Genomic DNA, 55,188 nt, shown 5'->3' with positions numbered 1-55,188 from the left:
GACTGGCAACGGTCTGCGGGAAAGGCATTGGAACGCTCCCGATGGAGTAGGCCGCCGTGGCAGATGCCACCCTGCTTTGCAAGCAGGAGTCAGCCGACCGAATGTAGCGTGCCGTGACACCTTGGATAAGGCCGAGCACAGTTACAAGCCCTCGATCTTAATCGTGAGTAGCTGACTGGACACAAGTGGACGTTAGCTCATCCAACAATGCCTCGAAGCATCGATTTTCAGACGGTGCTTTCTCGCGGCGTAGAGGGCAAAGCTCACCTTTTAATAATGAGGATGACCAATCATTACTCTTGCCCGGGGGCGGAATGCAACTGGGGAAGCCAGATGAGTGCCTGTGTTGTCTGAGGACGATACCCGCGGAATCTGGATTCATTCGAGGCCTAGAAACCTCGGTTCTCCTCGGCGGTCGTTGGCCGCGACTTCGACACGCGGGGGCGAACTTGGACCGCAGCGCGTGCTTATCCTTCGGGATGGGACACCGCGGCGCAAGAGATGGATCGTCACCCTGACGGTGATCGCACGCCACTGCAGAAGCGTCGGTCCAGTGGGGTTTGATGAAGTACCCTGAGGCGCCGTAAACCCCGGGCGCCTTTTGCATTTCCTTTTTGTCACGTCCATATTTCATTTGATTTCGGAGATGAAGTGAGGGGAGAAGGCTCAGGCCCCTGGAACCTACTGGGGGAGGCAGCCAGACCATCAGGTGGGAACATATAAATAGGGACTCGAACAACTATTACGTCTTGCCCGGAGCGCACAGGGCCGGGGCGATCAAGAAGGCGACGGCCGCCAGTGGGCGCGCCAGAACCCTTGAAGTCCATGCGCCGCTTTCACGGCGGCGTTCCGCACCTGACGCGGTGAAAACGCGAAGGCCATGCGGATCCCCTTGGGCGGTTCCCTCAGAAGGGACCATGTGAGACCCGCGGGGAAATGGACAGCCAGCCGCCGGAGCCGACGGTGCCATTTTGTGGAATGGCACGAGCGAAGGTCGCTGAGACGCGTCCCACCGCCTGCGCATATCCGGGCACTTATGAATCACGTTCAGTTCTAGGCCGTGGTTCATCATCGGACCGTCATCGTGCAGGATTGCTCACAAACGTACAGCCAGATAGCCAGAGAGTAGGTTATTTATAGCCTCGGCTGACAATAGGATAGATGCCCGGAGGCGGAATGCATCTGGGGGAAACCGGATAGGATCCTGTGTCGTTTGAGGACGACACCGTAGTTGTCCGGTCCCATTCGTGGCCCAAGAACCACGACCGACCATCCGAAGGCGGACAGTCTGCGGAACCCGCTCGAAGAAGGCCGATTCCCACGGCGGAGCCAAAGTCCATTTGGACGGGAGCCCGGCGTGCGAGATGGGACGAAGCGGAGCAACGATCCGAAGGGCCTGCAGTCCTTCCCGATCGAGACCGCGGCGAACTACCCCGAGGCGCCGTAAGCTCCGGGCATTTACATTTTCTTGGAGGTCATGTCTTTCCCTGATGGAGATGACGCGGGAATTGGTAGGATTAAAATAGAGCATACACAATCCCCCAGACAATCCTATCAGTGCATGTTCAACGGAGGTTAACTCGAATGGCAGCCGCGGAGCAAAAGGTGCAAGAGGCGCCGGCCTCATTGGCGAAGAAGCTTGAGGCAGCGATCGGGAAGGAGAACGTCAAGACGAGCAAGATGGAAAGGCTTCTCTACAGCCACGATATCGCCCCCTTGCCCAAGGAGACCCAGATCGCGTTCAAGAACGTGCCAGACGTGGTCGTGAGGCCGAGGTCCACCGCGGACGTGCAGAAGATTGTGAAGATCGCCAACGCGGAAGGGGTGCCGATCACTCCTCGCGGAGCTTCTTCCTGGGGATTGGGCGGCTCGATGCCCATCTTCGGCGGCATCGTCATGGACATGACGGGAGGCATGAGCAAGATCCTGGACATCGATGTGGACAACCTCTGCGCTACCGTTGAGGCAGGGGCGTCGTACAAACAGGTCTACGACGCTTGCCTGGAGAAAGGGCTCCTTCTCGGCTCGTACCCGAGCAGCTTCCCCAGCGCCTCACTGGGCGGTTGGATCGCCAAGGACGGCGTGGGCATCGGTTCCTACAAGTACGGAGGGCCGGGGGCCAACCTTCGCAGCATGGAGGTGGTCATGCCCGACGGTTCGATCGTCGAAACGGGGTTCAGGGACGTGGCGGACAACAGCGCCGGCTATAACCTGAACGCGCTCATGGTCGGGGCTGAAGGCACGTTGGGCATAATCACCAAGGTCACCGTGAAGCTTAATCCGTTCGGGGGCGTGCTGAAGAACGTTTCCTACTCCTTCGACAAGCTGGAGGACATTCAGCAGCCGCTGTGGGACATCGCCCGTTCTCAGGTGGTCCCGCTGCACATCGCCTTCTCGGACGGCAAGCACCTCGAATATCTGCGGAAGGCGGGCAAGCATGCTCCGGAGGTAGGAATGATCCTCAACGTGGCCTTCGACGGCACGAAGGAGGACGTGGAACGTCAGGAAGCGTTCGTCGACGCGATCGTGGCCAAGCACGGCGGCAAGAAGATGGCGCCTGAGGTCGGCGTCCACGAATGGGACGAGCGCTGCTACGAGTTCCGCTCCCGCGAGGTCGGGTTGGGCGCCATCCCTGGAGAAGTTGTCGTCAGGCTCAAGGACTTCAAGGTCGTCACCCAGAAGTGCTACGACCTGCTGAAGGAGTTCAAGATGGAAGGCGCGATCATCGGCATCATGTGCGACCGCAACACGGTCATGTTCATGCCCTACTACTATCTGGACACGGACTCGCTCATTAGCATGATGTCCTACGCCTACAACAAGAAGCTCTCGGACGCCTCATTCGAGCACGGAGGCAGACCGCTCGGCTTCGGGGCGTTCTTCGCCGCCAACCTGCAGATCATCCGGGGAAAGGATGGCACTGAGCAGATGAAGCGCATCAAGAATGCGCTGGATGCCAATGAGATAATGAACCCCGGCAAGCTCCTGGAGATGAAGACCCGCTTCGGCATCGGCATCTCGTCCAAGCTGTTCGAGATCGCCATGGACGCCGCCGGAATGGGCAAGAAGATGTTGCCCCGGGTGGAGCAGTTCGAGGCCAAGGCGGAGATCTACGAAGCGGAACGGGCCAAGAAGGAGAAGGCGGAGCACAAGCACTGATCCGTTTCTCAAACGCCTTCCATGCTCTTCTATCCTAGATTCTTCTGCCTCCGGCTATTCCAGCGGATCTAGCGCTGAACGTTCAGGCGATCATCCTTCTCATTGAGAGAAGGCGAGGAAGAGGATTGCCGACTCAGCCCTTCGAATACTTATCCGGGTCGGAGTCGAACCTCTTCTTGCAGCCGGGGGCGCAGAAGTAGTAGCCCTTGCCCTTGTAGTTCGATTTCCATTTGGCGGTCTTCTCATTCACTTCCATCTTGCATATCGGGTCTATTGCGGTCATCGATTCACCTCTTCTCCTTTCTCTTGATCTCAGGAGTGTATCTCTTCAGCAGCGCCGCGTTGGAAACCACCGACACGGAGCTGAGAGCCATTGCCCCCGCGGCCACGATGGGCGGGAGCAGCACGTGGAAGAACGGGAACAGCAGCCCAGCGGCCAGAGGAATGCCGGCCGTGTTGTAGCCGAATGCCCAGAAAAGATTCTGCCGGATCTTCCGCATGGTCCTCTTGGAGAGCTGGATCGCTGCCACCACGTCCTTCAGGTCGTTGCGGATGAGCACTATGCTGCCGGTCTCTATCGCAACGTCCGTCCCAGAACCGATGGCGATGCCCACGTCCGCCTTCGCCAGGGCGGGTGCGTCGTTCACGCCATCTCCGACCATGGCGACCACCTTGCCCTCCTTCTGCAGCTTCTCCACTTCCTTGGCCTTGTCCTCGGGGAGGACTTCGGCCAGCACGCGCTCGATGCCCAGCTGCTTGGCTATGACGTTGGCGGTGCGACGGTTGTCGCCGGTGATCATCACCACCTCAATGCCCATATCTTTGAGGGCTTGGATGGCCTCAGGGGCGCTCTCCTTGGCGACATCCGCCACCGCGATGATCCCCAGCACCTTCGAATCGGCCGCCAGGATCATGGCCGTCCTACCTTGCTCTTCCACAGCGAACACCTTGCCCTCGGCCGATTCCAGAGGCACCTTGTACTCCGCCATGAGCTTGCGGTTGCCCAGCAGCAGAACGCGTCCGGCGCTTTCCACCCTGACGCCGCGACCAGGCAGGTTCTCGAAAGCCTCGGAATCTGCGATCTTGATGCCCAGCGACTGTGCCCGCCTCAATATGGCCTGACCGAGGGGATGTTCGGAGCCCTTCTCGGCCACGGCAGCCAGTGCGATGATCTCCTTCTCATCGGCGGCGATGGGCACGACATCCGTCACCTCTGGCTCACCTTTGGTCAGAGTGCCGGTCTTGTCGAACGCCATTACCTGGACATTGCCAGCGATCTCCAGGGCCTCTCCGCCCTTGATCAGGATGCCGTTCTCCGCCCCTCGTCCCGTGCCGACCATGATGGCCGTCGGGGTCGCCAGGCCAAGGGCGCACGGGCAGGCGATCACCAGCACGGATATGAAGGCCGTGAGCGAGAAGACGAACCTCGGGGCGGGCATGTCCGCGAATTGTCCGTAGGCAAGGAAGTACCAAAGGAGGAAGGTCAGAACGGCAATGCTGATGACCGTGGGCACGAACACGCCTGCCACTCGGTCTGCGAGTCGTTGTACTGGTGCCTTGGAGCCTTGGGCATCTTCCACCAGGCGGACGATCTGCGCTAAGGCGGTGTCCTTCCCCACCCTGGTGGCACGAACCCGCAGCAAGCCGTTCTTGTTTATCGAACCGCCGATGACCTCCGAATTCGTGCGCTTCTCCACCGGGATGCTCTCGCCGGTGAGCATGGACTCGTCGACCGCCGAAAAGCCCTCAATCACCTCGCCATCGGTCGGCACCTTCTCCCCCGGCCGAACGACGAATACCTCGCCCACGTCGACGTCGTCCACAGGCACCTCCACCTCGATGCCTTCCCTGACCACCCGAGCGGTCTTGGCCTGCAGGTCCACTAGCTTGCGGATAGCCTCGGAAGTACTGCCTTTGGCCTTCGCCTCCAGATACTTGCCGAAGAGGATGAGGGTGATGATCATGGCCGAGGAGTCGAAGTAGGTATCCTTGAACGCCACCGCATCGGGGAAGAAGACCACCGCCACGCTGTATAGATAGGCAGCGGAAGTGCCAACGGCTATGAGCGTGTCCATGGTGGCAGAGCGGTTGCGCAGCGCCTTGTAGGCGTTGATGTAGAAATGGTAGCCGGCCACGAACTGCACGGGAGTGGCCAGGAAGAAAAGCACCAGGTTGCCGTACAGCATGAAGAACTCGACCTTGCCCAGGTCGGTGAACATCATGGCCAGGGCGAGCGCCAGCGTGGGAATTGAGAAGACCAGGGAGAAGTAGAGCAGCCGTTTCTGTCGGCGCATCTCCCTTTCCCTCGCTTCCTTCTCCGCGTCCCGGGTCTCGGCCTCGATGACTTCGTATCCGACCTCACGGATCTTGCGCTTGATGTCCGCCATGCGGATGCGCGAGGGGTCGTAGACCACCTTCACTTTCTCCGTGGTCAGGTTCGCTACGGCTGCCTGCACTCCGTCCAACTCCAGCAGCGCCAATTCGATGGTCTCCACGCAGGTGGCGCAGGTCATCCCCCCCACCAAGATGGTGGCGTCGTTGATGACCAGGTCATATCCTGCGTCCCTGACCGCTGCCTTCAACCGTTCGACGTTCACCTTCTTAGGATCGTAGGAGACGGTGGCGCGCTCGGTGGCAAAGTTGACCTGAGCATCATCCACGCCGGAAAGATCGACCAGGCTCCGTTGGATCGTCTCCGCGCAGGTGGCGCAGGTCATGCCTGTCAAGCCAAAGGAAGCGGTGCGCTTCTCAGCATGCTGGCGTTCCGCCGCTTTTTCGTGCTCGTCCTTCTCTTCTGCCATGACGGCGTGGCTATTGCAGGCCCACCTAGAAGTCAGTTCTGCCTGACGTTCGCTATCATTCGAAGCGCCAGGACTTAACGAACGTGAAGATACCCCGAAAACTTTAACTCAGGTCGAGGAATCTTACGTTCATGAACCTGGACGGGACGGATGTGAGCATTCTGAAAGTGCTCCAGGAGAACGGGCGCCTCTCCTTCAGGCAGATCGCCGAGCGGGTCGGGGTCAGCGTCCCCACGGTCAGCAGCAAGATCGCCAACATGGAGAACACTGGCGTCATACGCGGTTACACTGCCCTATTAGACCCGGAGAAGTTGGGAGAGATTTGCGTCATCATCACCATCAAGGCCAAGCCATCGGAGCTTCGTCCATTGGGGGAGAGATTGAAGCAGAGCGAGCATGTTCGACAAGTATATCTCACCAGCAACAGCAGAGTGCTGCTCTTGTGCAGCTTCACCGAGTCGCATATGGTCAACGACTTCGTCAGCCGTCTGTCCGAGCAGCCGGAGATCATCGAGTACGACGTCGCCAGCATCATCGGGGTGATGCGGGAGGACCAAAGGGCGTTGGTGACCCCTGGGCTGACGGTGGTCCTCCAATGCATCTACTGCAAGAAGGAGATTCGCGACGAAGCGGTGAAGATGAAGTTGGACGGGAAGGACTACTACCTTTGCTGCCAGACCTGTCAGAAGGCCTTCCAGGAGAAGTACGAGAAGCTGAAGAGCCTGGCCTAGTCACCGCTCAAGAAGGCGATGGCCTCGATCTCCACCCGCGCGCTTAGCGGCAGGGCGCTCACTTGCACGGCGCTCCTTGCAGGTGGTGACTCGGGAAAGAACGATGCATATGCTTCGTTCACTTCCTTGAAATGAGCCAGGTCCGTCACGAAGACGGTGGTCTTGATGACCTTGCTCAGCGCACTTCCGCCAGCCTCCAGTACCTTGGACAGATTGCGCAGGCATTGATCCGTCTCCTCGGCCACGTTCCCGGGGACGAGCTTTCCAGTGGCAGGATCGAGGCCGATCTGACCGGAGCAGAAAAGCATGTTCCCCATGACCACTGCTTGCGAATAGGGTCCGACAGGTCGCGGCGCGTGCTCGGTGAAGATGATCTTGTGCATGAGATTGCATGCAGCTCAGGAGAGATAAGCGATATCCTCGCATCTATCTGGCACCGCGGAGCGCTATTGTACTAGGGATATCGGCCACGCTCCTCACCACCTGCGGGCAGGTGTGCTTCCGCCACTCCTCGACGGTCATCACCCCGGTCAGAACCCCTACGAACGCGGATCCGGAGGCACGGGCGCATTCCAGGTCGATGAGGTGATCGCCCACGTAGAGGCACTCCCGGGCATGAACCCCAAGCTTGGATGCGATACGCTGCATCGCCAAAGGGTTGGGCTTCGCTTCTTCCAGGGGGTGGTCGTCGCGGCAGACCATGTGATGCAGCACCTCGTCGAGTCCCACCTTCCGCAGGGCGGCAGAGGCATAGGGTCTCGATCCGCGGGTGAGAACGCCCAAGGCAAGACCCTGGGATCCAAGCATCGCCAGGGCATCATGGGCACCTTCCACGGCTTTGACCATAGGCAAGGTGCTCAGCTCGCAGTCCGTGAGGATGCCTCCCAGACGCACATCCAGATCTAAGAGGTAACTTTCGTCCCGCAGTCTAGAGAGGTAGTTGCGTCCTTCTCGGATGTTCGTCAGTACGGTCTTCTCGGTGTCCACGGCGTGCCTGGAGGCCCCGCACCGCTCCAGCTCCGCGACCACCCTCCTGCGCATCTCTTGGAAATCGACCGCGCTCTCCACGAGGGTGTTGTCAAGGTCGAAAACAACGGCCTTCGGCCGGAGCACGTTCCGCATCTTCTCGCTCCTGCATTGCGCGGTCGCGGATGAGCCTTTCCCTTCCTACCGCGAGGTGAAGACACGGAATTCGCCATATTGGGACAGCCAGCAGACGAATTTCGGCATCCTAATATAAAAGATTAACTGTAGCATGCTCAAACACCTATTATATATTTTCCAGGTCAAAACTGCCAATACAACTCAAGGTGACTCAATGAACCCGAAGGTAGTGACGATGGTTGCGGCGATATCGTTCATCGCCGCCGCGGCTGGGCTTGCGATTGCATGCTCTTGCGTCGATGCGAATGCAGCTGTTCTTGGGATTCCGATGTTGGACCCCCACACCATCCCGATGTTGGACCCCCATTAGAGCTTAGCAATTCAGTCCTCCTAAACTCCTTACTTCTCCATTTTCTTTGAGCCTTTGACGGACTGCTTCATCTCTTCCACTTGTTTGACAAGGCTTTCTTGGCCAGTGCCTTTGGCAATCGTCATGGCCTCTTCGAACAGCTGGTCAGCCCCTTCAAGATCCGAATTCTCACGGTAGGTCACTGCGATCTCGCACATCCAGTAACAGAGCCTCAGGGGCGAATTGGCATCCCTCATTATCTGCAAGCTTGTGGCGAACTCCTCCTTGGCCCATTCCCAGTCCCCCTTCTTATGATATAGATAGCCACGATACAGGTGCGAGGCGGCCAACAAGAAGCGCTCGTTCAGTTTTTGGGCGATCTGCTCCGACCGTTCGAGCGTGATCTCCGCCTTCTTCACGTTGCCGATCTCCACGTACGAGCCTGCCAGGTTGGATAGAGCATAGCCCTGAACGACAATGTCACCTACCGAGCATGCCAGCTCCACTGCCCGTTCGAGCTGATGAATGCCTTCGTCCCTGAACCCGAGGTTCCAGAGGTCATTCCCCAGGGAAGCACAGACCTTGGCGATCTCGTCCTGGTCCGAGGTCCGCTCCAGCACCTCCAGCGCCTGCCGCTTGTAGCGCACCGCCGTTTCCAGGTCCCTGAGCTGACTATAGGCCTTGCCGATGCCATGAATCGCCTTGCCGTGGCCAACATCGTCGCCGATGGACTTGGCCAGCTCCTCGGCCCGCGTGAAATGTTCTACGGCCTCTTGGAAGCGCCCCTCCCGTTCCGCCACTCCCCCCAGGTCATAATGCACTTGGGTAAGGGTGTGCGAGTCCTGGATGCTTTCTGCGATTTCCTGGCTGCGTTTCAGATAGACGCCCGCTTCCTGGTACTCGTAGCGGCGCAGGTGCACCACTCCCACTCGGCGGTTCACTTCCGCCAGCAGCCGGCGGTCATTTTCGGGCGAGGCCGTGCTCAGCAGCTCCACGTATCGATCGAGCGCCTTCTCCCATTCTCCCTGGATGTCCCATATCTCCGCTTGCAGGAGGAGTATCTCGATGTGGTCCCTCACTTCGCCCCCCTGCCTTTCCGAGATGCTCGCCAGCAATGGAGCCAGGAGGCTGGCATAACCCCGGGTGAGGATATCCCGGCCATTGGCCGCGGCTATCTGAGCCGCCACATCGAGTTCGCCTGCCATGATGCTGTGGTATAGGGCCTCGACATAAGAGGGGGCGGTCTCGTCTCCCTGGTAGTACCTGGAAGCGGCCTTGTGGTACACCCTCCTCTGTCTGGGCGAAAGTCTGGAGTAGAAGAACTCGCGCATGACGTCGTGCATGCCTACCATGCGCCCGGAGGTCTCGTTCAGCAATGCCTTTCGGATCAGGACCTCGATGGTGTCGTAGTCCACCATATAATCCTGGTAGGAACGTTCCTTGTGACCCTGGCCTTGTTCCTTGGCGATCTCCTCTTCCATGACGAAGAAGGAATCGGTCGACACTGGATAACGGAAGACCGAGGCGATCTCCAGGATGCGTTTTTCCGTGATCTCCAGCTTGGATTGCACCTCTTGCTCGATGAACATGCGGATGCTCTTGCCCAGAGCCAGCTTGGGGTCCTCCACCAGTTCCATGAAGAAGGGGTGGCCTTTGGTGATGCGGTAGATGTCTTCAAGCGCTTCCTCGGGCAGTGCACGGTCGCGCATCAGGCGCATGCTGCTTTCCCGGTCCAAACCACCTAGATGGATCTCCACCACCACTCCATTCATGACCGCGCTACGGTGGTAGAAGGCTAACGATTCCCGGCTGGTGCATATCAGCTTGATGTTCGGGGTGTGCTCGAGCGTGCCCATCAAGGCGCCCAGAAAATCCAACACCCCCCGCTCCGACTTGTGCACATCATCCAGGATGATGAGCGCGGTCACATCCCTTAGGTCCGTCTCCAGGAGATGACTGATCTCGCCTAGATTGGGGGCTTCGGTCTGGGTCAGGTACCACTCCAATCCTTTCTTACCCAGCTGGGAGAGGAACTCGGCGATAGGCCGCAACAACCCCTTGAGGTTCATCCACTCATGGATGCGGAACCAGAAAGTGTTCACCCTTTCCCGTCGGTCCTGCGCGAACTTGGCCAATAGGGTTGTCTTGCCGATGCCCGCGATGCCTTGAACTACAACCAGGCGAGTGACCTCCGAGTCCACGAGCTCGTTGAGGCGGGCCAGCTCCTCTTCCCGACCGTAGAACACGCGGATCGTTGGCTTCCGGTCAGTGAAATCGACGAACCTTCGTTCCTCCTTGACCTTGCCTTCGTGGAAGGAGGCACAGTCGAATCGACCCCTCTCCACTCCCAAGGCCAGCTCCACCAAGGAAAAGCGCCTCGGCAGGTACACGCCCACCCGACCGAACTCCTCCCGGTGCTCCTGACCTTGCATGTCCACCACCCGGACCTCGAGCGCCTCCACTTCCTTCTTCAGGGTCAGGGCCTCTTCGAACCCTCGATGGGTAAGGAAGTAGACCTTGCGCGTGCTGGACAGCCCCTTGACATGCTTGTTCTGGATCTCCACCGCTCCCGCCGCGGATAGCTCGACGACGAGCTTGGTCACGTTGTTCCTTCCCACACCCACGCCGATGGCTATGCCCTCTTGGGTCACCCCTTTGGGAGCATCGGCATCCTGGCAGAAGCGATGGAAGGTGAGAAGGTGGAGCAGGACCTTCTCCTTGATGGTGAGGAATGACTTGCGCGTGGTCCTGTTCACGCCACTGATTCGCTGTCCGATGAAAAAAAGATTCTGCTTTGAAAAGTAGCATGCTCAAATGAGCTTTATATAGGGTGGATAGCCCTCGAATGAGACGCGAACCTCAAGGAGGCATGAGAATCGTGATTAACAAGAACGACCGCAGGATCTCCTTGCTCGTGGAAGGCTATCCTCGACTGGGATTCCAGCTGTACTCCAGGTTGCTGAAGACCGGCGTGGAAGGGGTGTGCGTGAGCCGGATGCATCCAGAGTACGTCATGCAGAAGTACGACCTGCCAGAGGCACGCTGCTTCTGGCTAAGCAGCTGCAAGGGCAAGGATGTCATGCAGCCCAAGGTCCTGAGCCAGGTCTCCAAGTCCCTGCGCGGAGCCATCAAGGAAGGAAAGGAAACGGCCGTCTTCCTGGATGGTCTGGAGTACCTTCTTCTCTACAACGATCTGAACAAGGTCATGGGATTCCTCAGGGACATGGAAGCGAGCCTACTCAAGCAAAACGCCGAAATGCTGGTGAGCATCGATCCCCTGACCTTCGAGCAGCGTGACCTGGATCAGTTGTTCTCCGTTTTCCCGCGCCTGAAGGCAGAGGAGCTCAGCGCGATGCTGCCTAGTTCACAACCTCAGCAAAGCGTCGCAGCCGCGCCATTGAGCGTTGGTCAAACAGTCTAGGATCGAGCGCCACCAGGAGTATCGATCCGCTTTCCATCGCTATGTCGTTGAGCTGCTCGAAGAACATCTGCAGCCGGTGAAAGTCGTTGAAGAGCGCCAGGTACTCGATCCCATCGATGATGATGATGGCGCGCTTTTTCCCGTTGGCGAACGTGAGCACTCGGTGCACCAAGCTCTGCAGCTGATCCGGAGGAACGTTGCGTTCTCCGGGCCTTTCACTGAGCCAAATGGTATCCACCTTCTTACCAGCCCAGCGCTCGCCGATAAGGTCCGGATGCATTCGCGAGATGCACATCACATTGCTGCCGGAGAAAACGAAATCCTGCGCAATTCGCATGGCTTTGTCGATTCGTTCACCCATCACCAGATAGGTGCGTCCATAGTCGAAGGCCAGGACCATCTTTCCAGAACTGAGGGTTACGGTGGCGTAACGGCTATCCGCGTTCCTGGGCGTCTCAGCGATCAAACCTCAACACACCAACCTGGGCCGCGACCGTTGGCGAACGGGCGTCCAATTAATGGTTAGCAGGTATCAAATACTTATCGCATCGCCCAGCGGGCTATTGGATGCCCCTATACACATTTCGCAGCTTCATTGAGTCTCGCCGAGGCTGGTCATGCCCGGTTCGAGGTCTCTGCTTCTCAGATGCGAACGACCCTGCCACCCGCCTGGTCGATGGAGGCGACAGCCATCCTCGGGGTGTTGTGCGCGTAGGCCATGCTGCCCTCATGGCCAAGGGCGATGACACCTCCCAGTCCCTGCACCCTTTCCTGCAGATAGGCTATCGCTTGGTCGGAAGCCGCCTGCACATCCATGCCCCGTTCCACGTACTCGCAGACTCTGCGGGCGATCACGGCCTTCATCAACGACTCGCCCCAGCCCGTGGCCGATACTCCAGCGGAACGATTGTCAGCGTAGTTGCCGCAGCCCACCAAGGGGCTGTCGCCCACTCTGCCGGCCATCTTGTTGGGCGTCCCGCCGGTGGATGTGGCGGCGGCGATGTTGCCCCGTTCGTCCAGGGCGACCGCTCCTACCGTTCCTTTGCGCGAATAGCGTCCACGTAAGTCCTCGAAGACCTCTTTTGGTCGGAAGTTCTGGCGTTGCTGTATCTCCTTCCATCTCTCCAGCTCTCTGTCAGTGAGCAGTTCGTGGGTCTCAACCTGCTCCATGCCTATGGAACGGGCGAAGCTCAGCGCCCCCTCACCCACCAGCATGCAATGTTGCGTCTTCTCCATGACCATTCGGGCCAGGGTGACCGGATGCAGGATATGCTGCACCGCCCCCACTGCGCCGAAGCTGAGGGTGTTACCGTCCATGATGATGGCGTCCAGCTCCACCTCGCCCTCCAGGTTCAGGAACGAGCCTTTGCCGGAGTCGAAGGTCGGATCGTCCTCCATCACCTTGACCGCCGCCTCCACCGCATCCAGGGCCGAGCCTCCTCCGACCAGAACGGAGTGGCCTTCCTCGACGGCTTTGCCACAGCCCCGCTTGTGCGCTTCCCATGTCCGTTCCGGTATGTCCCAAGCCCCTCCATGGACGATGATGCAGGACTTCATTGTCAGATCTCCATGAGATTCAACGTTCGAACGGATGACTGATGGCTAAGAGCGGGATAATTGCTTTTGCCCAGAAATGGACTGGAGATGGAGAAAAACGGGGGAAAGGGCGCCTGCCGAGGAGCAGGCGTTTGAGTTTCAATGAGTATGCCCGTTCATCTGCCCGCTCAGGTACGAGGCGTATCCGGACATGTCCAGAAGTCCGTGGCCCGAGAGGTTGAAGACGATGACCTTCTTCTGGTTCTCCTTCTTCGCCTTCAAGGCCAGATCGATGGCGGCCCGGATGGCGTGGGTGCTCTCCGGCGCAGGGATGATGCCCTCCGCCCGGGCGAACATCAGGCCGGCGGAGAAGGTGTCGTTCTGGTCTATGGCCATGGGCGTCACCAATCCCTGCTTGGTGGCCGCGCTGACGGTGGGCGCCATTCCATGGTACCTCAGTCCGCCGGCGTGGATGGGCGAGGGCATGAAGTCGTGGCCCAGGGTGTACATCTTGAACAGAGGGGTCATGCCCGCCGTGTCGCCGAAGTCGTAGCGATACTCTCCCTCGGTGAGCGAAGGAACGGCCACGGGCTCCGCGGCGATGAACTCGGTATGCACCTTGCCTTTGATCTTCAACCCCATCATCGGGAAGGCGAAGCCTGCGAAATTGCTGCCGCCGCCGACGCAGCCGATCATGTAGTCAGGCACGGTGTCGATCATCTCCATCTGCTTCACCACTTCCTGTCCGATGACGGTCTGGTGCATCATGACGTGATTGGCGACGCTTCCCAGGGCGTATTTGGTCTTCTGACCTTTGACGCAGGTCTCGATAGCCTCGCTTATGGCGATCCCCAAGGATCCGCTGTTCTTCGGGTTCTCCTTGAGGAGCTTCTGGCCAAAGTCCGTGACCGTGCTGGGCGACGGATGTACCTTCGCCCCGTAGGTCTCCATGACGTAGCGGCGGTAGGGCTTCTGGTCGTAGCTGACGCGCACCATGAACACCGTGCAGCTCAGGCCGAACATGCTGCACGCCAGGGCCAATGCCGATCCCCATTGCCCGGCGCCCGTTTCCGTGGTGAGGTTCTCGATGCCCTCCTTCATGTTGTAGTAGGCCTGCGCCACCGCGGTGTTGGGTTTGTGGCTTCCAGTGGGGCTGAGGTCCTCGCGTTTGTAGAATATCTTCGCGGGCGTATTGAGCACTTTCTCCAGGCGAATGGCGCGCACCAACGGGCTGGGCCTATTGAGCATTATCAGCGCCTGGCGAATCTCGTCCGGGATGTCGATGTATCTTTCCTCGGACATCTCTTGCCGAATGATCTCGTCCGGGAAGATGGCCCGGAACTCCTCGAACTTGATCGGTTCCTTTGTCCCTGGATTGAGGGGAGGAGGTAGCTTCTCAGGCAGATCAGCGACGATGTTGTACCATTTCTTAGGGATGTCCTCTATGCCGAGGGTCACTCTGATATCGGAGCCTTCATGCTTCATTGGCCGAGGATAACAACGGAGGCGTATATAACATTTCTGTCTAACAACGTATATTATTGTTCAATACGCAAATGACCAGATGACACGGAACAACGACGTCAAAGGAACTAAGAAGAAGAGACCGACTTCACGCCTCATCGATTCATGAGGGGGGAAAGGATTGGGAGGAAAGCTTGTACTATTAGGGGGTGAAGCCGGTTGTCCGTCCCTTCGGGCGGACTCGCCCCGAGTCACCTCGGAGCGACATTCTATTCTACCGCCGGGCATATAAACATGCTTTTCCGGCAATCAGGTCTGATTCCCAGAGCTTCAAGATAGCCAGCTGGCCGATCGCATAGCCACATGCTGGACACACCAGGGCGTCCTCTTCCAGTCTTAGGGACGAACCGCAGTCCGGGCAGGAGCCATAGGTCGTGCCTGCGGTCAGCACCTGAGCTGGTCTTGAGCCCTCCCGGAAGACGGTGATGCCTTTGCAGCCGAGATGGTGCGCTAGCAAGTATACCGAGCGAACGTCCTCCCAGGTGCTATCGGGAGGCAGGTTGATGGTCTTCGATACGGCGTTGTCCACGTTCTCCTGGAAGACGGCCTGCATGCGCACGTGCTCCTCTGGAGTCACATCATATGCGGTCACGAAGACGTCCCGCACGTCTTGGGGGACCAAGCTGAGGTCTTTGATGGAACGGGATGCCGCCAAGATGTCCTGCAGCCTCTCGTCGTCAAAGCCCCTCTTCCTCGCCAATTCCAGGAAATACGGGTGGATCTCTCGCAGGTGCGCCCCATCCATTACATGCTTGACATAGGAGAGGGCGTAGAGTGGTTCGATGCCGCTGGAACAGGAGGCGATCATGCTTATGGTCCCCGTGGGAGCGATGCTGAGCACGGTGGCGTTGCGTCGGGGGGACGTGTGCACGCTCAGCTCGATGTTCGGGAAATCCCCTCGTTCCTCGCCGATGCGTCTGGAGGTCTCGTCCGCATGACGACGGACGTAGGAGATCAGCTCCTGAGCGATCCGCAAAGACTCGGATGAGCCGTAGCGCACCCCCATGCGCACCAGGGCGTCCGCGAAACCCATGACCCCCAGCCCGATCTTGCGGTTCCCTCGGGCCATCTTCTCTATCTGGGGCAGGGGATACCTGCTGACGTCGATGACGTTGTCAAGAAAACGCACGCCCATGTCCACCACCGCGCCGAGTCTCGCCCAGTCCACCTCGAAGGTTCCTCCACGCTCGACCAGCATACGGTCCAAGTTCACCGAGCCCAGGTTGCAAGCCTCGAAAGGCAGCAGAGGCACTTCGCCACATGGATTGGTGGATTCGATCTCCCCCATCCCCGGTGTGGGATTCGCCCGATTGATCTGGTCCAGGAAGACCACCCCGGGATCGCCCGTCAGCCAGGCCCCTCTGCATACGTCCTCGAGGACCTTGGCGGCGCTCCTCTTCCCTATCTTCGCCATGTTGCGAGGATTGACCAGGTCGTAGTCCTCGTCCTTTCTCGCCCTTTCGATGAAATCGTCCGTAGCTCCCACGGAGAGGTTGAAGTTGATGAGCGACCTGAGGTCATCCTTGGCATGGATGAAGACATAGATGTCTGGATGGTCCACCCTCAGGATGCCCATGGAGGCCCCGCGTCTCCTTCCTCCCTGCTTGATCGCTTCCGTGGCCGCGTCGAACACGCGCATGAACGAAACCGGACCAGAGGCGACCCCCATGGTGGATCGGACCAGGTCGCCTGCCGGACGCAACCTGGAGAATGAGAAGCCAGTGCCTCCTCCGGTCTGATGGATGATGGCGGCCCACTTGACCGCATCGTAGATGCCTTCGATGGAATCCTCCACTGGCAAGACGAAGCACGCCGCCAGCTGCTGCATGTCCGTGCCCGCGTTCATCAGCGTGGGGGAGTTGGGCAGGAACTCCAACCGCCTCATGGCGAGGTAGAACTCCTCTTCCTCCTGCTCCGCGCTACGATCATCATTGTAGAGGGAGTTGGCGGCGGCAACGCACCTGGCCACCCGACGGAACAATTCGTCCGGTCTCTCGACAGGCCGACCGTTGGTGTCTTTCAACAAGTAGCGTCTTTCCAGCACGACCATGGCGTTCTCGCTCAACTCGGCGAAGGCGCTTCCGGCCATGATGGACGCTATTCAAGCTGAGGGTAGATATGCGTGTCGCCCTCCCTACCGCACGCATATATACCGCCAAGGAAGGTATGGTCTTGGAGCCGGGGACGATGCATTACGGCATAAGCACGAGACTTCCTCCCGAGAAGGTCATCGAGAAGGCCGTGGACTTTTTTGGCAAGCTTGGGCTCGAGGTCAAGGAGCGCGACGCCTGCACCCTGCTGATGGAAGGCGGAGGCGGGTATATCGACCTGAGCGCCAGTGCTGGCAAGGAGACCGACGTGGACATCGTCACCCAGGAATGGAACGCTCACGTGAAGCAGTTCCTCCAGCGCATATCATGATGAGGGAATAAGGATGGACGAGAAAGGATCGGCCGGCAATCTGGTCAGTATCGAACAGGGGAAAGAATACACCGTCCGCATCGTGGACCGTGGAAAGCAGGGTGATGGGATCGCCCGCGTCGGCGGGCTGATACTGTTCGTGCCCGGCACTGCGCCCGGAGATGAGGTGAGGGTGTTGGTCACGCGACTCGGGCGCAACTGCGCCTTCGCCCAGCGGATCGTCGAAGGAGAGGCGGCGGGCGATACGGAGAAGAAGTCGGAAGAATAGAGGCTACTGCCTTCCCGCTCGGAAGTCGCTCTTGAAATCCCTGCCGCGCACGTAGACGTTCGGAACGAACTCCAGCAATCTCCGTGCCATGGCCACCATCTCGCCTTCGGCCGGGGAAGGAGTGTCGATGCCGTCGAAAGGGGCGTCGTTCTCAGGCGCGCTCAAGAACTGGATGAGGTAGACCTCGGTGGCCGTTCCCGCGATCAGGTCTCCCAGGCATCCTACCTTGTCCAGGGTGACGTATCCTGGGATGACCCGGATCCAGATCCTCACTTTGGCGCCTCGGAGCACTTCCAGGCTCTGCTTCAATGATGACGCGTACTTCTCAGCTCTCTCCCGAGAGAGCCCGGTGAGCGTGGCTATACAGTCTAGATCGTCCAAGGGGCACTTGATCTCCAAGATATACATGTCCACCAGGCCGAGGGAATCGCGCAGGAACTGGGGGTCATGGCCGTTGGTCTTCAACGTCACCCGCCGGTTCATACGTTGCAGGCGTTGCAGCAGCTCCAGCAGTTCTTTCTTCTGGACCGTGGGCTCCGCGCCGCCGATGTAGACGTCTTCCACCTTCGGATCGGCTATGAGCTCTAGCACCTCCTGCAGCTCATGCTCCGTCCTCGGTTGCTTGAGGTGGGTGCAATAGCCGCAACGAAGCTGACAACCGTAGAACTGCACGCTCACGCTCTTGCCCTCTTTCTTGAGTCCGATGAGCTTCACGTGTCTCGCTAGGGATTGCTTGGGCATATGGTTTTCCTTCGCCCAACTCAAGGCGCTTCCACGTGTCCGCCGACGACATTCTCCCGATCGCGTTAGGAAGGACTGACGGAGGTGCGCTCCGCAATCACCTTGTCCAGAATGAACTGAAGGCGGGTGTCCATGCCTTTCGCATGGTACCCTTCGCAAATCTAGTTGTTACCTATGAGTCGGCTTCGCAGACTGAGCTGACTACCTCGTCGGAGATATTCTCCAGCTCTGTGAGCGTATTCTCTCGGTACATCTTGGGGTCCAGGGAGATGAGCAGATTGGTCTGATACAAAGAGACCTTGCTCTGAGCCCGTCGCAGGACGTCGATGACCGGGCGCAGTCCGTTCCACATCTCCAGCACATCGATGCCGTTGAGCGCGATGATCCCGTCCGGGCTTTCCGCTATGAACTCGTCCACTCTCTTCTCGAAGATCCCCAGGTTCATCGGCGGAATGCAATCCGGCTCCGGTCTCGGGCTGAGCCACAAGGTATGCATGATGCTCGGATCGAAATCGAACTGCGTCCTCAATTGCGCGGGCGAATGCTTCGAGATGTACAGCGTCGGCCGTCCCCCGTGGAGCTCCGTTCTTAGGATCTGATGCGTTCGCAGCGGCACTCTCTCCTTGAACAAGTAAAGCCTGCCCGAGGTAATCTTCACCCTTATCCTCCCCTTTCCTAGGAGAAATCGAGGGCATGTCGATTCAATTAGGTTGCCCGCTCCTTTGTCGGGCGATCGCTCGTTTTCCCGCCAAGAAAACGATTGTTAAGAACGAGCAATGAACGGTGACAAATGATTATTGAATTCCATTTTGACTAGGCATCTATCTAACTCATTCAACTTCCATGGACGAACGGATTGTTCTCGCTGCCTGCGTTGATCGACACATCGTTCGAATCGGCCTAGCAGAGGCGACGCATCCGTGACCGCCTACGGCTCATCGACAAGCAAGCTGACCGGATGAAGGTGAGTGCCAGGTGAGGGTAATAGGCCCCCTTCTGTTTCAGGCGGCATTCAACTAAGCACCCTACCCGCCGGTCCTGAGAGGTCATCCCGGCTGTTTGGGCTTGCTCGGGTGGGGAGTCGCCGTTTCACCAAATCCCCGACCAACGTCACCGCCAAGCGGATCATCCTCGGTCGGGGCTGTGCCGTTTCTGTGCCCTTGCCCAGGCTCTCGCCTGACCACTCGCGTGGTCCACCTTTCTCATCGAGGGGGGACCTTCCTCAGCCGGACCGAAGTCCTACCGTCGGCCGCCCTCCCTCTCCTGGCGACGCAGCCTAGCTCGGAAGCTGTATTTAAGCCTCGTGGGGAAGGCCTATTGGACTGTTCTTCGGCATACTGGAATGGATTGGCCACTGGACTACGAAAGCTTAATTAGTCATGCAGTATTCCCAACAGCGCAGGCAGGGGTAGCCAAGCCTGGCCAAAGGCGCTAGATTGAGGGTCTAGTCCCTAGCGGTCCGTGTGTTCAAATCGCACCCCCTGCACACCTAAGCATAACCAGGCAGAGAAGAACGCTTCTCGATCAGGGGGGTATTAGGTTCTAGAGGTTTAATCTGCCGTTCCCAGACCTTCTGAGTTTCTAGGACGGCCGACTCGTTCGTTCTCCTACAGTAGTAGGTCTCCGTTGTCTTCATAGTCCTTTGCCCGAGCATCCTCGACACCGCGTCGAGGGGGACGCCTTGGTCGATGTTATGCTGCCCGTACGTGCGACGGCACATCCTCGCCTACTTCTTGCGCTTGCGTAGGACGAGCAGCACCGCCACCACCACGGCGATCGCGATCACTGCCACTAATATCAGCATTGTATTGTCGCTCGCCGGGCTGCCGATGACCGCACCCATCGTCAGCCCATGAAAATCGCCACCCGGGGCAGGGAAATTCGAGGCGGGGTATGCGTGGCCTCTTATTCCCATGGGTGTATCTAGGATCCAATTCGCACCAACGGTGGTCGGCGCAACGAGCCCCAGGAATGTAATTGATGTCAGGGAGGTGCAGGAGGAGAACGCATATTCCCCGATGGACGTGACGCTGCGGGGGATGGTCACGGAGGTCAGGGAGGTGCAGGAGTTGAACGCCCAGCCCCCGATGGACGTGACGCTGCTGCGGATGGTGAACGCCCCTACCCTACCGCCCGGGTACTGGATCAGTGTAGTAATGGCTTTGTTATGAAGCACGCCATCGATGCTGGCATAGTTCGCGTTGCCTGTATTCACATCGATCGAGGTCAGGGAGGTGCAGACACTGAACGTCATAGACCCGATGGACGTGACGCTGCTGGGGATGGTCACGGAGGTCAGGGAGGTGCAGACGGCGAACGCACCGTCCCCGATGGACGTGACGCTGTTGGGAATGGTCACGGAGGTCAGGGAGGTGCAGTTGTAGAACGCCCAGTCCCCGATGGACGTGACGCTGTTGGGAATGGTCACGGAGGTCAGGGAGGTGCAGGAGTAGAACGCAGAGTCTCCGATGGCCACTGTGGCATACCCACCTAATGTGGAGGGGATCGTGATCGCTCCGCCAGCGCCAGTGTATCCCGTGATAGTGGCAACGGCGGGGCTGCCGCTCGTTGTATAGGTATAGTCGCTGTCGGCTGCGGACACCGTATCCGTGGCAACGACGAAGAACGCACTCAAAAGCAGCATAAGCACGAAAATTGTGGATCTCACATGTATTCCTGATCTCTTTCCCATGGAAGCACCCCGCTCTGACATCACGGCTCAGCTCATTACAAATGAGCTGGAATTCGTATGCCTGATTGGTACCTTAATAATTTGTCAACGATAGCCGCATCCAGTATGGTCCTCTCCAGTATGGCATGGGCAGCCCTGGCATGGAGCGGTGATGGTGCTATAGGCTGTTGCCTTTGCCGATGGTTTATGAGAGGCCCCGGGGTCGTGTCCTCGAAGCAGATCTCCGCGGAGGACCGCGAGATGCTGTCACTTCTCCATAGCCAGATATGAAAAGATGCCGAGATTCTTCCAACTTCCCTTTTCCCGTTTTGAGTGCAGGTTGATATCAAGTCTAGTTACTCTAGGCTACTCTAGAATGAACAGACTAGACTTAGCCAGATAGTCATATCCCGCTCCTCTAGTCTATTCTTGGGAAGTGAGAGTAACTTCCCCCTCTTCGGGCATAGCGTCCGTCCTTGAAAAAAATCTATCCCCCTCTGATTGAAACGCCTTTCTCAGCATCTGGATAGGTGCGGGTGCAAATCGCACCCCCTGCACTTCCTCGCATCCTTTCTCGCAGAACCAATATGATGGTGTCTAGCTCGGTCTTCACCCGACCAAGCGGGAGATCACTTCATCCGTGAAAGCGGTGGTCGAATGGCTTCCTCCGGCATCTGGTGTGGCGATTCCAGCACGATAGGTATCTGTAAGGGCTTCCTCCGCCGTCTCCGCCTCTCGCAGCATGCCCAGGTGCCGAAGCATCATCGTCGCCGAGAGGATGGTGGCCGTGGGATTGGCTATGCCTTTGCCAGCTATGTCCGGGGCCGAACCGTGGCACGGCTCGAATAAGGCGTAGCGATCTCCGATGTTGCCGCAAGGGGTGAAGCCCAGACCTCCTACCAGCGCGGCCGCTTCGTCGGAGAGGATATCACCATATAGATTCAGGGTGACGATGCATTGGAACTCCTTCGGCCTGGTGATGAGGGCCGCGGCCGCGGCGTCCACCAGCATCTCTCTTGCCTCCAGACCGGTCCCTTCCATCTCCTTGAAGAACACCCGCCGGAACAGACCGTCCGATCTGCGGATGACGTTGGCCTTGTGCACGCAGTGTATGCGCTGCAGCCCGCGTGTCTTGCAGAGGTCGATGGCGTAGCGGACGATGCGGCGGCATGCCTTCTCGCTCACCTTCCTCTCCAGGATGATGGCATCGCCTTCCTCCCTTTCCACGCCAGTGTACATGCCCTCGGTGTTCTCACGCACCAGCACCAGGTCGAGGTCCACCACCCCGATGTTCGGTATGATCTTCTTGGCCGGTCGGACGTTCGCGTAGAGATCGAGCTCTCGCCGAAGGAAGAGCAGAGGAGATCGGTAGTCCGGGTCGGCAATAGGGGTGGTGATAGCTCCGAACAGCACGGCATCGGAGCCCTTGATGATCTCCAGGGTCTTGGGCGGCAGGAACCAGCCATAGATGGCGTTGCACTCCAGTCCCATGTGCGCCGGGACAAGCTCCAGATCGCTAGTGACGGCCTGGAGCACCCGCACCGCCTGAGGGATGACCTCTTTGCCTATGCCGTCCCCCTTGATGACCACTACCCGCTTCACCGGGAGCCACCCAACCTATCTATGAGGCTCGCTACCACCATGGGCAGGGTGATGGTCGCGTCCCCCTCCACCGTTATCTGGTCCGCCCCCTCCTTGACCTTGCCCCAGGAGATCGCCTCTCTGACCTGAGCGCCGGAGAGCGAGCCATCGTACTCGGTAGCGGTGGTCAAGTAGACAGCATAGTCGAGGCCTCCGCGGAACTGGTTCCACCAGATCGTATGATGCTTGGAGATCCCGCCCCCGACGATTATCGCGCCCGTCTCCTTGGCCTCGAAGGTGATGTCCGAGAGCTCCTGTTCGTCGCGGAAGAGGTCGATCTTCAGAGCACGATGGGTCTGCCAGTACATCCAGAGCTGGCTGCCGAAGGAGCCGTCGGTGATGCCCGGGACATAGATGGGCACTCGGTTCTTGTGGCACCAATGCAGGAGCGATTTCTCATCTTCGATGCGGGAACCGACCTGGTCGATGAGCTCCCAGGTGGAGATGGAATCCTTGCCCCGGAGGATCTCCTCGAACATGGGGATGAGCTTCTTCTCCAGGATCAGGCCGTAGCTTTCGTCAGGAACGAGCACGTTGCCCAATCGGTTGATGCCCTTATGCCGGAGGTCGGCATCGTCCATGAAGAAATCACCGTGATAGTACTTCTTCCAGGTGCGGGCCAGGTCGTGGTCCAGGGTGCCACAGGTGGTGATGATGACGTCCACCAGCTTCCTCTTGACCAGCTCCACGATGACGCCGCGGGTGCCAGTGGCCATGATGCAAGCTGGGAACGAAAGGAAGACCGTGCAATCTCGCCTCATCATCTTCTCGATGATGTCCACCGCATCTGCCAGCTTGCGGCCGGTGAAGCCTCCTGATTGCTTCAGTTCCCTGACCAAGGAGTCGACGGTCATGCCATCGATCAGCTGTACGTCCCTAACCGGCCTCTGCTTCGTCATCCTGCATCAACTCCGCCTTGGACGAGAGGCATCCTCAGCAAAATAAATATTGCCAATGTCGATAGACCACGGGAGGGACGAAAGATGACGCCGGCGAGCTTGATCAAGGAAGTGATGACCAAGGAAGTGGTCACGGTCAGACCGGAGATGACCTTGCAGCAGGTCTCACGCATCTTCTTCGAGCACCACATCTCGGGAGCGCCAGTGGTGGACGATGAGGGCAAGATACTGGGCGTTATCTCCGAGACCGACGTACTCAAAGCGGTGAAGACCTACGAGAAGCGATTGAGCATGGTCTATCCCTCAGCATCACTCTTCGGCGTCTCATTTCAATCCAGCTACAAGGAAACCGAGATGGCCGAGGCCATCGCGCGGATCCAGAACATCAAGGTGCAGGAGGTCATGACCCGCGATGTCTACGTCCTAGGACCAGAGGACACCATCCAAAGGGCCGTGCTCATCATGAGCGCCTTCGGCGTGAATCGGATCCCGGTGATCGAAGGCACCCGCGTCGTGGGCATCCTCACCCGGGCGGACGTCATCCGCTACCTGGGAACGGTGGACATGGACCACCTGATCGGAACCAGCTCAGAAAAGCCTAAATCGGGCTAGCCCTCTCGGGAAGGAGGATAGCTTGAAGAAAGTCCGGGCAGCGATGCTCTCCATCTACAGCAACACCACTCTGGTGGGCCTAAAACTGGCCGTCGGAATCATGATGATGTCGGTGAGCGTGCTGTCCGAGGCTATCCATTCCATGATCGACCTGATCGCCGCGGTCATAGCCAACTACTCGGTGCGCAAGGCCACCATCCCGGCGGATGCCGATCATCCCTATGGTCATGGTAAGTACGAGAACTACGCCGGAGTGGTGGAGGCGATATTGATCCTCCTCGCTGCTGGCCTGATCATCTACGAGGCATCGCTCCGCCTTTTCAACAACGCGCCGGTGGAGTTCGTCTGGGCGGGCATCGTGGTCATGGGCATATCGGCCGTGGCGAACATCCTGGTGTCGCGGCAGCTCATCCGGGTCGGGAAGGATGAGGATTCCATAGCCCTCATCGCCGATGGCATGCACCTGCGTACCGACGTCTACACCTCTCTGGGAGTGTTCCTGGGCCTGATCATAATCCAATTGACGAACCTCCCCATCCTCGACCCTCTCGTGGCAATCATGGTAGCCATGCTCATCATCCGGGCGGCGTACGAACTCACCAGGGAATCGAGCAAGGGCCTGGTGGACGAATCCCTGCCTCCGAACGAGGAGAAGGTCGTGCGCGAGGTGCTGGACCAGCACTCGTTCCAGTTCGTGAACTTCCATGCGCTCAGGACCAGGAAATCCGGGGCGGAGCGTTTCATCGACCTGCACCTGGTCGTGAACCGACGGATGTGCATCCTGGACGCCCATCAGCTGTGCGAGGACCTGGAGAAGGACATCGAGGCGAGGTTGCCCCACACCAACGTGCTCATCCATCTCGAGCCATGCGAAGACAAGGATTGCCCCTATATCAAGGGCGATAAGTTCGTCAAGATCGATGGGACGAAGAGGTGACGCGGACCCGAGCTAGCGCATATTAAGTATCTGGCCGGGAATGCAGGGCTGGATGGCAGACCTTAGACGAGTGGCGATATACGGGGGCTCGTTCATAGGTCCCTTGGCCGGCAACGCGGTGCTCGCCCTGGTCCCTATACTCAAGAGCGAGTACCACGCAACGGGACCGCAGGTGCTCCTATCCATCACCTTCTTCATGCTGCCCTTCGCGGTCAGCATGCTGTTCACTGGGACCCTTTCCGACATCCACGGCCGGAGGAAGGTGCTCACCCTGGGATATGTCATCTACGCCCTGGGTGGGTTCTGCACCGCTTTCAGTCCGGATCTGAGCACGTTCTACATGGCCCGCGCCCTACAGGGGTTCGGGTTCGCCTTTGTGTCGCCTGTCTTGGTCGCATTATTGGGGGATATTGTGGACCCAAAGGAGACCGGTCGGGCGATGGGTTTGCTCGGTGCTGCGACCACCGCCGGCATCGCCCTTGGTCCGTTCATGGCCGGCTTCATCAGTCAGGTGGACTGGCGCTTGACATTCATCACCATCTCCATCCTTTCCTTGTTCATGAACGTCTTATACCTGGTGGCCTTCAAGGGACATCAGGAGGTGAAGAAGGATAGGAAAGGCATGGGCGCCTTCGCCGCGCTCATGAAGGAGGCGTTGGGCGAACGCAAGGTCATCACCCTCTCCCTGGCGGGCTTCATGACGTTCCTCTGCTACATGAGCACCCTGGCATTCATGTCGGACGTGCTCTCCCTGCCTCCGTTGTCCTTGGCGGAGGACCTGATAGGCATCGCCATCGCCTCTGCGGGCATCGCCGGCATCTTCATGGCGCCGGTCGGCGGCTGGCTTGTGGACAATCTAGGTCGATTGAAGGCGGCGATGATCGGCTTCGTCATCATGATGGTGGCCTTCCTGGTGCTCACTCGTGCCGATTCGTTCCTGACCTATTCCGCTTCCCTGGCGCTTCTAGGCTGCGGTTCCTCGGTGGTGTGGGCCTCTCTCCTCACCCTGACCGTGGAGGTGATGCCAAGGAGCCGAGGCACGGTCTCATCCATCTTCAACAGCAGCCGTTTCCTTGGATATGCTGTTGCGCCTGTGCTGTTCGGTCCGATCTATGTCTCCCTGGGCATGGATTCGATCCAAATGATAGGCGTGTTCATCGCCACTCTCGCCCTGATCGCAACTTGGTTGACAGTGCGAGCGATCAATCCTCGGGTCGTTGGGCGTCCCAATCCTCCAGGACCGAGATGAGCGCCTTCCGGACGTCCTCCTCGGCGACGTTGTTGTCCAGCACCCTCCAGGGCGGACGGGCCAGGCGAAGGACCTTGCCCCGTGTCCTGCTCAAACTATCCAGATCCTCGAACATTTCCTTCTTATGCTCTCGCTGCAAGATGCGTTCGAGTGCGTTCTCCGGCCGTACATCTATTAGCAGCAGGCGTCGGGGGACGGGAAGCACCTTGGCAAAGAAGTCATAGCCCGTCTGCACGAACCGGTCGGGCAGATAGGCCGTGGCCATGAGATAGCGCACGAAGATGACGACGTCGTACTCCGCTCGATCGCGCCTGAGCCTGCGCACGGACGAGAGCACATCCAGTATGAAGAAGACGGTCGCGACCGTGCGCATGGCCCTCCCTCTTCCTTCCAGGCCCCCCCTGGCCACTTTCCCTAGGAAGCCGTCCGAGGGATGGATGCGAAGGAGCACCTTGCACCCTTTCCTCTCGTAGAGGTCCTTGATCCAGCGGGCATGAGTGCTCTTCCCTGAGCCATCGATACCATCCACCACGATCCAGCGCATGCTTCATCACAACCCGGCCACGAGCAACAGCCCCGCCGTGCCGAAGGGGATGACCAGATTGTCGTACTGCCCGGGTGTGAGGAGCTCCACTACGGCCACGAAGGCTCCGATGAGTAGAGAGAACAACCCCGCCGCGGCGAGGGAAATCTCCGGGGAAACGATCAGATGTTGCGCGTTCAGCCAACCGTAGAAAACGAAGACCACGAACGTTGCTAGGGTGGTGGCTACGAATACCGCCGTGGTGCCTTCCAGGGTCTTGGGGCCGCATATCTTCTTCTTGCCGAACCTCTTCCCGATTAGGCCACCCATGCCGTCCCCGTAGGACATGGAGACGATGGCGATGGAGGCCACCAGGCGATTGTCGAACAGGAAGAAGGCCAGGACCGTCCAGGCGATGGCATAGTAGACCAAACCAAGGTCGTGGCTCTCCCCCGTGGTCTGGCCTATGAAGGAATCGCGGACCTTCTTCATCGGGGAGTAGGGCGAGGCGAGGATGAGCAAGGGGATGAAAGGCGCGGCGGCCAGAAGGGCCATTACATAGGAGGAGTCGAACACCCACCAGATGAAGACGATGTTACCTACCATGATGTGCACGAACTTGCGGTGCATCTTGGCGTTGCGGACGACCTTGAGCTTGGCCGCCAGAACTATGACCAGGCCCACGTAGGCATACACGGCGACCAGGCCGACGATGTCCCCCTGGGTGAACATGATGGCTACCGAATCGGGATGAGAGTTATAAGATGAGTCGCCATAAAACCCACGAACTTTAGTCGTGGAATGAATAGCGACAAACATAAACATCAGACAAACATACCTGGTGCATACAGAAGTTTCCAGACACCTCGCAAGGGGTAAGGCACTCTCGCCTGGGAGAGAAAGACGGCTGAAGCTCTGGGCTAAGACTTCAAACACATCGCTCCTTCGGGCACGAGACTGGCAACGGTCTGCGGGAAAGGCATTTGAACGCCTCGATAGAGCAGGTCGCCGGAGAATCGTCTCCCCTGTTCTGCAGGCAGGAGTCAGCCGACCGAATGTAGCGTGCCGTGACACCTTGGATAAGGTCGAGCACAGTTACAAGCCCACGATCTTGATCGTGAGTAGCTGACATCTCTCTTTCCGAGCGCCCTCGTGGGAGAGCGACCCCTCATTCGACCGCATGGCTGAATGTCCATGGTCACTCGAATCACATGAGATAATCAACCGAAAAGGTTTATAAGCGGACCACCCGAATCCATCAGGCGACTGGCATGAACGAGAAAGACCTGATGCAGATGGAGGAGCTTCTGAGGGCCTTGGACGCAAGCGGCCTGAGCGGCGCCATCTTGGTCGACGTCCCATCCACTCAGTTCGTGCGGTTCAACATCATGCTCCTTCGAGGCCTTTCGCAGGACAGGGGTCTCACCGGCCTGTTCGTTTCCGTGGACCGGCCGCATCAATACATGGTGCATCTCCTTTCGATGCACCACATCAAGGCTGAGCGCTTGATGTACATCGACGCCATCTCCCGCTTCTCCGCCGACTGCAAGATCGCTCCTGCCAACGTAGGCTTCGTCGACGGTCCGTTCCATATCGATAAACTACCGGCCGCCATTAGCGAGTACAACTCCTCCGACGACGGCAAGAAGACCGGGCTCAAGGACTGCCGATATGCCATCATCGACAATCTCTCGGCGCTCCTGACCTACAACAGCTTCGAATCGGTGGAGCTTTTCCTCCGCAACTTCGTTAAAGTGTTCGAGAGTCCCCGGAACGCATTGGTACTTTTGGTCATTGACAAAGAGAAAAGCGCCCCGTTGTACGAATTGGCCAAGACGCTATGCGCGAGCGAGATAAGCTTCCGGCAGACCATCGAAGCAAGAGCATCCGGAGACTCGGGGGTCAAGACGATTACGGACATTACCTATTGTAAGAAGGGATAGAGATGGACAAGAAAAGCGATGAGCGTACGAAGAGGATGGACCTGGTTCGCATCCCTACGGGGATCCCGGGGCTGGACGAGATGATCGAGGGAGGATTCCCGTTCCCGTCCGTGGTCCTCATCTCTGGCCCCGCGGGCACGGGCAAGACCACCTTCGCACTCAAATATCTGTGCGAGGGGGCGAAGAGAGGCGAGCAAGGGCTGTATTTCACCACCCTGAGCGAGCCGACCCAGTGGATGCTACGCTACGCCTCGCAGTTCGACTTCATGGACAGGGATTTCTTCGGAGATCAGATAGTGTACATGGACCTGGGCAACATGATGCGCGAGCTGGATGCTAGCCAGATCCTGGCGGCCATGGAGGAGAAGATCGCTGAGGTGGTGCCCCAGCGCATCGTCATCGACCCCATCACGGTGGTAGGAGGCATGCTCAAGGGCGATTACCGCCTGTTCCTCTTCGATCTCTTCAATCGTCTGAAGAATTGGAACGCGACCACACTGGTCACTGGCGAGGTCGGCCCAGGGGAGATATATCCGCCGGAGGTCTCCTACGCGGTGGACGGCATTGTGCTGCTCATGCTCTCCGAAGAGGGCGGAGCCAGGCGGAAGTACTTGGAGGTGCTCAAGATGCGTGGCACCAATCACCTCACGGGGAAGCAGTCCATCGACATCTCCCGGAGCGAAGGCATCGTCGTCCTGAAGGCTAGATTCTGAGCACCAGGACCATTACCGTCAGCACTATGGCCAGCGCTGCCACCAGGGTCATGCGTCCCAGGACCGCCTTGGACACATCCTGGCAGGTGGCCCGGGACAGGACCAGCTTATTGATTGAGGAGATGGCCGTGGCCAGGATGGCCGTGACCGCTGCGGTCCACGGGTCGATCGTACCGACGAAAGCTAGAGTGGACACCGAGGCCACCACCGCCGCCGATGAGACCAGGCCGCCCAGGGCGATCAGGTAGATCGCTTGGCTGCCGAACAAGTCCTGGATCAGAACGTCCATGGCTGATATGGCCACGAAGAACGCCCCGAATTTCAGCGCCGGACCGATGGAGAAGGGCGAGCGGACCTCCAGCTCCGCCTTGCTTTGCTGCACCTTGAAGGTCAGGCCGAGCAGCATGTTCACCCCGAACAAAAGCACCAACGGCAGGGCGAGGATGGTGGCCGTGGCCAGACTGGGATCGGCGAAGCCACAGATTGCCAGGTCCCGCACGAACATGGTGGCGTTGGCCATGAGGATGCCCGCCGCTGCGGTCGTGACCAGCTCGTTCTTCTGCTTCGCCAGATTGGAGAGGGAAATGGTCGCCGCCTCCGAGCTGACCAGTCCTCCGAGAAGGCCGGAGTACTTCATGCCCAACGAAGCTCCCTTCCAGCGGATGAGGAGGAAGGATACGAAGGAGATCGAGGAGACGAAGATGACTATCAGAAAGAGGGAACTGATGTCCAGCGCCATTCCCCGGTTGAACACATCGTAAGGGGCGGGAAGGGCGATTTGCAGCGTCAGCGGGTAGACGATGAACGCCACCGTGATGAACTGCAGGGCGGAGATGAGCTCCTCATCGTCCAGGACTTGGGCGAACTTATGCAGCCTGCGCTTGGAGACTAAAAGGAAGGTGATGGTGACGGAGAGCACGACCGCTTCCATGATCAGGCCGTAGCCGACCAGGACGCCGCTGATGTAGGTGAGCACCAGAGCGAAGGGGGTGGTCAGACCAGGTGCGCCTATCTGAAAGCGGATGTAGAGCAGGCCCACGGCCAAGGCTCCCACGATGGGCAGCCCGATGAGCACGGCCAGGTTCAACGACCCTCCTCCGTCCACTCCCAAGGCGTTGCCGTTCCTGCCTAGGAAAGCGAGCATGAAGCCCAATAGCGAGACCAGGGGGAAAGTGCGGATGCCAGCGATGATGACGTCATCGCCCTTGTGGTGCTCCCTCTCCACGCCCACCAGAGCCCCTACCCCCGCCGCGATGATCAGGTGGTAGAGGAATTCGATATCATTGACCACGACTGCTTGGTAGAGCTCTGCGGGCAGAAAAAGAGAGCGCCCTGCCGCCCTTCACTGTCAGGTCTTGGCGCGACGTGGCAATCCAGACGTACCAATACGTTCGGCCAAGGGCGGTAACACATTTATACGGGGATTAGCATTACCGCGTAAAAACCCCCATATAAAGAGGTTTGACTTATGCAATTGGATCCACTGGTCTACTCAATACCCGTGGCGGGCATCATAGGTCTCATCTTCGTGGGGCTCCTCACCCGAAGTATCTTCAAGAAGGATACCGGGACGCCCGAAATGAGGGCGATCGGGGACGCCATTCGCGAAGGTGCCATGGCCTATCTTGCACGCCAGTACAAGACGATCAGCGTCATCAGCGTCATATTGGGTGCCATCATAACCGTTGGCATCAATTGGCAGACTGGTGCGGCTTTCCTGATAGGCGCCTTCTGCTCGGTCCTGTCGGGATACATTGGGATGTATGTGTCCGTGAACGCGAACGTCCGGACGGCGAGCGCGGCCCGACGCACCCTGAACGAGGCGCTACAGACCTCGTTCCGAGGTGGTGCGGTGTCGGGCGTCGCAGTCGTGACCTTGAGCCTTATAGGCGTCGCCGGCGTGTTCTTCCTGTTCTGGGTCTTCATCTTCCCTAACGCTCCCGCTCCCACTGGTTCCATTCCCGGGACCGATGGTGGAATCCAGGCGGCTCTGTTTGCCGCCGTTGGATACGCCTTTGGCGCCTCTTTCGCTGCCCTCTTCGCGCAGTTAGGGGGAGGGATCTACACCAAGGCAGCGGATGTGGGAGCTGACCTGGTCGGCAAGGTAGAGGTGGGCATTCCCGAGGACTCCCCCAAGAACCCCGCGGTCATCGCTGACCTGGTCGGGGACAACGTGGGCGACTGTGCCGGACGTGGGGCTGACCTCTTCGAGTCCACCGCTGCCGAGAACATCGGTGCGATGATTCTCGGTTTCTCGGTCTACGCGGTCACGGGCATGGTCGGCTTCGTGCTCTTCCCGCTCATCGTTCGAGCCTTCGGTCTGCTTGCTGGTATTGTCGGCATAATGACCGTCAAGCTAAGGAATGAGAACGAGAACCCGATGAAGGCCTTGAACCGGGGATATTACATCACGGCCGTCATCGCAGCCGCGTTCTTTGCCTATTCCGCGAGCGTCTTGCTCGGTCCGAACTGGATATACTTCATGATCTGCGGCATCATCGGCATCATTCTCAGCATCGCCATAGTGTACATCACGCAGTACTACACCTCTGGCGAGTATCGACCGGTCAGAGAGATCGCGAAAGCTTCCGAGACCGGAGCGGCGACCAATATCATAACTGGGTTCGCTGTCGGTCTGGAGACCACGGCGCTGCCCATCATCAGCATCGCCGTCGCTCTGCTCGGCTCCTTCGCCCTAGGCCAGATGGCCTCGCCCAATCCCGCCGATGTTAGCATGACCTTCGTCTTCGGTCTGTATGGCACGGCCGTGGCGACCATGGGAATGCTGGCCACCTGCGCGTTCATCTTGGCCGAGGACACTTTTGGTCCCATCACGGACAACGCGGGCGGCATCGTGGAGATGTCGGACCAGCCCGAGGATATCCGCAAGCGGACCGATAGGTTGGACTCCATCGGCAACACCACCAAGGCGCTCACCAAGGGCTATGCGATGGGCTCTGCCGCTCTGGCAGCCTTTCTGCTCTTCGGCGCCTACTTCGACAAGGTGGCGGAGATCCTGCACAAGACCCCCTACGATGTCTTCGTCGTGAACATAGCCAACCCACCAGTGTTCGTGGGGGCGCTCATCGGTGGCATGCTCGTATTCCTGTTCTCCGCCCTGGCCATCAGGGCGGTGGGAAAGGCTGCGGGCGACATGATCGCCGAGGTGCGCCGCCAGTTCAGGGAGAACCCGAACATCCTGGCAGGCAACGATAAGCCGGACTACGCCCGATGCGTGGACATCAGCACCAAGGGCGCCTTGAAGGCCATGATCCTTCCGGGCATCCTGCCCGTGGTCGTCCCGGTGAGCTTGGGTCTGATCATGCGCTTCGCCTACACCGGCAATACGGACATCCCCTACCAATCGGTCGGAGCCTTGCTCATGGTCGGGACCATTACTGGAGTGCTCATGGCCCTGCTCATGAACAACGGCGGTGGCGCCTGGGACAACGGCAAGAAGTACATCGAGGCTAAGGGATTGAAGCGCACCCCGGTGCACGCTGCTGCGGTCGTGGGCGACACGGTCGGCGATCCTTTCAAGGACACCGCTGGACCTTCCCTGCACGTGCTGGTGAAGCTGCTCTCCACCATCACCCTGGTCTTTGCCTCGATCTTCGTGGTGGCGCCCTAGACCCCTTGAACCTCTTTCGTTCTTCTTCTTTTTCTTCCTCGTCCAGATGAGTCTGGGCCTCGTTCCGCTTCAGTGAACCTTTATATAAGGGTTGGCGTATGCAACACTCGCCGAGAGGGTAACCTATGTATTTGCTAGCGCAGCGAGAGAAGGTTGTGCGCATCCCCCCTGATCGTCTGGGTGAAGATATTGATCAGACGGTAGAACAGCTCGCCCGCGAGTCCTTTGAGGGCAAGGTGGAGGGGAGCGACTCGCTCACCGTGCTCGTGCGCAACATCAAGTGCGAGGGCCCGGGTCGCATCGTCCACGGGGACGGGGCGGTGTATCAGAAGGTGGCGTTCGAATCGCTCATCTTTCGGCCGGTGCTGCAGGAGGTCGTGGAAGGAAACGTGGTGGAGGTGCTCAAGTTCGGCGCCTTCGTGCGCTTCGGCCCTCTGGATGGGCTATTGCATATCTCCCAGATCATGGACGATCGCATCGACATCGACGATGTGAACCAGAGGCTGCTAGGCAAGGACACCAAGCGCGACCTCAGGGTCGGGGATCGGGTCCGGGCCAGGATCGTGGCCCTGTCCATGAACGAGCGAAACCCCCGGGAGAGCAAGATAGGTCTGACCATGCGGCAGCCGGGCATGGGCAAGATGGAGTGGCTGGAAGAGGATCGTAAGAAGAAGGGGGAGAAGGCGGCATGAAGGTCCAGAAGGCCTGCAAGCATTGCAGCTTCATCACCGAAGAGGACACCTGCCCATTGTGCGGGAACACCACTTCGAAGGAATGGCAGGGCTACGTGATCATCCTGGATCACACCCGGTCAGAGATCGCCAAGAGGATGCATATCAATGTCAACGGCAAATTCGCCCTCAGGGTGCGCTAGATTGCGCCTGCCCGCTAAGGGACTGATGTTGCCGGATAGAATGAGGGGAGAACTGGTCATGCCTTTCGGAGAACTGTTGGACGAGAGCACGGCGCTGCAGAAGGCGGTCAAGTGCTCGCGTTTGATCACCGTGGGCGATGTGATCTCCCTGCGCATGCTCGAGAACGGCGTCGTTCCGAGAACTATCATATTCGACCTGGCCACGCGTCGAGAGCGAACGGACTCGCTTCAGGGCGCTCTTGGCCGAGTGCAAGGGACGGACGTATTGGTCCGCAATCCCGCGGGACGTATCATGCCCGAGATGGTTCGGGCGATCGAGGAATCGTTCGCTAGCAAAGAGGTCACGAAGTTGCGAGTGGAGGGAGAAGAGGACCTGGCGGCCTTGGTATGCGCCGCGGTCGCGCCCGACGGCAGCTGCGTGCTCTACGGGCTCCCTGGCAAAGGGATCGTCTTCGTCAATGTGGACGAGGGCGTCAGGCAGAAGGCGAAGAAGTTCATGAACTCAATGGAGGAATCGATTTGAAGATGAACATCGAGAGTAAGAAAGAGAACCAGCTTCAGGAACGCATCGAAGTGGTCTTTTCCGTGGAGCACGCGGGAGAGCCCACGCCCACCCGGGAGGCGGTGCAGTCCAGCATGGCCAGCATGATGGACGTTTCCAAGGACCGGGTCATCATCGACCACATGGACTCAGAGTATGGGGTGGGAATAAGCCGCGGCTACGCCAAGGTGTATGAGAGCCCAGAGGCCATCAATCGTTCTGAGCGCCATCACCAGCTGGTCCGCAATAAGATGGCGGAGAAGAAGGTGAAGGACAAGGCAGCCCCCAAGACGAGAGCTGCCCCCAAGGCGAAGTGAAGGTGATCTGATTGGCAGAGAAGAAAGAGAAGGGCCCGAAGACGCCCAGGAAATCGAAGAAGGACAGCTACGCCGTGAACAAGGAAGGCAAGCTGGAGCGGAAGAGGAAGCACTGCCCCAAATGCGGACCGGGAGTATTCCTGGGCGAGCACGAGAATCGCCTCGCCTGCGGCAAGTGCGGATACACCGAGTTCAGGAAGAAGTGATCACAAAGAAATCGTTCCTTCTTTTACTCTCGAGTTCGATCCCCCATTTCTACCCAGGTCACCGCTCGATGATTTCGGTCCTCGAGCACCTACTTCACGAACCGGGTGGCGACTTAACCCGCGGCCCCACCGACCAATCCGCCCCAGAAGCCGGTCCCGATCCCATTGAGCGCGCTTCCGATGATCGGGTCCTGCCCTGGAACAATGTAGCCATAAGACCACAAGAGGAAGGCGGCCACGATGGAGATGGGAACGGAGGAGATCAGACCTCCCGCCGCCCCAAGCACCAGCCCCAGGGGTCCGGCCTGGGCGTTCCAGGATAGTACGCATCCCACCGTCCCAACCGCAGCCGCTATGCCAAGATATGCCAGTTCGCTACCGAACCACGCGATGGCCGTGGCATCCTGGAAGATGGCCGCGGTGGCCGCTCCCGCCAGCACACCTATTATGCCGGCATACAGGGGTCCGAATCCGAGGCGCCTAATCCTTTTCTCCCACGCCACCAGGGCTGGAAATGGTGTTGGTGATCTTGCGGTCCGAGGTGCGGAACATGAGCGTCTTGCCGTTGTCGATGCCGAAGGCCATCATGGTGACGGTCGAGGACTGCGAAAAAGAGGTCACATTGGCCTCGAAATGATGGGTGAAGTCGATCTTTCCTCCTTGGGTCACAGAGAGGGTGAGAAGGTAGTCACCCGACCCATTGTGTCCTAGCACCGACACCACCATGGGCACGTACTGCATGGGGTCGTACATCTCCATGATGCCGATCTGGGCGAGGTCGCCGTCGAGCGCCACCGTGAAGCCGGGATTCGAGGCTCCGGCGGGAAAGAACTGCACTTTCCCATCGGTCGTGAGCACGGCCGCAGAGTCGCTAGCCTGGCCCAGGGCGATCTCCTTTGCCGTTCCGGCAACGTTCAGCTGGGAGTAGCCGCTCCTCGTGGGCACAAATACTCCTGTGCTAGTTAGATAGAGCTCCATATCGGAGAGAGAGGTCTGAAGATCGATGAGATTGAACGGGAGTTGGTCCTTCGCTGATTCGACCTTGGCCGTGGCAGAGGTGACGTAATAGTAGGCCAGCCCAGCGTCCAGCAGGAGGAAGAGGGCGAACCGCGCGTACAGCACCGTGCTTCGCCTCTCTCGAAGCAACCTCTTGAGCCTTCTTCACATTCAATTGGGTAGCGGTCATCACTCTATATAAATACTGTCCGCGATATAAAAGCGCCATCTTGCTGCTCTGGACATAGCAAGGTTTATCCCCGACATCGATCATGCGTGGGCTGCGGGCCCGTAGTGTAGCTTGGATATCACAGAGGCCTCCGGCGGTCCGGAACGGATCGGAGAGAGCCTCGAACCCGAGTTCGAAATCCCCTTCGGGGGACGAAAATCTCGGCGGGCCCGCCATTTCCTATGCTGTCGTAGGGTCTGCGCAAAAGGGTTTTATGCGATGAAAGGGTACTTGGCCACGCCATGTATCTGACCGCTGAAGAAGAACGGATTCTGGCAGGGGAGAAAGGGATTGGGTCCCAACGAGCCATGGAACTGCTCCTGGCCATCGGAAAGATCTATGACGCGGAGCGGCTCGTGCCCGTGACCTCCGCCCATCTCTCAGGCGTTTCCTACAAGACCATCGGCGATGGCGGGCTCGACTTCCTCATGCAGATGGCAGAGAATGCCCGGGTCTCGGTGCGCACCACCCTCAACCCCGCGGGAATGGACCGCGAGCGATGGGGAGAGATGGGTGTGAGCCCGGAGTTCGCCCGGAAGCAGACCGCCATCATCGATGCCTATGCCAAGATGGGGGTGGAGGCGAACTGCACCTGCACTCCCTATTTGACAGGCAACACACCGAGGCAGGGGGAGACCGTCGCTTGGGCAGAGAGCTCGGCGTTGTCGTACGTCAACTCCGTGCTGGACGCCCGGACGAACCGCGAAGGTGGTCCTGGGGCTCTGGCAGCGGCCATCGTCGGCAAGACCCCGATGTACGGCCTGCACCTCGAAGAGAACCGACATGCCACAGTGGTCATCGAGGCGGAGGTCCAGGATGAGATAACCGACTACTCCCTTCTCGGTCATGCGGTCGGACTGAAACTTGGGGGAGCGGTGCCCTACTTCAAAGGCATCCGCCCGGACGTGAACGGCCTGAAGACAATGGCGGCGGCCATGGCGGCCGCTGGGTCCGTCGCGTTGTTCCACGTCGAAGGCATCACGCCCAAAGCCTCCGCTCAGAAACTCGAAAGCCTGGAGAGGGTGCAGATCGGAAGAGAGGAGATAGAGCGGGCCAAGGACTCCCTCACCACCGGAAGAGATCCGGACCTCATAGCCTTAGGATGCCCGCACCTCTCCCAGATGGAGATGAAGATGCTTGCCTCCAGGCTCGACGGGCGGAGAAAGCGACCCGATGCGCCAGAGGTCTGGTTCTGCACCTCTCGCACGGTGCGCACCTGGTGCCCCAAGGAGACGGCGGTGCTGGAACGCTTTGGCAAGGTCCTTTGCGACACCTGCATGATCGTTGCTCCCATCGAACCCGCTCACAAATGCACCGCCACCAACTCGGCCAAGGCCTGCACCTATCTTCCCGGCCTCTGCTCCCAGAAGGTGGTCTGCGATTCGTATTCTGCTCTATTGGAGATGATCCTCTGATCCTCCGAGGGCGTTCTATATCGAATGGCAAGGGCGAAGGCGAGCTGGTCCTGCTGGAAAAGGCCTTCAGCTTTCTTGGAGGGGTAGATGTCAACACCGGCAAGCTCAGCAGCACCTCTGGAGCGGAGGGACGGAACATAACGGGCACGGTTTTCGGCTTCCCCCATGGGAGAGGGAGTACCGTGGGCTCATACACCCTTCTGCAAATGAGGAAGAACAGCACGCTCCCCATCGCCATCATCAACGAGCGGGCTGAGACGATCGTGGCCACGGGTGCGATTATGGCCGGACTGCCCATGGTGGACTCCATCGATCTCTCATTGCTACGAGACGGAGACCAGGTGAAGGTCGATGGATCGGAGGGATCGGTCGAGCTTATTTCGGTCGAGGAGTCGAAGGTGGTCACCTGCGTCCTCGTGCACCAGGGAAAGGTGCTCGCCTTGAAGCGAAGCGACAAGGTCTCGACCAATAGGGGCATGTGGGCCGGGGTCTCAGGGTACATAGAGCCCGGGGAGAGGCCCATTGACACCGCCAGCAAGGAGATCAGGGAGGAAGTGTCCGTCGAATCGCCTCGGCTGCTCAAGGAGGCCCCGGTCCAGTCGATACGCGTCGAGGACCGGGTGTGGTGCGTCCATCCCTTTCTCTTCGAGGTGGATACAGATCTGGTCACACTCGACTGGGAACACACCGAGTATCGTTGGATCTATCCCCATCAGGCATCGGAGCTATCCGCGGTGCCTGGGTTCCTGCGCATCCTGAGGTCATTGCTCTAGGCCAAGAATGCTCAAATGGTGGCGTCCACTTCCTTCTCCAACAGATTGAGCTCGTGCGCGTCCAGCGTCGAAGGGTTCAGGGCCAGCATGAGTATGGAATGGTTGATCGCCACCTGATCCCTGAGCGACTGCACCAGCCGGAGCACGGTGAGGAAGTTGTTATTGGTGATCAGATACTCCAGGCCGTCCAGGAGGATGACTCCGCCCTCCGTCCCCAGGAACTGCTCCAGTGAGACGCTCAGCTTCTCCAGGTCCTTGGGCCGGATGCTGCTCTCCTTGCCCACGTTGGAGAGCCATAGTATGGGTGTCTCGCCCAAGTTGTACTTGGCCTTTATCTTGAGCGGGTAGTTGCGGGTGACGCAGAACCCCCTCATCCCCATGGTCATGGCCTTCTCGAACATGTGGTAGGAGCGCTCCGACTTCTCCTCCTTTATGAGGTAGGTGAATGAGCGTTCCAGCTCGATCTCCGGGCCAACCGGCGGGGCAGCCTCGACCTCTTCCTCCCCCTCCACCAGATGCTCGGAAGGCACCTTGGTTCCGCAGTTCGAGCAGGTGACCGCATTGGGCCCGACGTCGGCTCCGCAGGAATTGCATTTCACCACGGCCTCGAAACCGCCGCGAGCGGCATACTGGACCAGTTCGTCCACGGTCTTGCCGCCCATGCCTTTGACGGTGCGGAGCGATTCCTTGCTCGCGGCCTTGATCTTGTCCAGGGCGTTGAATCCCGCCTCATAGAGCATCTCAGCCTTGACCTCATTCATGCGCGGGACCCGCAGGAGGTAAGGCATCAGCTTCTCCTTAGGCATGGCAATTATGACCGTGGCCGCGGCCTGAGCGGGTGCGGGGCTGATCTCCTCGACCCCTGCTCGGCTAAGGAAGTGAACCACTTTCTTGGCCTCGGTCCTGGGAAGCCCGCTGGCCACCAGCTGGTCTTCGGTCAAGGGCTTGACGTCGTTGAGGATCCGGTGCCCCGCTTCGATGAGGGTGATGGCCGAGCTCTGCGATAGACCCGAGATGGTCATAAGCTGGCCCATGGCTTCCTTGAAATGGAGCGAGACCAGCGAGACTTGCAGATGCTCACCTTCCACATCCCATTCCGCGGTGTGATCTCCATGTGGGGACTCGGTGAACTCCAGCTGCCGGCAGCGCGTTTCGTTCATGATGTGCTCTTTCCACACCCGGAAGTACTCCACCAGGCGGACCGGTGCGTTGACCTCTGCTCGCACGAACTCCTCCACGTCCAGCTTCATGTCCTTGCGCATCTGCTGGATGCGCCGGGTGAGCTCTCGAGTGAATCCTTCGGCCTCTATCTCTGGGGTTATCTCGAAGTCCATGTAGAGGTCGCCGCTGGAGAACTTGACCCCCACGACCTTCTCCGGTAACGAGCTTGTGAAAGTGACCATGTTGGGCTCGATCTTGATCATTTGTCCTTCGATGCCCAGGGAGTACGAGCCTTTGTCGATGCACTCCCGGATCTGTTTTGCCGGCCGGGACTTGAGAAGAACGGCGATCTTGCTGGACCATTGCCGGTAGACCTTCCCAATGGCATTGGGGTTCGGGACCGCGGAGAGGATGATCTCGTTCCATTCCTGACCCGGTGGAATGTACTCCACCTTCTTCACATTGGCTTGGGAGAGGAGGACGGACTCGAGCGACTTCATCGCTTCCAAGGCGTCGTTGTTCGCCGCCCGGACCACGATGCGCTTCATCGGCCAACGGAGCTTGATGTTGCGCGACTGGCGCTCCTTGGTGACGATCTCCACCAGCTCCTGCACCGTGGCCACGTTCTGCTCCAGGCGCTCATCGCGGTTGGTCTGGTCCGAGACCGGCCAGTCCAACATGTGCACCGTTTCCTTGTTCCCTTCCATGTGCTGGAAGATCTCCTCGGTGATGTGAGGGCAGAAGGGCGCCAGGGCCCGATTGAGAGCGGAGATGGCATCGAACAGCACGCGGTAGGCGGCGAGCTTGTCCAGGTCGCCGGTTTCCTTCCACATACGGTCGCGGATCAATCTAACGTACCAGCGTGACAGATCTTCCAGCACGAAGTCCTCCAGGGCCCGGCAGGCCTTGTGCAGTTCGTAGGAATTGAGGTACTTGGTGACCTCGTTCTTCATTCCCTCCGTGCGCGAGATCATCCACCGGTCCTCGGGTCGGAGGTTCCCTCGCAGAGCGTCCACGGACATCTTGCTGGGATCGTACGAATCGATGGACATGTAGGTGGTTGCGAAGTTCACCACGTTCCAAAGGATATTGAGGGTCTTGCGCGCGTTCTTCACCCCATCCCATTGGAAGCAGGTGTCTTCCCAGGGAGCGTTGGTGCGCATGAGGTAGAAGCGCAGGGCGTCCGCACCATAGTCCTTGATGACCTTCTCCGGTTCGATGACGTTGCCCCGGGACTTGGACATCGGTTGACCGTTCGGATCGAGCACCCAGCCATGCATCAGCACGCCTTCATAGGGAGCCCGGTCGAAGGCGATGCAACCCGCTGCCAGCTGAGAGTAGAACCAGCCCCGGGTCTGATCATGCGCCTCGGTGATCCACTTGCATGGCCACCACTTGTCGAACTCGGTTCGGCTCTTGGGGAAGCCCAGCTGAGCCCAAGAGGCCACCCCGGAATCGAACCAAACGTCCAAGACATCTGGCACACGCTTCATGGTCTTGCCGCAGTGGGTGCATTTGAAGGTGACGGCATCGATCCATGGGCGGTGCAGTTCCATGTCCTTTCGGTAGCCATCGCCCTTCTCCAGGTCTATGGTGGAACCGATGACCTTCATCTCTCCGCAGGAACATGTCCAGATCGGCAAGGGGATGCCCCAGTATCTCTGCCTGGAGATGCACCAGTCGCGCGCGTTCACCGTCCAGTCGTATTCCCTCGACGACCCGGCCCAATCCGGCGTCCAGCGCACCTTGTCGATCTCCTCCAGCATGAGGTTCTTTATCTGGGTGATCTTGAGGAACCACTGCGCGGTGTTGCGGAATATCACTCCTGAATCGCAGCGCCAGCAGTGTCCATAGCGGTGGACGATCGTTCCGACGGAGTACATCAGGCCACGTTCGTTGAGCTCCTCCATGATGTGCTTGTTGGCCTCCTTGACGTTCATTCCCGCGTATTTCGGAGGCATGTCCTTGCTGAATTTCCCTGACTCATCGACCGGACAGAAGGGCTCCAGGTTGAACTCCTTGCCCAGTTCGAAGTCCTCAGGGCCGTGTCCGGGGGCGATGTGCACCAGGCCGGTGTTCTCCGCGGCCACCGTGGTGGAGGGGATGATCCGGTGCACCCACTTCCCCGTGGTCTCGCGCTGGAATTGCACATCGTTCAGGAACGGGGGCACATACTCCAGGCCGATGAGGTCATCGCCCTCGATGCCTTCCAGAACCTCGTAGCCCTCGTAGCCTGCCAGCTGCCCTACCTGCTCCACCAGGCTCTCCAGCAAGATGACCGTCTCGCCGCCTTCCTTCTTGAAGTACTTGACCTTGGCATAGGTGAGGTCCGGATGCACCGCTACCGCCATATTCGCTGGCAGCGTCCAGGGAGTAGTGGTCCAGATGAGCAATGAAACGCCCTCATCGTCCTTGAGCGGGAAGCGCACGTAGATGGAAGGGTCCTTCTCGTCCCGGTACTCGATCTCCGCCTCCGCCAGAGCGGTCTCGCAGCGAGGGCACCATGAGAGTACGCGGTTGGCGGGGATGAGCAACCCCTTGTCATATGCCCTTTTAAGAGTCCACCAAGCCGCCTCGATGTAGTTGGATGTGATAGTGAGATAGGGATTATCCCAGTCCATCCAGATCCCGAGCTCCTTGAACTGTTCGGTCATCTTCTTCTGGAAGTCCACGGCGAAGTTCTTGCACGTGCTGACGAAGCGATCGATGCCGTACTCCTCGATCTCCTTCTTGTTCTTTACCCCGATGGACTGTTCGACCTTGACCTCGATCGGAAGCCCGTGCATATCATACCCGGGCTGGTCGCGCACGTTGAAGCGCTGCATGCGCTTGTAGCGGATGAAAGTGTCCTTGAGCGTCTTGTTAAAGGACGTGCCTAAATGGATCGAGCCAGTAGTGTAAGGAGGGCCGTCCACGAAATAGAAGTCCGTCCCGGAAGACCGCAACTCCTTGGTCTTCCTGTAGGCATTGCTCTGTTTCCAGTATTCCCGAACCCTTTTCTCGAGTTCCGCGGGATCGTAGTTCGCTTGGACCTGCTTTATCATCGCCGTCCCGACGCCCCTATATACGTTGCCCCTTTTAAAAACAGGCGGTCCTGGCTATTCGGTTCGTGACCACGGTCAGAACAGGTCCAAGCTCCTCTGCCCCGCGGTCGCGACGCGCTTCCTCCCTCCGGGAAGAGTGATCATGCGCTTCAACGCCCCTTCCACCCGGGCCTGGGAGAAATCGAACTGCCCTGACAGGAGATCGATGACCTTCGCCTCGTCAGGCGCTTTCCATTCCAGCTTGTACTCGGACGTGCTCTCATAGCGGAGGAAGAGGTCGCGGATATGCTGGTGATCCTCGATCTCCACCTGCAGGAAGCGCATCACACTCTCCAGGTCCTTGTGTTCTTGGATCAGCTTCAACCCCTTCTTCGGCCCGATGCCAAGCACCCCCTCGTTGTAGTCGGTGCCCACGAGGATGCAGAGGTCCACGAGCTGCTCTCGACTCAAGTTCAAGGTCCGAAGGGTGGACTCCAGCTCGATCATCTCCACGCTCACTTCCTTGGCTATCTCCTTGCCCGGAAGCTTGCGCTTCTGCGTCAGGGTGAGATTGCGCACCAGGCGTGGTGCTCCGAACAGCAAGGAGTCGAAATCCTGCGAAGAGGCCGTCCACACGTCCCCCTTCAGCGCCATGAAGGCCGCTTGGGCCTCTCCTTCCTCTGGCGCCTGGATCACTGGAATGCCCAAATGGGTGAGCAGGAGCCTCGACGATTCCACGATCTCATTGGTTATGCGGGACGATTGCGTGGCTTTGGAATACGCTGCCTGGTAGTCTCCTCTCTCCACCGCCGCCTCCCACTCCTTCTTCGCTTTGGTGCGACGCTCGCTTCGCTCGACGATGGTGCGCTGCTTCAGCTTGGAAGGAAGGCCATCGAAGACGTAAGCAGGCATAACGCCCATCTCCAACAGGTTGGCATTTCGATACAGCAGTCCCGCCAGATGCGACGTGACCCTACCTCTCTGATCGCGCAGGGGAGTGCCATCCGGCTGCCTGATGACCGACAGGAACTGATAGATGGCATTGTAGGCATCGATGGCCACCGTGCGGCCAGCAAGTGATTCCAGCTCTATTCTCTGAGCTGGAACGATGTCGGAGAGATTGACGCCCATATTCCCAGTATATGAAGGCACCAGCCTGGGAAAAAACCTTGCCTGCGCCACTTCTTTATACTGCTAGGTTGAATCTTGGCCCCATGGCGTTCGAGCATGGGTTCAAGGGGAAGAAACCAGTAGAAGAGGGCAAGGAGTACACCGTCACGATCACAGATGTCGGCTCCCAGGGCGACGGCATCGCTCGGATGGAAGGGCTGGTGGTCTTCGTACCGGAGACCAAGGTCGGTCAAACGGTCAAGATCAAGATCACCCGGGTGGGCAATAAATCGGCCTTCGCCCAGGTAGTGCCTTGATCAATCTTGCTCGGTGGGCAAATAGAGTATCATCAAAGCGATCCCTATCCAGACCATCAGGGGGATGATCACGCATACCCCCGAGCCGAGGTAGATCGCGGTTAGCATCAGGGCGAGCGGGAACACCACGGCGAACAGTATCACAAGCTTGTCTCTGGAGAGCTCAACCATTTGTCCACTTGAGGCTGAATGAGAGGAACCGTTTATGAAGGTTTGCCAATCGGTTCCACAGTTCTTCTTTCGGAAATGAGGTTCAGAAGCTCTTCCAGAGGGCGATCTCCCGCTTCATGTCAGAGCATCCGAAGAGGGCGTTGCCGGCCGCCAAAACGCTCGCCCCGGCCTGAGCGCACATTTTCCCCGTCTTGGCGTTGATGCCGCCGTCCACCTCGATCTCCACGCCAAGCTCGTTCTTGCGGACGAAGTCCCGTGCCTCCGTGATCTTCGGCAGACATTCGACGATGAAAGGCTGCCCTCCGAATCCTGGGTTGACGGTCATGATGAGCAATAGGTCAAGCTGGTGCAGGAACGGTCTCGCGGCGGAGAAGGGAGTACCTGGGTTGATCGAGAGCCCCGCCCTCTTTCCCAGCGAACGGATGTGCCTTAGAGTACCTTCCACGTCGCTGGTCGCCTCCAAATGCACCGTCATGATGTCCGCACCGGCCCCGGCGAAGACGTCCACGTAGCGCTCCGGTCGGCTGATCATCAGGTGGACGTCGAAAGGCAGCCTGGAGAAGGCCCGGATGGATTTGATCACGCACGGACCGATGGTGATGTTCGGGACGAAGTCACCATCCATCACGTCCACGTGCACCCAGTCCGCTTCCGCATCTTCCAGGCGCTTCACCTCTTCGCCGAGCGCACCGAAGTTGGCGGACAAGATAGAGGGGGCGACCTTGATCATCTGGCCTGCTATCTCGTCCAGGACTAATTATATTTGTCATTGGCTTTTCGAAGGAAAGAGGCGACGACTGAAGTATCGCTCATTTCAGCGCTTGACGCCTTGTTCCGGGCGAACAACTTTTTTATTGTTGCTGTATTATTGCGAACTCATGGAAGACAGGAAGAGCGCAGTCCGCGATGTTGAAAGGTGCATGGTGAAGGACTGCGGCAAGGAGGCCGAGAGGTCCGTTTCTGGCGAGAGCGCGCGCGAGGCCGGGCTGGATGTGGAAGAGGGGACCAAGAGGGCGCACCTGTGCAAGGACCACTATCGCCAATTCAAGAAGGCCACCAAGCAGGACCGCATACTGGATTCGTTAGGTCACTGATTCCGCGGCTGTCAGGCTTCATTTATAAATAGCCCCAATCTGGTTCGAGCCGCGGATGAAGGCATCGACCATTCAGATGTTCTCCAGTGCGGGGCTGTCCGCGTCCTCGCTGCTGATCCCCAATCTGGCGAGGGACCAGTTCCAGTCCAGCACCGCCGAGATAGGGGTGATCGTCGCATCCTACAGCGCGGCCATCTTCGCCTCGTCCTACGTGTTTGGTCGGATCTCGGACGTCTACGGCCGACGCTCGGTGCTCAAGGCAGGGTTGTTCCTGTCGATCATCGCCGCCTCCCTGCAGATCTTCGCTGACAGCGCCTTCGTCCTGCTCATGGTGCGGGTCCTCGTGGGGCTGTGCGCTGGCATATTCCCCTCCGCCCTCCTCGCTCACGTCTATGAAACGGACAAAAAAGTGGGCAAGTTCACCAGCTTCGGTTCGTTGGGCTTTGGGTTCGGGGTCTTCGTGGCCGGTCTGATAAGCATCTATGACGGCATCTTCCTGTTCGCGGCCATCATGATGGCGGGAGCCTTCCTCGTCTCTCTCTACCTGCCATTCGGCAAGGAGACGCACCACAAGGTCCCTATCTTCCCCATCAAGATAATGAAGCGCAATTTTCCGGTGTACACATCAGTGATGTTCCGTCACATTGGGGCGAACATGATCTGGGTCATCTATCCTCTCTTCCTGGCGGACCTGGGGGCCGACCCGGTCTTCATCGGGGCCATCTATGCCATCAACGCCCTGGGGCAGTTCGTCTTCATGCGGTTCTGCGATAGATATCGCTCCGTATTGCTGGTGAACGTAGGTTTCATCATGTCCATCCTCACCTTCCCGTCGTATACCCTGGCGAGGGTCTATTGGGAGATAATCCCGGCGCAGATCATGATCGCCCTGGCGTGGTCCACCTTGTACATAGGCTCGATCAAGTACGTGATGGAACGAAACGATGAGAAGGGTACCTCGGCAGGACTGCTGCAGTCCTCTCTCAGCGTGTCCGCCATCATCGGCGCCCTGCTAGGAGGCATCGCGGCCCAGGTCTACGGATACCATGGCTGCATGTACATCGCCACGGGCATGGGCATCCTCGGCCTGATCATTTTCATAGTCACGGACCGCTGGATGTCGAGGAACGTGGACAAAAGCTTAATTCCCTCCGGCCAATAGGACCGACGTGCGCATAGTGTTCCTCGGCACCGGCGGAAGTCTCCCTACTCCAAAGCGGAATGTGAGCGCGGTGGCGGTGCAGGTGGGCTCGGAGATCATCCTATTCGACTGTGGCGAAGGGACACAAAGGCAGTTCATGCGTTCCTCGGCCTCCTTCATGAAGGTGCACACCGTCTTCATCACCCATCTGCATGGAGATCATTTCCTGGGCATTCCCGCTCTGGTCCAGTCCATGAGCTTCAGCGGAAGGGAGAAGGAGCTCTTCGTCTTCGGACCGGCAGGCACTGCCGAGACAACGGCAGCCATGTTGCACCTTGGCTATTTCCAATCGGGGTTCCCGGTGACGGCACAGGATCTCGAGGATGGGGACGAGGTCGATTTCCAGCATTTCAAGGTCAAGGCGGTGCGATCGATGCATTCCGTGCCCTCGTTGGCATATGTTCTGGAAGAGCAGGCGCGCCCGGGGAAGTTCGACCTCGACAAGGCAAAAGCTCTAGGAATCCCAACAGGACCTTCGTTCAGACGTCTGCAGGAAGGCCACTCCGTCTCTGTGAACGATCGCACGGTCGCGCCCGAGATGGTCATGGGGCCAAGAAGACCAGGAAGGAAGATCGCCATATCCGGGGACACTCGGCCTTGCGAAGCTCTGATCGAGGCGGCCAAGGGAGCCGACGTGCTGGTGCACGAGGCCACCGTCGCTTCCGGTCTCATCTCCGATGCGCGAGAGTATGGGCATTCCACCGCTGCAGAGGCAGCGGAGGTGGCTAGGAGATCGGAAGCCAAGCGCCTCTACCTCTACCATCTGAGCAGCCGCTACGATGAGGCCAAGGAACTGGAGGAGGAGGCTAGAAAGGTATTCCCTGATTCCTACGTTGCGGAGGACCTGATGGTGGTCCAGGTCGACCCTCCGAAAGGGGAATGAGACCTAGATCAGCTTCAGCACGTCCGAGGAGGTGATTATGCCCGTAATCTTGCCTTTTCTGCCAACCAGCACCGCCTTGGAGGTGGACAGCAGGCTCGTTGCGGTCTCCAGGGGCGTGTCTTCGTTCACCACTGGGAATGCCTCGTTCATTACCTCCCGGACAGGACGATCGCGCACTTCGTCCATGCTCGTGCCGTCCCGCAGCTGTGTCAGGATGCCGAACTCGCTGATGTTCCCTACCGGCTGCGAGCCGTCGAAGACCGGCAGCTGGGAGTATCCCGAACGGCGCATCAGTTCCGATGCCTTCTTCACCCGGTCCCTGGCCTGGATGGAGATGATGTTGCGGGACATGACGTCCTTCGCCTGCCTCCCCTTCCTCCTTCGGTCCATCTCACCTTGCAGTGCGTCGAAGATGCGCACCACCGATTCATAGGAGCCGTTGATCGCCCCCTTCTCGATCTTGGCGATGGTGGATTGCGAGACCCCGGACATGGAGGACAGCTGCATCTGGGTGATGTCCAGCGCGTGTCGCAATCGCATGATCTCGGTGGCGGGCGGAAATTTCATACTGTACTCCATTGCTATTCACATATGAATATTTTTGTCAAGCACCTATATATCGATGCAACCTCTTCGAGCGCTAAACCGCGCTAGCCACGGGTTTTACTCAAGTCCGTGGAAGCTAGTCGGATAAGTAAGGTGAAGATCAAATGGCCAAGAACATCATCGTGGAGAAGATAGATTACACTCCGATAGAGAAGCAGAGAGTGGAGCTGGTGGAACGCAAGGGCATCGGTCATCCGGATAGCATCGCCGATGGTCTCTCCGAGTCGGTCAGCCGAGCGCTGTGCCGAATGTATCTGGAGAAATACGACCGAGTGCTGCATCACAACACCGATGAGACGCAGATCGTCGGAGGACAGTCCAACCCCCGCTTCGGCGGCGGCGATGTGCTCGAACCGGTCTACATCCTCCTCGTCGGTCGGGCCACCACCGAGGTCGGCGGCGAGCGTCTCCCGTATCGTTCCACCGCAGTCCATTCGGCCTACGAGTACCTCAAGAACCATTTCCCCAACCTCGACCTGGAGACGGATGTCATGGTGGACTGCCGCATCGGCAAGGGCTCCTGTGACCTATGCGCCGTCTACGAGAGCAAGAAGCACCTCTCCAACGACACCTCCTTCGGCGTGGGATACGCTCCCTACAGCCAGACGGAGAGGGTCGTGCTGGAGAGCGAGAGATACATCAACGGCGCGCTCAAGCGCAAGTACAAGGAAACGGGCGAGGACGTAAAGGTCATGGCCGCGCGCATGGGCGACACCATCAACCTCACCTGCGCCATCGCCATGGTGGACCGCTACATCCCTGACGGGGATCACTATCAGAATGCCGTGGCAGAGATAAAGGAGAAGATCGCGGACAACGCAGTGAAGTACACCGACCTGAACGTCAAGGTGGACGTCAACACGGCGGACAACTACAAGGCAGGGGTGTACTACCTCACGGCCACGGGCCTGAGCATGGAGAACGGGGATGATGGTTCCGTCGGCCGAGGCAACCGGGTGAACGGGCTCATCACTCCCTTCAGGCCGATGAGCATGGAGGCCTCCGCGGGCAAGAACCCCATCACTCACGCGGGCAAGCTATACAACATCCTTTCGAAGTTCATCGCCGAGGACATTGCGAACGCCGCCGGCGGGGACGTGCTGGAAGCGGAGGTGCGCATCCTCTCCCAGATCGGCAAGCCCATCGACAACCCGCAGACCTGCAGCGTGCAGCTCATCATCGCTCCTGGAGCCAACTACAAGAAGTGGGAAAAGGAAGCGAGGTCGATAGCCGATAACTGGCTGGACAACATCGACACGGTGACGAAGAAAGTTGTAAATGGCGAGATAACCGTATTCTAAGGTCGATGAAGCTCGTCGACCTACCGAAATACGGCCCGCTGCACCGTTTCGCGGACTACCACGTTTACCGCACCCTCCTGGTGCTCGCCGATGGGCACAGGAGGGGGCGGAGGCAGCTTGCTGGCTCGGTCGGCCTGGGCGAAGGCTCGATGAGGACCATCGTCGAGTACCTGCGTGAAAAAGGGATGATCGAGATTAAGCAGACCGGGATCAAGGTCTCCAACAAAGGCCTGGAGTTCCTGAAACAGGTCCCGCTGAAGGTGCAGCGGCTCCATCCTTCGGACATCTCCATAAGCGAAAGGAACGTGGCGGTCCAGGTCAAGGGCAGGTCCAGGCGCATCAGCCTTGGAATCGAGCAAAGGGACGCGGCCATCAAGGCGGGGGCGGAGGGTGCCACCACCATCATAGTGGTCGGCGGTAGGCTCGTGGTGCCCCCCGACTACTCTTTGGACGAGGAGAAGCCCGGCATCACCGCGGACCTGCGGGGCACCTTCGACTTGAACGAAGGGGACGTGGTCATCATAGGCACCGCCTCGAGCTACGATCGGGCTGAGGACGGGGCGCTGGCCGCGGCCTTCGATCTGGTCTAGGGTCCCTCTGGCCACGCCTTGAGATCATGGTGGGCGCAGAGCATGAAGGCGTGGGCCGCGGGGTTGGACCCCACATCTTCCGCGAACGCCTGCACCGTGCGCACGCCTCTTTCCGCATATTCCTTCTTGCCTGTCAACCTGGCCAGTCCCGCCAGAACGAACGCCGCCACCGAGTTGCCGCTCGGCGTGGCTCCATCATAGGACTCTTTCATTCGCACCAGCACATCTTCCGCGTCCTCCGCCGTTTGGTAGAAACCGCCCGACCTCTCGTCCCAGAATCGCTGTGACATGACATCCACCAGGCTCTCGGCCTGAGCCAAATACACTCCCTCCCCCGTGGCAGCGAACAGCTCTACCAGACCCCAGGCGAAGCAGGCATAGTCGTCCAGGAAGCCATCGATGGCCACCTCCGTTCCCACCATCCGGTGCCTCAGACGGCCATCTGGCATCAGGTGGTGCGAGATGAGGTTGGCAGCCTTTCGGGCCGAATCGAGCGCGCTCGGATGTCCGAGCACCTTGGCGGCCCGGGCGGAGGCGGCGATCATCAGTCCGTTCCAGTCGGTGAGCACCTTGTCATCCCTATCCGGATGTAGCCTTGACTCTCTGGCATCGAAGGCCTGAGAGAGGGAGCGAGATAGGGAAGCCGAGATCTGCTCCTCGCTCTCACTATGGTCCTTAGCCAATTCGGGAACAGAACGGACCACATGGAGAACGTTGGCTCCCGTTCGTCTGCGCGTCGCCTCTTCCCGGAAGTTGCCGTCCTTGGTGATACCGAAGGCGTCCACCATGATCTTCATATCTTCGGGGGAAAGCATCGAATCGAGCTCCTTCCAGGTCCAAACATAGAAGCGCCCTTCTTCCCCTTCGCTATCCGCGCTTTCCGCCGAGTAGAAACCCCCGAAGGGCGACGTCATCTCCCGTTCCACATAGGCCAGCACCTCAAAGGCCGTCCTCTTCCAACGCTCGTCCCCGGTGATGCGATACGCCTCCGTGTACGCCAGCACCTGCATTGCCTGGTCGTAGAGCATCTTCTCGAAGTGGGGAAGGTGCCAGCGCGCGTCCGTCGAGTACCTATGGAACCCGAACCCAACGTGGTCATAGAGCCCTCCTTCGCGCATCTTGCTCAAGGTCGTGGTGACCATGTCGAGGGCTTGACGCTCACCGGTCGGTCGATGATAGCGAAGCAAGAACAGCAGCCGGTGGGGCGAAGGGAACTTGGGAGCGAGTTCGAATCCTCCATTGATGTCGTCAAAGGAATCGGCAAGCTGTCGGTATGCCAGATCGAACGCATTTTCTTGGATAGGGCCCGATTCCCGGCGCGCAGCGAATTGCCTCAACGCGTTCAAGACCTGGTCGGCCGTCTGCATCAAAGGGTTCCGATCAAGCTTCCAGTGGGAGTCAACCTGGGTCATGATGTCGACCAAGCCTGGAGAGCCTGGCGAGCCCCTTCTGGGAAGATAGGTGGCCGCGAAGAACGGTCTGCGGTCCGGGGTGATCACCAAGGTCAAAGGCCAGCCCCCTCCCCCGGTCATAAGCTGGCAGGCGGCCATGTATATGCTGTCAATGTCCGGCCGCTCCTCCCTGTCCACCTTGACGCACACGAAGAAGCGGTTGAGGAGGCTAGCCACATACTCGTCCTCGAACGACTCGCGGGCCATGACGTGGCACCAATGGCAGGTGGAGTAGCCGATGGAGAGGAGCACTGGCCGGTCCTCTCGCTCTGCCTTCTGGAACGCCTCAGCGCTCCAGGGATGCCAATCGATAGGATTGTGTGCGTGCTGCCGCAAGTAAAGCGACCGCTCATTGGCAAGATGGTTGGTGCGCGGGTAGGGTCCTTCCTTCGTCCCACTATTGCTCATGGTTCAGACCAGTGGAGCAGAGGGATAATAACAGCTTCGTTGGAACCGTCAATGAATCCGAGGCGGAGGGAGGGGAAAGGGTCTGAGCACCGATCGAGAATGGATCGGTGGCCCGACCCTTTCTGAGGGGTTTGTCTCCTCCTAAGCCGGCCCCATCGGGGACGTCCTTTGAATCCTTCTCCCGCGCTTGAGCACGGTGGAGGCAAGATGATCATTTGCGTAGTTAAGTCTTACGCGATTCCAGGGCCGGGTCTGGACCATGGGAATAGAATGGATGGAAGAGGTTTGAGAGATCCGAACTGTGGATCGATATCTTCACTCGTCCCAGAACTCGAGGATGCCCGGCATGACCCTGGCCGACATGGAGTCGAAGGTATCGATGCCAGTGACCTTGCTGGCATACTCGCTCAAGGCGCAGATGTCATCCCTGGCCAGGTTCTCCAGTTTGAACTTCCTCGAACCGGCCATCAGTTGCTTCAATCCAATGGCCGTCCGGTCAAAGTAGGTGTACAGCCCGACCGCGCCCCAGGGGATGTCTTTGCCCAGCTTCGCCTTGGGGAATCGGTCCTGCAGGTCCGAGGCCATGACGAAGAACTTTTTCGGGTCGGTGGAATACTCGTCCGCGAAGGACTTGGGCAACTTGCCCTGCTCCGCCAATCGGGCGAAGTACCCGGCCTTCATGGCCGCCAGGATGGGTGAGCGGGCCATTCCGATGGCCTTGATCAGCGGTCCGCCGCCGATATTGCTCATGGCCATGCTCTTGTACATCTGGGTCTCGTTGACGAAGCCGCCCGCCATGACCATGTCGGGCACGAACCGTCCCTGGTCCCTGATGATCTTGGCACAGGCGAGGAGCTCGGCCTCCAGGTGAACGGTGGGCGTCGACATCTCGTTCATCATGGGAACGGGGGACATGCCCGTGCCGCCCCCCGCGCCATCGAAGGTGAGCATGTCGATCTTGGCCTCGGAAGCGCATTTCATGGTGAAAGCGACGATCTCTGGTCGATAGGCGCCGGTCTTCAAGAAGACGTACTTGGCGCCTTTGTCGCGCAATGACTCGATGTCCTCCACGAACGATCTTCGGTTCGGAAAGCCCACCCGGCTGTGCCGCTCGAAAGTCTTGAAGGCGCCGGCCTTGAAAGCCTCGGCGACCATCTTGTCCTCCGGGTCCGGCAGGACCAGATAGCCGCGCTTCTTCAGCTCTAGGGCGCGGTCCAGGCTATCCAAGCGCACCTCGCCGCCGATGGCCTTGGCACCCTGGCCCCACTTGCGCTCGATGATGTTGACCTCCAGCTTGGAAAGCACGTATTCGTCCACGCCTCCCCTCTGGTCCTCGACGTTCGTTTGCACGGCGATGTCGCCGGTCTTGCCGTCCCAGAGCTCGCGGAAGCAGTTGATGCGGAACTCCATGTCCGGAGATCTCTGCACCTTGCCCTTGGCATAAGTGGAATCATGGTCCATGCCGCAGACGTTCTCGCCCACGGTCTCGATGATGCCCACCATCGCCGCGCCCTTCGCCAGCGATTCCCAGTTGCGCTTGGCCACGGCGGTCGAGCCCAGGCCGGCGATGACGAATGGCACTCCCAACTTTATCGGCTTCTTGGAGGAGTTCGCCACTGTGGTGGTCACATCGGCATTCTCGAAGAACGCCTTGTCAGGGCTCGGTTCGATGCCATAGGCACCGATCAGCTCGGCCAATATCTGGAAGTGCGACCAATCCAACAAGTAGTCCTTGTTGGCGGATGCGGTGCTGGTCCCGAAGTACTCCTGACTGGGGTATAGCACTTCGCGACCGCGGAAGGCGGACTTGCCGACCTCGCACATCACCTGGCATTCCTCTATGCATAAGGGGCACATCCCGCTCGTCGGATTCACGTCTTGCACTCTGGTCTTGGTGCCGGTCGTTGACCTAGAATTCTCTATTATCTGCATTCTCAATTCGCTCCCTGCTCGAATCCTGCCAAGCTATGGCAAGACACGAATGTCGATTGCATGACCGTATTTGAAGTTTTGTTGCGCGAAGGCCCTAATCAATGCTCTTTGTCTATTATCGACGGTCGATATGCCTTTCAAATGGACAAACGTCAAGTGCGAACCGGCTGTCTCATTGCTGGCCTCCGATTCGCTGGAATGGTCTACTATTTAGATGACGACCTTCTCGTTTAATAACGCTCTTCGTGTGATCCTTCTGCCTTTCAGCCAGTATCAATAATAGCAGGCATCCTTCGTATAGAGGTCAACGATGTCAGAATAGATACCAAACGCCGTCTCCCGCAATGTCGGGTCTCGCTCCGCGATCACCAGCTCTCCGAAAAGGTCCATGGAGAATATGGCGGCGTTGGTCGCCCCAGTGCATGAGAACAGCATGTCCTCCGGCCGGAGCACCTCCAGCTGCACCTTGAACTCCTTGCTCTCAAAGTTCGCCGTGGCCACCTGGCGCACGCGCACGCATCTGTCACCCTTGACACCGGTAATGGTCTGCTTCAGCAGGTCCTCGGTGATCTGCTCCGTCTTCACGTCCCGAAATCCGATCTGCATGCCTCCCAGGGCGTTGCACAGAATGACCAGTTTGGCCGCGGAGTCCATGCCGCTGAGGTCGTTGTCCGGGTCCGTCTCCGCCACTCCTGCCGCCTTGGCCTTCTTCAGACCTTGGGTGAAGTTCTTTCCCTCGCGCATGGTGTCGATGATCATGCTGGTGGTGGAGTTGAAAACGCCCCGGATCTTCATCAGCCTCACCGGAGGCATTCCTTTGAACATCGAGAAGACCGGGGTGCCGTCCATGACCGTGCTCTCGAACTTGAAGGAGGCGTTGGACCGGGCGGCCGCTTCTCGCAGCTCCTTGAGATTCAGAGCGATAGGCGCCTTGTTGCATGTGACGACGTCGATGCCTCGGTCCAGAGCGGTGAGTATATAGGTCCTGGCCGGCTCAGCGGTGCGATAGTCGGCGGAGGTCGCCTCGACCAGGATGTCGAAGTCTCCGTCCTTCAGATAGGACTTGATCTCCGCCACCCTCGCTTCCGGATTGTAGGCCTTGGCTTCGTCCTTCTGGGACTTGAGCTTCTTCTCCACGCCCTTAGGGGAGGAATCCTTGAGACGCACGACGCCTAGGGAGCGCGAGCACACGGCCGAGAACACGAACCGCTTGCCCGATGGATCTACCCCAGACAGCATATCAACGAGCGCCTTCCCCACATTCCCGTAGCCCACGAGTGCGATTCGCTTCTGGTCCATACCCATCACCTTGACTGGATGCATCTGAATCGTCAGTAGGGCTATTTTATCCTTGCTAGTGATGATGACGGGTTGGGGCAGAAAGAGTTGGTCTGGCCTCTATCACCCGAGCGCACCCCAAGACGACACTTTTAAGAGAGGGACGAGATATTGATGCCAGGGTCGGGAGGACCCGTACATGACAGATATCAGAGATAGGGTGGGTGAAGACAGGGGTCTGCTAAAGACCATTCAGACCTTCGTTCCGGGATTCCGGGGGTACAGGCTGAAAGAGGACCTGAGGGACTCTGACCGCATGCTCCGTGCCCAGTTGGCGCGCCTGCTGGGGTTGCAGCGCCGCGGTCTGGAGGACTGCCGGACCATGATCGTTCAGGATTACAGCTCGCCTCAGCTCGACACCATCGGGGGGCTCATCA

At 58.9% G+C, this 55,188-nt stretch carries 53 protein-coding genes, 2 tRNA genes and 1 other RNA gene (1 of these 56 running past the window's edge); 28 read left to right on the top strand and 28 right to left on the bottom strand.

Going from position 1 to position 55,188, the window contains the following annotated elements:
• Positions 1-1,584: 1,584 nt before the first annotated feature.
• A complete protein-coding gene (locus tag NT137_07235) occupies positions 1,585-3,159 on the top strand; it encodes an FAD-binding oxidoreductase (protein ID MCX6653124.1) in 1,575 nt (524 codons plus the stop codon).
• A 133-nt stretch (positions 3,160-3,292) separates the two neighbouring features.
• On the opposite strand, the gene NT137_07230 is transcribed toward NT137_07235, so the two are convergent.
• Positions 3,293-3,442 (bottom strand): YHS domain-containing protein, encoded by a 150-nt coding sequence (locus tag NT137_07230; GenBank protein MCX6653123.1) that lies wholly within the window; start codon positions 3,440-3,442, stop codon positions 3,293-3,295.
• Between the two features lie 4 nt (positions 3,443-3,446).
• Complete coding sequence (locus NT137_07225; protein ID MCX6653122.1) at positions 3,447-5,960, bottom strand: heavy metal translocating P-type ATPase; 2,514 nt, start codon at positions 5,958-5,960, stop codon at positions 3,447-3,449.
• 131 nt (positions 5,961-6,091) lie between these two features.
• On the opposite strand from NT137_07225, the gene NT137_07220 reads away from it, so the two are divergent.
• Positions 6,092-6,691 carry a winged helix-turn-helix transcriptional regulator gene (locus tag NT137_07220; GenBank protein ID MCX6653121.1) on the top strand — a complete coding sequence of 200 codons (600 nt, stop codon included), beginning with the start codon at positions 6,092-6,094 and terminating at the stop codon, positions 6,689-6,691.
• On the opposite strand, the gene NT137_07215 is transcribed toward NT137_07220, so the two are convergent.
• Positions 6,688-7,074: a RidA family protein gene (locus NT137_07215; GenBank protein ID MCX6653120.1), complete on the bottom strand. Its 387-nt coding sequence runs from the start codon at positions 7,072-7,074 to the stop codon at positions 6,688-6,690. The two genes, NT137_07220 and NT137_07215, sit on opposite strands and share 4 nt — an antisense overlap.
• 43 nt (positions 7,075-7,117) lie before the next feature.
• On the bottom strand, positions 7,118-7,804 hold the full coding sequence (locus NT137_07210; protein MCX6653119.1) for an HAD family hydrolase: 687 nt from the start codon (positions 7,802-7,804) through the stop codon (positions 7,118-7,120).
• A gap of 205 nt (positions 7,805-8,009) precedes the next feature.
• Between NT137_07210 and NT137_07205 the strand changes: the two genes are divergently transcribed.
• Complete coding sequence (locus tag NT137_07205; protein MCX6653118.1) at positions 8,010-8,165, top strand: hypothetical protein; 156 nt, start codon at positions 8,010-8,012, stop codon at positions 8,163-8,165.
• Between the two features lie 29 nt (positions 8,166-8,194).
• On the opposite strand, the gene NT137_07200 is transcribed toward NT137_07205, so the two are convergent.
• A complete protein-coding gene (locus NT137_07200; protein MCX6653117.1) occupies positions 8,195-10,900 on the bottom strand; it encodes a tetratricopeptide repeat protein in 2,706 nt (901 codons plus the stop codon).
• 113 nt (positions 10,901-11,013) lie between these two features.
• On the opposite strand from NT137_07200, the gene NT137_07195 reads away from it, so the two are divergent.
• Positions 11,014-11,565 (top strand): DUF835 domain-containing protein, encoded by a 552-nt coding sequence (locus NT137_07195; protein ID MCX6653116.1) that lies wholly within the window; start codon positions 11,014-11,016, stop codon positions 11,563-11,565.
• On the opposite strand, the gene NT137_07190 is transcribed toward NT137_07195, so the two are convergent.
• The 4 genes from NT137_07190 to NT137_07175 all read right to left on the bottom strand — a co-directional run bounded on the left by NT137_07190 (position 11,504) and on the right by NT137_07175 (position 16,714).
• Positions 11,504-12,031: a DUF835 domain-containing protein gene (locus tag NT137_07190; GenBank protein ID MCX6653115.1), complete on the bottom strand. Its 528-nt coding sequence runs from the start codon at positions 12,029-12,031 to the stop codon at positions 11,504-11,506. The genes NT137_07195 and NT137_07190 overlap by 62 nt on opposite strands.
• 176 nt (positions 12,032-12,207) lie before the next feature.
• Positions 12,208-13,122 (bottom strand): isoaspartyl peptidase/L-asparaginase, encoded by a 915-nt coding sequence (locus tag NT137_07185; protein ID MCX6653114.1) that lies wholly within the window; start codon positions 13,120-13,122, stop codon positions 12,208-12,210.
• A 138-nt stretch (positions 13,123-13,260) separates the two neighbouring features.
• Complete coding sequence (locus NT137_07180; protein MCX6653113.1) at positions 13,261-14,586, bottom strand: TrpB-like pyridoxal phosphate-dependent enzyme; 1,326 nt, start codon at positions 14,584-14,586, stop codon at positions 13,261-13,263.
• Between the two features lie 253 nt (positions 14,587-14,839).
• The gene (locus tag NT137_07175) at positions 14,840-16,714 is read right to left on the bottom strand and encodes an adenosylcobalamin-dependent ribonucleoside-diphosphate reductase (protein MCX6653112.1); all 1,875 of its coding nucleotides are present in this window, start codon (positions 16,712-16,714) and stop codon (positions 14,840-14,842) included.
• Between the two features lie 83 nt (positions 16,715-16,797).
• Between NT137_07175 and NT137_07170 the strand changes: the two genes are divergently transcribed.
• Both NT137_07170 and NT137_07165 read left to right on the top strand, forming a co-directional pair.
• A complete protein-coding gene (locus tag NT137_07170) occupies positions 16,798-17,046 on the top strand; it encodes a hypothetical protein (GenBank protein MCX6653111.1) in 249 nt (82 codons plus the stop codon).
• A 13-nt stretch (positions 17,047-17,059) separates the two neighbouring features.
• Complete coding sequence (locus tag NT137_07165; GenBank protein MCX6653110.1) at positions 17,060-17,314, top strand: TRAM domain-containing protein; 255 nt, start codon at positions 17,060-17,062, stop codon at positions 17,312-17,314.
• A 3-nt stretch (positions 17,315-17,317) separates the two neighbouring features.
• Here the strand turns inward: NT137_07165 and NT137_07160 are convergent, their stop codons facing one another.
• The 3 genes from NT137_07160 to rnpB form a co-directional block, all read right to left on the bottom strand.
• Positions 17,318-18,055, bottom strand: coding sequence for a radical SAM protein (locus NT137_07160; GenBank protein MCX6653109.1), 738 nt, complete (start codon positions 18,053-18,055; stop codon positions 17,318-17,320).
• 172 nt (positions 18,056-18,227) lie between these two features.
• A complete protein-coding gene (locus tag NT137_07155; GenBank protein ID MCX6653108.1) occupies positions 18,228-18,713 on the bottom strand; it encodes a DUF835 domain-containing protein in 486 nt (161 codons plus the stop codon).
• Positions 18,714-19,028: 315 nt separating this feature from the next.
• Positions 19,029-19,320: RNase P RNA component (gene rnpB / locus NT137_07150), an RNA gene on the bottom strand.
• A gap of 137 nt (positions 19,321-19,457) precedes the next feature.
• On the opposite strand from rnpB, the gene NT137_07145 reads away from it, so the two are divergent.
• A tRNA-Leu gene (locus NT137_07145) sits at positions 19,458-19,541 on the top strand.
• 240 nt (positions 19,542-19,781) lie between these two features.
• On the opposite strand, the gene NT137_07140 is transcribed toward NT137_07145, so the two are convergent.
• The 3 genes from NT137_07140 to NT137_07130 form a co-directional block, all read right to left on the bottom strand.
• On the bottom strand, positions 19,782-20,747 hold the full coding sequence (locus NT137_07140) for a leucine-rich repeat domain-containing protein (GenBank protein MCX6653107.1): 966 nt from the start codon (positions 20,745-20,747) through the stop codon (positions 19,782-19,784).
• Positions 20,748-21,335: 588 nt separating this feature from the next.
• Entirely contained in the window at positions 21,336-22,328 is a 993-nt protein-coding gene (locus NT137_07135) for an isocitrate/isopropylmalate dehydrogenase family protein (protein ID MCX6653106.1), read from the bottom strand.
• The gene (locus NT137_07130) at positions 22,325-23,266 is read right to left on the bottom strand and encodes a deoxyhypusine synthase (GenBank protein ID MCX6653105.1); all 942 of its coding nucleotides are present in this window, start codon (positions 23,264-23,266) and stop codon (positions 22,325-22,327) included. Before NT137_07130 ends, NT137_07135 begins: the two co-directional genes overlap by 4 nt.
• An 84-nt stretch (positions 23,267-23,350) precedes the next feature.
• Between NT137_07130 and NT137_07125 the strand changes: the two genes are divergently transcribed.
• Genes NT137_07125 through NT137_07115 form a run of 3 tightly spaced genes read left to right on the top strand, consistent with a single transcriptional unit; the run spans position 23,351 to position 26,064 of the window.
• The gene (locus tag NT137_07125; GenBank protein ID MCX6653104.1) at positions 23,351-23,878 is read left to right on the top strand and encodes a CBS domain-containing protein; all 528 of its coding nucleotides are present in this window, start codon (positions 23,351-23,353) and stop codon (positions 23,876-23,878) included.
• Between the two features lie 22 nt (positions 23,879-23,900).
• Positions 23,901-24,815, top strand: a complete 915-nt coding sequence (locus NT137_07120; protein ID MCX6653103.1) for a cation diffusion facilitator family transporter — start codon at positions 23,901-23,903, stop codon at positions 24,813-24,815.
• A 52-nt stretch (positions 24,816-24,867) separates the two neighbouring features.
• Positions 24,868-26,064, top strand: a complete 1,197-nt coding sequence (locus NT137_07115; protein ID MCX6653102.1) for an MFS transporter — start codon at positions 24,868-24,870, stop codon at positions 26,062-26,064.
• Here the strand turns inward: NT137_07115 and NT137_07110 are convergent.
• On the bottom strand, positions 26,018-26,608 hold the full coding sequence (locus NT137_07110) for a thymidylate kinase (GenBank protein ID MCX6653101.1): 591 nt from the start codon (positions 26,606-26,608) through the stop codon (positions 26,018-26,020). The two genes, NT137_07115 and NT137_07110, sit on opposite strands and share 47 nt — an antisense overlap.
• A gap of 6 nt (positions 26,609-26,614) precedes the next feature.
• Positions 26,615-27,319 (bottom strand): SEC59/DGK1/VTE5 family protein, encoded by a 705-nt coding sequence (locus NT137_07105; GenBank protein ID MCX6653100.1) that lies wholly within the window; start codon positions 27,317-27,319, stop codon positions 26,615-26,617.
• A gap of 539 nt (positions 27,320-27,858) precedes the next feature.
• On the opposite strand from NT137_07105, the gene NT137_07100 reads away from it, so the two are divergent.
• Entirely contained in the window at positions 27,859-28,530 is a 672-nt protein-coding gene (locus tag NT137_07100; protein ID MCX6653099.1) for a hypothetical protein, read from the top strand.
• A gap of 2 nt (positions 28,531-28,532) precedes the next feature.
• Positions 28,533-29,243 carry a hypothetical protein gene (locus NT137_07095; GenBank protein MCX6653098.1) on the top strand — a complete coding sequence of 237 codons (711 nt, stop codon included), beginning with the start codon at positions 28,533-28,535 and terminating at the stop codon, positions 29,241-29,243.
• Here the strand turns inward: NT137_07095 and NT137_07090 are convergent.
• Positions 29,233-30,534, bottom strand: a complete 1,302-nt coding sequence (locus NT137_07090; protein MCX6653097.1) for a DUF4010 domain-containing protein — start codon at positions 30,532-30,534, stop codon at positions 29,233-29,235. The genes NT137_07095 and NT137_07090 overlap by 11 nt on opposite strands.
• A 177-nt stretch (positions 30,535-30,711) precedes the next feature.
• Between NT137_07090 and NT137_07085 the strand changes: the two genes are divergently transcribed.
• The 6 genes from NT137_07085 (at position 30,712) to NT137_07060 (ending at position 34,812) form a co-directional block, all read left to right on the top strand.
• A complete protein-coding gene (locus NT137_07085) occupies positions 30,712-32,874 on the top strand; it encodes a sodium-translocating pyrophosphatase (GenBank protein MCX6653096.1) in 2,163 nt (720 codons plus the stop codon).
• A gap of 125 nt (positions 32,875-32,999) precedes the next feature.
• Positions 33,000-33,566, top strand: a complete 567-nt coding sequence (locus tag NT137_07080) for a DNA-directed RNA polymerase (protein MCX6653095.1) — start codon at positions 33,000-33,002, stop codon at positions 33,564-33,566.
• On the top strand, positions 33,563-33,748 hold the full coding sequence (locus NT137_07075; protein MCX6653094.1) for a DNA-directed RNA polymerase, subunit E'': 186 nt from the start codon (positions 33,563-33,565) through the stop codon (positions 33,746-33,748). Before NT137_07080 ends, NT137_07075 begins: the two co-directional genes overlap by 4 nt.
• Position 33,749: 1 nt before the next feature.
• Complete coding sequence (locus NT137_07070; protein MCX6653093.1) at positions 33,750-34,271, top strand: DUF359 domain-containing protein; 522 nt, start codon at positions 33,750-33,752, stop codon at positions 34,269-34,271.
• A 2-nt stretch (positions 34,272-34,273) separates the two neighbouring features.
• Positions 34,274-34,606: a 30S ribosomal protein S24e gene (locus NT137_07065; protein MCX6653092.1), complete on the top strand. Its 333-nt coding sequence runs from the start codon at positions 34,274-34,276 to the stop codon at positions 34,604-34,606.
• Positions 34,607-34,617: 11 nt separating this feature from the next.
• Entirely contained in the window at positions 34,618-34,812 is a 195-nt protein-coding gene (locus NT137_07060) for a 30S ribosomal protein S27ae (protein ID MCX6653091.1), read from the top strand.
• 113 nt (positions 34,813-34,925) lie between these two features.
• Here NT137_07060 and NT137_07055 read toward each other — a convergent pair whose 3' ends face one another.
• Together NT137_07055 and NT137_07050 are read right to left on the bottom strand one after the other, a co-directional pair.
• The gene (locus tag NT137_07055) at positions 34,926-35,315 is read right to left on the bottom strand and encodes a hypothetical protein (protein ID MCX6653090.1); all 390 of its coding nucleotides are present in this window, start codon (positions 35,313-35,315) and stop codon (positions 34,926-34,928) included.
• Complete coding sequence (locus tag NT137_07050; protein MCX6653089.1) at positions 35,293-35,934, bottom strand: hypothetical protein; 642 nt, start codon at positions 35,932-35,934, stop codon at positions 35,293-35,295. The genes NT137_07055 and NT137_07050 overlap by 23 nt, the downstream gene beginning before the upstream one ends.
• Before the next feature lie 159 nt (positions 35,935-36,093).
• On the opposite strand from NT137_07050, the gene NT137_07045 reads away from it, so the two are divergent.
• The 3 genes from NT137_07045 (at position 36,094) to NT137_07035 (ending at position 38,225) form a co-directional block, all read left to right on the top strand.
• Positions 36,094-36,213: transfer RNA gene (locus tag NT137_07045), tRNA-Arg, on the top strand.
• 66 nt (positions 36,214-36,279) lie between these two features.
• Positions 36,280-37,452: an aconitase X catalytic domain-containing protein gene (locus NT137_07040; GenBank protein ID MCX6653088.1), complete on the top strand. Its 1,173-nt coding sequence runs from the start codon at positions 36,280-36,282 to the stop codon at positions 37,450-37,452.
• Complete coding sequence (locus tag NT137_07035; GenBank protein ID MCX6653087.1) at positions 37,347-38,225, top strand: DUF126 domain-containing protein; 879 nt, start codon at positions 37,347-37,349, stop codon at positions 38,223-38,225. Before NT137_07040 ends, NT137_07035 begins: the two co-directional genes overlap by 106 nt.
• Positions 38,226-38,236: 11 nt before the next feature.
• On the opposite strand, the gene ileS is transcribed toward NT137_07035, so the two are convergent.
• Positions 38,237-42,430, bottom strand: a complete 4,194-nt coding sequence (ileS, locus tag NT137_07030) for an isoleucine--tRNA ligase (protein MCX6653086.1) — start codon at positions 42,428-42,430, stop codon at positions 38,237-38,239.
• A 75-nt stretch (positions 42,431-42,505) separates the two neighbouring features.
• Positions 42,506-43,540, bottom strand: a complete 1,035-nt coding sequence (gene fen / locus NT137_07025) for a flap endonuclease-1 (protein MCX6653085.1) — start codon at positions 43,538-43,540, stop codon at positions 42,506-42,508.
• Positions 43,541-43,623: 83 nt separating this feature from the next.
• Here fen and NT137_07020 point away from each other — a divergent pair, with 83 nt between their 5' ends.
• A complete protein-coding gene (locus NT137_07020) occupies positions 43,624-43,836 on the top strand; it encodes a TRAM domain-containing protein (GenBank protein MCX6653084.1) in 213 nt (70 codons plus the stop codon).
• On the opposite strand, the gene NT137_07015 is transcribed toward NT137_07020, so the two are convergent.
• On the bottom strand, positions 43,837-44,007 hold the full coding sequence (locus tag NT137_07015; protein ID MCX6653083.1) for a hypothetical protein: 171 nt from the start codon (positions 44,005-44,007) through the stop codon (positions 43,837-43,839). It lies immediately after the preceding gene.
• A gap of 82 nt (positions 44,008-44,089) precedes the next feature.
• A complete protein-coding gene (rpe, locus tag NT137_07010) occupies positions 44,090-44,737 on the bottom strand; it encodes a ribulose-phosphate 3-epimerase (protein ID MCX6653082.1) in 648 nt (215 codons plus the stop codon).
• Between the two features lie 148 nt (positions 44,738-44,885).
• Here rpe and NT137_07005 point away from each other — a divergent pair, with 148 nt between their 5' ends.
• From NT137_07005 to rnz, 3 genes are read left to right on the top strand one after another with little or no spacing between them, the layout of a single operon-like run.
• Positions 44,886-45,101, top strand: a complete 216-nt coding sequence (locus tag NT137_07005) for a hypothetical protein (GenBank protein ID MCX6653081.1) — start codon at positions 44,886-44,888, stop codon at positions 45,099-45,101.
• Positions 45,102-45,156: 55 nt separating this feature from the next.
• Positions 45,157-46,263: an MFS transporter gene (locus NT137_07000; protein MCX6653080.1), complete on the top strand. Its 1,107-nt coding sequence runs from the start codon at positions 45,157-45,159 to the stop codon at positions 46,261-46,263.
• Positions 46,264-46,270: 7 nt separating this feature from the next.
• A complete protein-coding gene (gene rnz, locus NT137_06995) occupies positions 46,271-47,185 on the top strand; it encodes a ribonuclease Z (GenBank protein MCX6653079.1) in 915 nt (304 codons plus the stop codon).
• 3 nt (positions 47,186-47,188) lie between these two features.
• On the opposite strand, the gene NT137_06990 is transcribed toward rnz, so the two are convergent.
• On the bottom strand, positions 47,189-47,752 hold the full coding sequence (locus tag NT137_06990; GenBank protein ID MCX6653078.1) for a CBS domain-containing protein: 564 nt from the start codon (positions 47,750-47,752) through the stop codon (positions 47,189-47,191).
• Between the two features lie 143 nt (positions 47,753-47,895).
• Here NT137_06990 and NT137_06985 point away from each other — a divergent pair, with 143 nt between their 5' ends.
• A complete protein-coding gene (locus tag NT137_06985; protein ID MCX6653077.1) occupies positions 47,896-49,092 on the top strand; it encodes a methionine adenosyltransferase in 1,197 nt (398 codons plus the stop codon).
• Between the two features lie 5 nt (positions 49,093-49,097).
• Positions 49,098-49,682 carry a hypothetical protein gene (locus NT137_06980; protein MCX6653076.1) on the top strand — a complete coding sequence of 195 codons (585 nt, stop codon included), beginning with the start codon at positions 49,098-49,100 and terminating at the stop codon, positions 49,680-49,682.
• On the opposite strand, the gene NT137_06975 is transcribed toward NT137_06980, so the two are convergent.
• The 3 genes from NT137_06975 to NT137_06965 all read right to left on the bottom strand — a co-directional run bounded on the left by NT137_06975 (position 49,679) and on the right by NT137_06965 (position 54,772).
• Positions 49,679-51,541, bottom strand: coding sequence for a thioredoxin domain-containing protein (locus tag NT137_06975; protein ID MCX6653075.1), 1,863 nt, complete (start codon positions 51,539-51,541; stop codon positions 49,679-49,681). The two genes, NT137_06980 and NT137_06975, sit on opposite strands and share 4 nt — an antisense overlap.
• 315 nt (positions 51,542-51,856) lie before the next feature.
• Positions 51,857-53,425: a glutamate synthase-related protein gene (locus NT137_06970; protein MCX6653074.1), complete on the bottom strand. Its 1,569-nt coding sequence runs from the start codon at positions 53,423-53,425 to the stop codon at positions 51,857-51,859.
• A gap of 321 nt (positions 53,426-53,746) precedes the next feature.
• Entirely contained in the window at positions 53,747-54,772 is a 1,026-nt protein-coding gene (locus NT137_06965; GenBank protein ID MCX6653073.1) for a hypothetical protein, read from the bottom strand.
• 178 nt (positions 54,773-54,950) lie between these two features.
• Between NT137_06965 and NT137_06960 the strand changes: the two genes are divergently transcribed.
• On the top strand, positions 54,951-55,188 hold the 5' end (the start) of the coding sequence (locus NT137_06960) for a hypothetical protein (GenBank protein MCX6653072.1). It continues 293 nt past the right edge of the window; only the first 238 of its 531 coding nucleotides appear in the window; the start codon lies at positions 54,951-54,953; its stop codon lies beyond the right edge, outside the window.

The sequence above is a fragment of the Methanomassiliicoccales archaeon genome (assembly GCA_026394375.1).
Classification (GTDB): Archaea; Thermoplasmatota; Thermoplasmata; order Methanomassiliicoccales; family UBA472; genus JAJRAL01.
The sequence above is the reverse complement of the archived record's forward strand: the minus strand, read 5'-3'. Positions and strand labels throughout refer to the sequence as shown.

Bases quoted from the DNA above. Each gene is read 5' to 3' on its own strand.
- NT137_07235 (MCX6653124.1), top strand. From the start codon at position 1,585: ATGGCAGCCGCGGAGCAAAAGGTGCAAGAGGCGCCGGCCTCATTGGCG.
- NT137_07230 (MCX6653123.1), bottom strand. From the start codon at position 3,442: ATGACCGCAATAGACCCGATATGCAAGATGGAAGTGAATGAGAAGACC.
- NT137_07225 (MCX6653122.1), bottom strand. From the start codon at position 5,960: ATGGCAGAAGAGAAGGACGAGCACGAAAAAGCGGCGGAACGCCAGCAT.
- NT137_07220 (MCX6653121.1), top strand. From the start codon at position 6,092: ATGAACCTGGACGGGACGGATGTGAGCATTCTGAAAGTGCTCCAGGAG.
- NT137_07215 (MCX6653120.1), bottom strand. From the start codon at position 7,074: ATGCACAAGATCATCTTCACCGAGCACGCGCCGCGACCTGTCGGACCC.
- NT137_07205 (MCX6653118.1), top strand. From the start codon at position 8,010: ATGAACCCGAAGGTAGTGACGATGGTTGCGGCGATATCGTTCATCGCC.
- NT137_07195 (MCX6653116.1), top strand. From the start codon at position 11,014: ATGAGAATCGTGATTAACAAGAACGACCGCAGGATCTCCTTGCTCGTG.
- NT137_07185 (MCX6653114.1), bottom strand. From the start codon at position 13,122: ATGAAGTCCTGCATCATCGTCCATGGAGGGGCTTGGGACATACCGGAA.
- NT137_07180 (MCX6653113.1), bottom strand. From the start codon at position 14,586: ATGAAGCATGAAGGCTCCGATATCAGAGTGACCCTCGGCATAGAGGAC.
- NT137_07175 (MCX6653112.1), bottom strand. From the start codon at position 16,714: ATGGCCGGAAGCGCCTTCGCCGAGTTGAGCGAGAACGCCATGGTCGTG.
- NT137_07165 (MCX6653110.1), top strand. From the start codon at position 17,060: ATGGACGAGAAAGGATCGGCCGGCAATCTGGTCAGTATCGAACAGGGG.
- NT137_07160 (MCX6653109.1), bottom strand. From the start codon at position 18,055: ATGCCCAAGCAATCCCTAGCGAGACACGTGAAGCTCATCGGACTCAAG.
- NT137_07140 (MCX6653107.1), bottom strand. From the start codon at position 20,747: ATGGGAAAGAGATCAGGAATACATGTGAGATCCACAATTTTCGTGCTT.
- NT137_07130 (MCX6653105.1), bottom strand. From the start codon at position 23,266: ATGACGAAGCAGAGGCCGGTTAGGGACGTACAGCTGATCGATGGCATG.
- NT137_07125 (MCX6653104.1), top strand. From the start codon at position 23,351: ATGACGCCGGCGAGCTTGATCAAGGAAGTGATGACCAAGGAAGTGGTC.
- NT137_07115 (MCX6653102.1), top strand. From the start codon at position 24,868: ATGGCAGACCTTAGACGAGTGGCGATATACGGGGGCTCGTTCATAGGT.
- NT137_07110 (MCX6653101.1), bottom strand. From the start codon at position 26,608: ATGCGCTGGATCGTGGTGGATGGTATCGATGGCTCAGGGAAGAGCACT.
- NT137_07105 (MCX6653100.1), bottom strand. From the start codon at position 27,319: ATGTTCACCCAGGGGGACATCGTCGGCCTGGTCGCCGTGTATGCCTAC.
- NT137_07100 (MCX6653099.1), top strand. From the start codon at position 27,859: ATGAACGAGAAAGACCTGATGCAGATGGAGGAGCTTCTGAGGGCCTTG.
- NT137_07095 (MCX6653098.1), top strand. From the start codon at position 28,533: ATGGACAAGAAAAGCGATGAGCGTACGAAGAGGATGGACCTGGTTCGC.
- NT137_07085 (MCX6653096.1), top strand. From the start codon at position 30,712: ATGCAATTGGATCCACTGGTCTACTCAATACCCGTGGCGGGCATCATA.
- NT137_07080 (MCX6653095.1), top strand. From the start codon at position 33,000: ATGTATTTGCTAGCGCAGCGAGAGAAGGTTGTGCGCATCCCCCCTGAT.
- NT137_07075 (MCX6653094.1), top strand. From the start codon at position 33,563: ATGAAGGTCCAGAAGGCCTGCAAGCATTGCAGCTTCATCACCGAAGAG.
- NT137_07065 (MCX6653092.1), top strand. From the start codon at position 34,274: ATGAACATCGAGAGTAAGAAAGAGAACCAGCTTCAGGAACGCATCGAA.
- NT137_07040 (MCX6653088.1), top strand. From the start codon at position 36,280: ATGTATCTGACCGCTGAAGAAGAACGGATTCTGGCAGGGGAGAAAGGG.
- NT137_07035 (MCX6653087.1), top strand. From the start codon at position 37,347: ATGCACCGCCACCAACTCGGCCAAGGCCTGCACCTATCTTCCCGGCCT.
- ileS (MCX6653086.1), bottom strand. From the start codon at position 42,430: ATGATAAAGCAGGTCCAAGCGAACTACGATCCCGCGGAACTCGAGAAA.
- fen (MCX6653085.1), bottom strand. From the start codon at position 43,540: ATGGGCGTCAATCTCTCCGACATCGTTCCAGCTCAGAGAATAGAGCTG.
- NT137_07020 (MCX6653084.1), top strand. From the start codon at position 43,624: ATGGCGTTCGAGCATGGGTTCAAGGGGAAGAAACCAGTAGAAGAGGGC.
- NT137_07015 (MCX6653083.1), bottom strand. From the start codon at position 44,007: ATGGTTGAGCTCTCCAGAGACAAGCTTGTGATACTGTTCGCCGTGGTG.
- rpe (MCX6653082.1), bottom strand. From the start codon at position 44,737: ATGATCAAGGTCGCCCCCTCTATCTTGTCCGCCAACTTCGGTGCGCTC.
- NT137_07005 (MCX6653081.1), top strand. From the start codon at position 44,886: ATGGAAGACAGGAAGAGCGCAGTCCGCGATGTTGAAAGGTGCATGGTG.
- NT137_07000 (MCX6653080.1), top strand. From the start codon at position 45,157: ATGAAGGCATCGACCATTCAGATGTTCTCCAGTGCGGGGCTGTCCGCG.
- NT137_06990 (MCX6653078.1), bottom strand. From the start codon at position 47,752: ATGAAATTTCCGCCCGCCACCGAGATCATGCGATTGCGACACGCGCTG.
- NT137_06985 (MCX6653077.1), top strand. From the start codon at position 47,896: ATGGCCAAGAACATCATCGTGGAGAAGATAGATTACACTCCGATAGAG.
- NT137_06980 (MCX6653076.1), top strand. From the start codon at position 49,098: ATGAAGCTCGTCGACCTACCGAAATACGGCCCGCTGCACCGTTTCGCG.
- NT137_06975 (MCX6653075.1), bottom strand. From the start codon at position 51,541: ATGAGCAATAGTGGGACGAAGGAAGGACCCTACCCGCGCACCAACCAT.
- NT137_06965 (MCX6653073.1), bottom strand. From the start codon at position 54,772: ATGGACCAGAAGCGAATCGCACTCGTGGGCTACGGGAATGTGGGGAAG.